This window comes from uncultured Roseovarius sp., assembly GCF_947489715.1.
Lineage (GTDB): Bacteria > Pseudomonadota > Alphaproteobacteria > Rhodobacterales > Rhodobacteraceae > Roseovarius.
Window position 1 is genome coordinate 57,672 of sequence record NZ_CANLER010000001.1, and the last position, 57,500, is coordinate 115,171.

The window sequence follows — 57,500 nt, forward strand, 5'->3', positions numbered from 1 at the left end:
GGGTAATGTCGTTGGTCGTGTTCACCGCCCTGGTTGGACTTTTGGCCGCGCCCGTCGGTGTGCATCCGATTGTCGGGCTGGCGGCCATCCTCTTTATCGCCGTGGGCGGCGGCGCATCGGGCGCCCTCAACATGTGGTGGGATGCCGATATCGACCGCGTGATGAAGCGCACCCGGGGCAGACCGATCCCCGCCGGCAAGGTAACCGAGGGCGAGGCCTTTGCCTTTGGTATGACCCTGTCGGTCATGTCGGTGGTGATGCTGGCACTGGCGTCGAATTTCGTCGCGGCGGGCCTCTTGGCCTTTACGATCTTTTTCTACGTGGTGATCTATTCGATGTGGCTGAAGCGCTGGACGCCTCAGAATATCGTCATCGGCGGCGCGGCGGGTGCGTTCCCTCCGATGATCGGCTGGGCGGTTGCCACCGGCGGCATCAGCGTCGAAAGCGTGCTGATGTTCACCCTGATCTTCATGTGGACACCGCCGCATTTCTGGGCGCTGTGCCTGTTCATGAAATCCGACTATGAAGAAGCTGGCGTGCCGATGCTGACGGTAACGCATGGCCGTAAATCCACCCGCAAACATATCCTTGTCTACACCATCCTTCTGGCGCCCTTGGCCATTGGTGCGGCTTTCACCAGCATAGGTGGCCCGGTTTATCTGGCGGTAGCCCTGGTGCTGAACGCACTCTTCCTGAAGGGGGCGATTGACATCTGGCGCCGCGACGAAGTGCAGGCCGAGGCCGATCAGTACCGAACCGAGAAGAAGGTGTTCAGGCTGTCGCTTTACTACCTCTTTGGTCATTTCACCGCGATTTTGTTGCAGGCAACGCTGTCCGGCTATGGTCTGGGAGGCTGGGGATGAGCCTGTCGAAACAGCATGAAATGCACAAACGCCGGTTCAGCCGCAATCTGGGCCTTGGCATCGTGCTTGCTGCTTTTGTGGCGCTTGTCTTTGGCTTGACCATTGCAAAGGTCTCGAACGAAGATTTCTCGGTGCCCACGGACGAGGTCGGTAGCTGATGGCGATGGATGCAAAAACCAGAACCGTGACGCGCCTGGTTGGCGTCGTCGTGCTGATGGGCGGGCTGGCCTGGGCGTCGGTGCCATTCTACGACTGGTTCTGCCGCGTCACCGGTTTCGGTGGCACGCCCGGTGTCGCGACGGCCGGGTCAGACCAGATCCTGGACAAGACAATCAAGATCCGCTTCGACGGCAGCAAGGAACGCGGCATGCCGTGGGAATTCAAACCACTGGCACGCGAGGTCGAAATCAGGATCGGCGAGACCGGACTGGCATTTTACGAGGCTTACAACCCGACCGACAGGCCGATCGCGGGGCAAGCCAGCTATAATGTTACACCTTACGAAGCGGGTGGTTTTTTCACCAAGATCGACTGTTTCTGCTTTACCGAACAGGTGCTCCAACCCGGTGAGCGGGTCGAGATGCCCGTTAGCTTCTATGTCGATCCTGAAATCGTCACCGACCGCGATGCAAAATATACCCATACGATCACGCTGTCGTATACTTTCTACGAAATTGATCTGCCGCAAGAGCAAGCTTCCCTTGCGCAGGACGCCGAAAACGATAAAAACACGAACTGAGCCTTCCAGCGAGGGAACCCAAGATGGCACATGAAAAAAACCACGATTATCACATTCTGAACCCCTCACTGTGGCCGTTCCTCGGCGCATTCTTCGGGTTCGTCATGCTGTTTGGCGCGGTGCTGTGGATCTCCCCACGGATCGACAACAACCAGCCCTGGGTCTTCCTGATGGGCTTTGTCGGCGTTTGCTATGTGATGTACGGCTGGTGGGCCGACGTGGTGACCGAAAGCAAGATCGGCGATCACACGCCCGTTGTGCGGATCGGCCTGCGCTATGGGTTCATCATGTTCATCATGTCCGAGATCATGTTCTTCTCGGCCTGGTTCTGGACGTTCTTCAAACACGCCATGTACCCGATGGGCCCAGAAAGCCCGATCAAGGATGGTGTCTGGCCGCCGGTGGGTATCGAGACATTCGATCCCTGGCACCTGCCGCTGATCAACACGCTGATTCTGCTCTGCTCGGGCTGTGCCGCCACCTGGGCGCACCACGCTCTGGTGCATGAAGACAACCGCGACGACATGAAATGGGGACTGATCATTGCGATTGGCCTTGGCGTACTCTTCACGGTCTTCCAGGCCTATGAATACAGCCACGCAGCATTTGGCTTCTCGGGGAACATCTACGGCGCGTCCTTCTTCATGGCCACAGGCTTCCACGGGGCGCATGTCATCATCGGCACGATCTTCCTGTTCGTCTGCCTGATGCGCGTCTACCGCGGCCACTTCACCCCCGAAAAACACATCGGGTTCGAAGCAGCGGCCTGGTACTGGCACTTCGTCGATGTGGTCTGGCTGTTCCTGTTCGCCGCGATCTACATCTGGGGCGCCTGAATCCTGGGGTAAATCCCCACCCAACGGATCAATTCAAAGCGCGCGGGGGTCTGCGCGCTTTTTCTTTTTCAACGGAGGCGTACCCTTGCGCCGCATTCTGATACCGCTGATCTTTGGCCTGGCCGGGGCCGCCATACTGATCTCGCTCGGCGTCTGGCAGGTGCAGCGCCTGGCTTGGAAAGAGGGCGTGCTGGCCGATATCGAAGCGCGGATTGGGGCCGCACCGGTGGCTTTGCCCGCAGCACCCGATCCCGACACCGACCAATATCTGCCCGTCACGATTACCGGAATGCTGGGCCAGCCGCCGCTGCGGGTATTGGTCAGCCGCAAACAGATTGGCGCGGGCTATCGGCTTGTCACGACGCTTAGCACGGCAGAGCGTACGATCCTCGTCGATCTGGGTTTTATCAAGGTGGACAAACCCATCCCGGCCTTCACCGATGCGCCGCTCAACATCACCGGCAATCTGAACTGGCCCGATGACCGCCTAAGCTCGACCCCGGACAACGATGTTTCGGGAAACATCTGGTTCGCGCGGGACATTGACCAGATGGCCGACCAACTGGGGGCTGAACCTATCCTGCTGGTCGTTCGCGAAACGTCGCAATCAGACCCCGTCGCGACGCCGTTGCCCGTGGACACGGGCGCTATTCCAAACGATCACTTGAACTATGCTATCACCTGGTTTTCTCTGGCTGCCATATGGCTGGTGATGACAGGCTATTTCCTGTGGCGAACCGCTGGCAGACCGAAAGGCCCAGTAAGCTGAAAGGCAACTTGACGTGAAATACATCTCAACACGGGGGCAGGCCCCGGTTCTGAGTTTTGAAGAGGCGATGCTGACCGGGCTGGCGCGTGACGGCGGGCTTTATCTGCCAGAAAGCATCCCAGAGCTGAGCCATGATGAGATCGCGGCGCTCGAAGGTGTGAGCTATGAAGAGGCCGCGTTCCGGATCATGAAACCTTACATCGGCGACACGTTCACCGATGACGAATTCCGCGCCATCATCGCCCGCGCCTATGACGGCTTTGACCACGCTGCCCGCGCGCCGCTCAAGCAACTGGACAGCGGTCATTTCCTGCTGGAACTGTTCCACGGGCCGACGCTCGCGTTCAAGGATTTCGCGATGCAGCTCATCGGTCAGCTGTTTGAAGCGTCGCTGAAACGCTCGGGAAGTCGCGTCTGCATCGTGGGCGCCACCAGCGGTGATACCGGATCCGCGGCCATCGAAGCGTTCCGGGGACTTGAGGCCGTAGACGTGTTCATCCTCTATCCGCATGGCCGCGTCAGCGAAGTGCAAAGACGTCAGATGTCCACACCATCGGAAAGCAACGTGCACGCACTGGCCGTGGACGGGCATTTCGACGACTGCCAGGCGCGGGTCAAGGACATGTTCAACGACTTCGCCTTCCGCGATGCGGTCGGTCTGGCCGGCGTGAACTCGATCAACTGGGCGCGGGTGCTGGCGCAGGTGGTTTATTACTTCACCTCTGCGGTCAGCCTCGGTGCGCCGCAGCGCAAGGTCAGCTTCACCGTGCCCACAGGCAATTTCGGTGACATCTTTGCAGGCTATATCGCCAAGCGCATGGGCCTGCCCGTCGACCGGCTGGTGGTGGCGACCAACCAGAACGACATCCTGCACCGCTGCCTCAGCACATCGGAATATAAGCCCGATGGCGTGATCCCTTCGATCAGCCCGTCGATGGACATTCAGGTCAGCTCCAACTTCGAACGCGCGCTTTTCGAGGCCTATGGCCGCGACGGTGCCGCCGTCAGCCAGTTGATGGAAGAGCTTGGGGCAGGGGCCTTCAATGTCTCGCAAGGGGCGCTGGAGGCGCTGCGCGAGACCTTCGACAGCGGCCGCTGCGACGAGGATGAGACCCGCGCCACCATTCGCGATGTGCATGCCCGTACCGGCGAATTGCTTTGCCCCCACGGCGCCGTCGGCGTCAAGGTGGCCGAAGAGCAGCGCGTTCCCCGCACGCCGATTATCACGCTCGCCACCGCGCATCCGGCCAAGTTTCCTGATGCGGTGGAAGGGGCCAGCGGCATCCATCCCCCCTTGCCGCCAGCCATGTCGGACCTGTATGAGCGTTCGGAACGGATTACCCGGGTCGCAAACGACCTCGGGGCCATAGAGACACTCATCAGAGAACGGACCGGGAATTGACCGTCAACCTTACGACACTTTCAAACGGATTTCGCATCGTCACCGAACATATGCCGGCGCTGCAATCGGCCTCGATCGGGATCTGGGTTCTTGCCGGTGCGCGCCACGAAGAGGCCAGCCAGAACGGCATCGCGCATTTCCTGGAACACATGGCGTTCAAAGGGACCGCGCGGCGCAGCGCGCTACAGATCGCCGAGGCAATCGAAGACGTGGGCGGCTATATCAACGCCTATACCTCGCGCGAGGTCACGGCCTATTACGCCCGCATTCTACAGGACGATGTGCCGCTGGCGCTGGACGTGATCGCCGATATCCTGCGCAACCCGGTCTTTGACGCGAACGAAATCGAGATCGAGCGCGGTGTCATCCTGCAAGAGATTGGTCAGGCGCTCGATACACCTGACGACATCATCTTCGACTGGTTGCAGGAAAAGGCCTATCCCGATCACCCGTTGGGCCGCACCATCCTGGGCCCCGAAGAACGGGTCAAAGCGTTTTCCCGCGCCGACCTGCAAGGCTTTGTCGGGCAGCATTACCGCCCCGGTCAGATGATCCTGTCTGCCGCCGGCGCTGTCGATCATGCGGCACTGGTCACGGCGGCAGAATCCCTCTTTGGCGATATGGCCGCGGCACCGGTCATCCATGCGCCCACGGCACAGTTTGCGGGGGGCGAAAGCCGCCACATAAAACCCCTTGAACAGGCCCATTTCGCGCTGGCCTTTGAAAGCCCGAACTATACCGATCCGGCGATCTATACCGCCCAGATTTATGCCAGCGCTCTTGGCGGCAGCATGTCATCGCGCCTGTTCCAGGAGGTGCGCGAAAAGCGCGGGCTGTGCTATACGATCTATGCCCAGGCGGGGGCATATGCCGACACCGGCATGACCACGATCTATGCGGGCACGTCGGCGGAACAGATGACCGACCTGGCGCAGATCACCGTGGACGAGATGAAACGCGCGGCCGATGACATGACAGCGGTCGAGGTTGAACGCGCGCGCGTGCAGATGAAAGCGGGCCTGCTGATGGGCCTCGAAAGCCCATCGAACCGGGCCGAGCGTCTGTCGCGGATGTTGCAGATCTGGGGCCGGGTGCCGGGGCTGGACGAGGTTGTCGCCAATATCGACGCGGTCACGCTCAGCGATGTGAAATCCCTGGCCGAACAGCTTGCCAGCCGCGCACCGGCGGCCATGGCGCTTTACGGCCCGGTCGAATCCGCGCCAACCCTTGATGCGTTGCAGGAAAGGCGCGCCGCCTGATGTTCATCCCACGCCGGAAGCTTCGGATCGAGACCGAGCGCATGACCTTGCGCCAGCCGATCCTGAGCGATTTCCGCGCGTGGAGCAGCCTGCGGGATCAATCTGCCGAATTCCTCACACCTTGGGAACCGGTCTGGGCCTCGGACCATCTGGCCCGCAAGGGGTTCACCAACCGGGTCTACTGGGCGCAACGCGCCATCGGCAACGGGTCCGCGGTGCCGCTTTTCCTGATCCGGCGCGAGGATCAGAACCTTCTGGGCGCCATCACGCTGGATAATATCCGGCGCGGGCCGGCGCAGGCGGGCACCTTGGGCTATTGGATCGGCGCGCCCTACGCACGGCAGGGATATATGCGCGAGGCGATCCAGAGCGTCGTGCATTACGCTTATGAACGTCTGGATCTCAGCCGGATCGAGGCCGCCTGCCTGCCGGAAAACAAGGCCTCCCGCGCGCTTCTGGAAAAATGCGGCTTCAAATATGAAGGCGTGGCGCAAAGCTACCTGCAAATCAACGGCCGCTGGCGCACCCATGTCCTCTACGCCGCCCTCAGACAAGACCGCCGCGGCAAGACCGCCGCAGGCTAAGCGGGGCCGGTTCATGGTCGGGCACGGCGCTATCAGCGGTGATGGAATAGCCGCTCTCAGCCCATAATGCATCATGCCGCAGCGTGATCGCGTGTCGGCTATCGGAACCAGCGTAACCTAGGCTCTATCTTAGAACTGGCATACATTTCAGTTTTGAAAGTATCTTACAACCGCAAGAGTTGAATTTCGAGACGTTGGTCCCGCCGTGTCCTGATCTTCACTAAAAGACCAGCGAGGAACAGGTCGGTCCTATGGTGAAAAGCTTATTCTCTCTCGGCGCATTGCTGCTGGGTTCAGCATTTTTGTTGTTCGCGGGCGGCGTCAATGCGTTGATCCTTCCGATACGTGGCGAGGCAGAAGGCTTCACTGCGGCATCACTCGGCCTGCTCGGAACAGGGTGGGCAATAGGGTATGTCGCGGGATGCCTGCGTACGCCAGCTCTCGTGGCACGCGTCGGCCATATCAGGGCATTCGGGGCTATGTGCGCCATTGCAGCGATCGCCGTGCTGATTTCTCTCGTCCTCATCACACCGTGGGTCTGGATTCCTGTAAGAGCATTGTCTGGTTTCTGTTTTGCGGGTGCGGCCATGATTGTCGAAAGTTGGCTCAACGAGCGGACAGAGGCCTCCTCACGCGGACGGGTGTTCGGCATCTATACGATGGTGAATCTCGCCTCGACGACGGCAGGCCAGATGGTGCTGATGCTCGGGGACGCCAACGGCTATTTCTTCTTCGTTTTGGCCGCGATGGTTTACTGTCTGGCGCTCCTGCCGACGGCCATGAGCGCGACAACGACCCCCCGGCCCCTCACGAAGGTCTCACTCAATCTTCGGGGGCTTTGGAGAAATTCGCCAATCGCATTCTTTGCGGTTCTGATGGTGGGCGTCTCAAATGCCTCTTTCGGAACTTTGGCCGCCGTCTATGCGGCCAGGGTGGGCCTGACGCTGGGCGATATTGCATTATTCGCTAGCATTCCGATCTTGGCAGGTGCCGCGATGCAAATCCCCGTCGGGATCGCATCGGACCGTCTCGACCGAAGAAAAGTGCTGATTGGTATCGCGGGCTTTGCCCTTCTGGCCGATGCGTTATTTCTGCTCACAGGTGTGACCAATCCAGTCGTTGTTCTCAGCCTTTCCGCACTTTTCGGCGCCACGGTCTTTGCGATGTATCCAGTGATCGTGGCCCATGCAAACGACCACGCCGAACCCGGAACCTATATTCAGGTAAGCGGTGGCCTGTTGCTGGTGTATGGGTTGGGGTCGATCATCGGCCCAACGGCGGCCGGTGTGTCGATGACCTTATTTGGGGCCAGCAGCCTGTTCGCCGTAACCGGCACCGCGCACGTCCTTCTGCTTGGCTTCGCGGTGGTCAGGCTAAGAACCGCGCCCGCCGTGACCACTGAAAACAAGGTGGCGTTCCAATCCAAACCGATGGCACGCGTTTCAACACCGGAAACGGTCGCGTTTGGGGCCGACCAGGCCGAACTGGACGCGGATCAATCGGAAGGAGATGAGGCGCCAGGGGATTTGGCAGAGAAAGATCCAAGAGAGTGAGCGCCGCTCTGTTAGTGACCATTGGCCTCGTGGGCTTGATGGTCGGCGGCGAACTCCTTGTGCGCGGCGCGGTTTCGGCTGCAAAAGCCTTTGGCATCTCGCCGATGGTGATTGGTCTCACGCTGGTCGGATTTGGCACCTCCACGCCCGAACTCGTCACGAGTTTGCAGGCTGCGCTATCCGGTTCCTCCGGCATCGCTATTGGCAATGTGGTTGGAAGCAACATCGGCAACGTGCTGCTGATCCTCGGCATCGCTGCCGTCATCGCACCGGTGGCTGTTGATCCGAAAGCGTTCAGACGTGACGGATCGGTCATGATGCTGGCGACCCTTCTGTGCCTTGGCGCTGTTTTTTGGGGCGATATCAGCCGATGGATGGGGACAGCTTTTGTTGTGTTGCTTGCTGCCTATCTTGGCTTCACGCTTTGGTCTGAGAAGCGATCAAACGGTACGCCGGCCGCTGCGGTCTACGAAGGTGAGGCCGAGGCTGTTCCAGAAGCAGAGTATGCGTTTGGCAAGTCGATCTGCATCGCTGTAGCGGGCTTGGTCGTCACGATCCTTGGCGCGCGGTTTCTCGTCTCCGGTTCCGTGGCCATCGCGCAAACTGCCGGTCTTTCTGAGACCATCATCGGACTGACAATAGTGGCCATCGGAACTTCGATGCCTGAACTGGTCACAGCCGTCATTGCTGTCCGCAAGGGTCAAGGTGATGTCGCTTTGGGAAATGTCCTTGGCAGCAACATCTTCAACATCCTCGGTATTCTCGGTGTCACCGCGATTGTAAAACCGATGGAAGTTCCCACACAGCTCATCAAGCTGGATATCTGGGTGATGTGCGCAACGGGGCTTTTACTGTTGCTTTTTGCGCGGACTGGCTGGACCGTGAGCCGCCGCGAGGGCGGCGTCTTCCTGCTCGCGTATCTGACATACATTGGCGTCTTGCTTCTGGCCTAAACTTCACCTTTCCCCGAAACGGCCCTCGATGCAAAATGCAGCGAAAGTCAGGTTTGTCCGGCTATCCAGCTATTCATCAACCAGTGACCCTAGGTCTGCTCTGCGGGACCAAGCCGACCTCTAGTCCATCAAAGGTAATGTCCGCTTCCGTGTATCAAGTGCAGTGGTGAACTGGAAATCAAAGGCACACCAAGCATCACGGCATCACCAAAACTTCCACCACGCTTTCTTCGATATTTGAAATTTCATAATCGGGATTTCCATTGGATCGCACACCCAATCGTCTGGATGCCCCTCAAATTGAAATCCAAGCGTTGTCAGGAGCGCTGCCTCAGAAAGCTCAAGCGGGTGGAACGGCAGTGGGTAAGCTTCATCTTCTTCAAACTCATCTTCAAGCGAGAAAGCGCCGTCCCAGTAGGGCAATTCAAAAGGTAGCTTTTCGCCGATGTCCTCGTGAACGCCACCATCCGGAGAGACGCTTGTGGAACGCGTCAATTGTCCGTCTTTCCAAAGTGCAAAAGCGAACCAGTCGACAACTGAGTGGGTCGCATGGATATAGATTGTCGAACCAAAATCGGGGGTGAGCCAACGCTGATCGACCTGGGATGGTAAATCCCCACTGAAATCCTCATGGGCGATGATCTTCAAATCCCCATAAACACCTATAAATGCTTCACTTTTTTCGGGATTGAGAAGATCTAGGCTACCGTCTTCCTTCTCTTGGATTGTGTGCTCAGCAAACATCTTCTCAGCCAAAGCAACACTGGCCGAGCGGTCAAGCTCCGGTTTCTTGGACAAAATAACTTTCGGATCACCGTCAAAATACGCAGCAAACCAAGCTTTGGCTCCCATCTACGAAGCTCCCATCTTCTAGTGGTTACATATTCGGTTAGCCGACATTGGCGCATCGTGCAGCATCATGCAATATGGGCTCGAAGCGGCCATCCGATGATTTCAGTCGGACAAATCAGGTCTAATGGCGGCTATGCGGGACTTAGCGGTCATTGGACAACAAAGGTCTCCCAACCATCGTATTCACCACCGAGTTCAGATGCTAAATTCTTAAGCTCGAATGTAACTTTATCCAATTCGGCTGGAATATCTTCACGAACAAGATTCACAGTAAATGTTTTTCGAAACAGTCCTTTTGAATTCGTGCTTGAATTAAACCCCATAGTTCGTGCCTTTTCTTCAAATAGCGTAGCTGATTGTTTCGACTTAAACTCAATGAAGTGGTCAGTTTTTCTAGGTTTAGAGGAATCGTCCCCAGCTTCGAGGAGTGCTACTCTGACAATATCATTGCGCATTACGTTTTGTTCGAAACTGGACGGAAACAAAAACTCGATATAGGTTTTCCAATCTTCATCAAATTCATGGCCTATCTCGAAATTGTATTCGGGTAAGCTAGACATCACAGCTTTAAATGGCGCTTCCAATGCTCCTTCGGCATTCGTGTAGAAGTAATAATTGTTGGTACCATCACCCATTTTCCGACCAGCAAAAATGGCATTTTGTCCAGCAAGAGCTTCAACTTCTTCGTCGATTGTCGATAGTTTTTCGAATTCATCCTCCCCAGCGAATCCAATCTCATCCGGCTCCATCAGTTGCACTGACAAGTAGGCCATGAATGGAAAATTTGAATTTGGCGCATCAGTAATGAGGGACTTATCGATGAAGAACGATGCGGGTTTTTCATCTACAGCGGTAATATAAGCTGCGTATTCACGTTCAATGTCAGAACTAGACACAATGACCCTCCAACAAATTCAAAACAACGCACAAACACAACCGCGAAGCCGAGTGCAGTTTGCGAACATAATGGGAAGCTAACTGAGACGATTTTCGGAAACCAGCGGGAAAATCACCAACAGTGACCTAAATTCTTTACAGTGAAGTTATGCCCGCTATGGGCCCAAAGCGGTGATCCGATGAATTCAGTCGGCCAATAACGGTTCCGCTGTCCCGCATTGCAGATATTTGTGACCGCACGCGCTGTTAAACCCGCTCGATACCGATTTCTGCACCGACGTAATACCGACAAAATACCGACGTTATACCGACATGGCTTTTTCAGCGTTTTCAGCGCGTTAACCTGATTCTTCCCCGAAAGGCGCGCCGGAGAAGGATTCCAGCACTGGGGTCTCCCGGTAATCTGATATCCAATTGGTCAATGTGGAAGGCGCGCAATGAGCGCTCGCTGTGCTATTCTCACCCGAAAAAAGGACGCGCTTTCATGATCCGGATTGCCCTTGTTCTGATGTTTCTTGCAAGTGCCACCATGGCCCAGGAACGCCCGCCCAGCCATTGTCTGGCGGTGGCTGACAATGTGCCGGGCATGGCCTATTTGCACCAAGCGACCTTTCGCGACCCGGTCGGCGAGAGCACGGTGAGGGTGCGATACATCTCCCACGCCAGCTTTCTGCTGCAGACCCATGGTGGCCTGTCTGCGGTCACGGATTTCACCGGTTTTCTGGGCAATGTCGAATTCCTGCCCGATATTGTGACCATGAACCACGCGCATGGCACTCATTTCACGGCCCATCCTGATCCGGCAATCCCGCATGTCTTACCGGGCTGGGGGGCTTTCGGCCAAGGCATCACCCATCACCTTGATCTGGGTGAGATGTTGGTCCGCAATATTTCGACCGACATTCGTTCAGAGGCCGGCGTCGAACCCAAGGGCAATTCCATCTTTGTGTTCGAGGTAGCTGGCCTTTGTATCGGCCACCTTGGCCATTTGCATCATGAACCGTCGCCTGAACAATACGCCGCGATCGGTCGGCTTGATGTGGTCATGGCCGCGGTGGATGGCGGCGTGACCCTTGATTTACAGACCATGCTCAAGGTGATGCGTCGGTTCAAGGCCCGGATCGTCATACCCATGCACTGGTTTGCCGATGGCTCTCTGGGGCGCTTTCTGACGGGGATGGAGGACGAATTTGACATCGTGGAGACTGGTGGCAGTGATTTGACAGTATCCCTTGAGCATCTTCCAACGCGCCCCACGGTGATGGTTTTGTGGCCATCCTATCTACGCGAGGATGAGTGACAGACAGGTCTGGACCCGTCTTGGGAAGCTGCTACCAATACCGTATGACACTCAACCCCGCCGATCCAAAATTTGTCGCGCAACTGCATCAGGTGCTACCGGCTACGGCCTTTCGCGAGGCCGCGCCACATTACCTGGAAGAACCCAGAGGCCGTTGGAAAGGTCAGGCGGGTGTCGTCGTCGCCCCTTCGACGGTCGAGGAGGTCGCAGCGGTGATCAGCGCCGCATCTGAGGCTCGCGTGGGTGTCGTGCCCTATGGTGGTGGTACCGGACTGGTAGGTGGACAAGTCTTGTCAGAGGGGCCGGCGCCGGTGCTTCTGAGCCTTGAAAAGATGCGCGCCATTCGCGGGATTTATCCGGAAGAAAACGTAATGGTGGTCGAAGCAGGGGCGATCCTGTCGGACATCCATGATGCTGCTGAAAAGGCCGGTCGGCTGTTTCCGCTGACCATCGCCGCCAAGGGATCGGCCCGGATCGGCGGCAATCTTGCCACCAACGCAGGCGGTGTAAATGTGTTGCGCTATGGCAATGCACGCGATCTGTGTCTTGGGCTGGAAGCGGTGATGCCCTATGGCGAGATTTGGCATGGTCTCAAACGTCTGCGCAAAGACAATACCGGATATGACTTGAAAAACCTGCTGATAGGTTCCGAGGGCACGCTGGGGGTAATCACTGCCGCATCGCTGAAACTCTATCCAAGACCCACAGGCGAGGGCACTGCGCTGATGGTTGTCGACAGCCCAGAATCGGCACTGCGCTTGCTGGCGATGGCGCGGGATCATCTGGGTGAAGCTGTGAGTGCCTTCGAACTGATGCATCGTATGGGCCTTTCCTTTCTGGCTGAAACCCTTCCTGAATTGCGGCAACCTTTCGAAGACCCGCCTGAATGGTTCGTATTGATTGATGTCGGCCTGGCGCGCGGGCTGGATCCGGCAACAGCACTGGAGACTTTGTTCGCCGATGGGTTTGGTGCCGGGATGGTCAGCGATGGAATGATTGCGCAATCCGAGGCGCAAAGGCACGCCTTCTGGGAGGTACGCGAGCGAATTCCAGAGGGGAACCGGCGTGTCGGTTCAATCAGCTCGCACGACATCTCGATTCCGATGGGGGCAGTCCCGGAATTTATCCGCCGCGGTGATGAGGCCATTGCCAGTCTGGGTGATTTCCGGATCAATTGCTTCGGTCATCTGGGGGATGGCAACCTGCATTACAACGTGTTTCCGCAAAAGGGGCGAAGCCGCGACGATCATCTTGAAAGTCGAGACGCCATCAAGCGGGTGGTGCATGATCTGGTGCACGAGTTGGGCGGCTCGGTAAGTGCCGAGCATGGCATTGGCCGGTTGAAAGTCGATGATTTGGAGCGCTATGCCGATCCGGTCAAAATGTCCGCCATGCGGGCCATCAAAGATGCCTTGGACCCCAAAAGGATCATGAACCCCGGGGCCGTACTGCGGATGCCACCTGACTGACGTTTTCCTGTTGTTTCCCAACCGGCTGCGCGGTTAACTGCGCCGCGAACACCCCGGCTTGACCGGGGTCTGAGGGGGAAGTCGGCCCGGAATGTCGGAGCTTTTGGACGGGATTAAACAAGCCTTTTGGCTGATTGTGACGCTGGATGCGGATCTGGTGGAGATTACACTGCGCTCGCTTCAGGTGACGCTGAGCGCATTGCTGATCGCCTGTCTGATCGCCTTGCCATTGGCCGCAATACTATCCGTCCGTCGATTTCCATTCCGACGGATCACCATTGCAGTTCTGAACGCGTTGATGGGGTTGCCGCCGGTCGTGGTGGGCCTGATCGTCTATGTGTTTCTTTCGCGCTCAGGCCCATTTGGCGTGCTTGGGCTGCTGTTTACACCCACTGCGATGATCATCGCACAGGTGATCATCATTGTGCCGCTGATTGCTTCAATCGCGCATCAGTCGTTGCGAGACCTCTGGGCCGAATATCACGACCTGTTGATTTCGATGAACACCACGCAGGGTCAGCGGATCAAGACATTGCTTTGGGACAGCCGGCGGGCGCTGCTGACAGCGGCCCTGGCGGGCTTTGGCCGGGGCATCGGCGAGGTTGGCGCGATCATGGTTGTGGGGGGAAATATCGACCATGCCACGCGGGTGTTGACCACCGCGATCGCGTTAGAGACCGGGAAAGGAAATTTTGCCTTGGCGCTTGGCCTTGGTTTTGTGCTGATTGCACTGGCGATTGCCGTGAACCTGACCATCCACTGGCTGAGCCATACCGAAAGGGAGGGGCGCTGGTGAGCGAGTTATTCCCTCTGGACGTAACTGCCGCGCAGGTGCGCAGACGCGGTAAGGTATTGGTAGGGCCGGTTGATCTGACCCTGAAGGCAGGTGGCGTGACGATCGTGATCGGACCAAATGGTTCGGGAAAAACAAGCCTTTTGAAGATGTTGCACGGCATTGTTCGACTGAACAAGGGCAGTGTCAAATGGGCCTGCGGGACGGAAGAAGCTCAGAAACGGCAAGCATTTGTGTTTCAGACGCCTGTAATGCTGCGCCGCACCGTGCTGGAAAACCTGATCTATCCGCTGCGTTTGCTGCATGTACCAAAAACCCAGGCACGGGTTCAGGCGGCGGAATGGGCAAACCGGATCGGCCTGGGCGACGCGATTACACGTCAGGCCACGGTCTTATCCGGAGGGGAACGTCAGAAACTGGCGTTGGCGCGTGCTCTTATTCGCAAGCCCGATCTGCTCTTTCTGGATGAACCCTGTGCCTCGCTTGACGGGCGCGCAATGCGCGAGATCGAGGCGATCCTGCATGGCGCCGCTGCCAACGGTACGCGCATCATCATGTCGACCCATGACATGGGTCAGGCCAAACGACTGGCCAGCGAAGTTATTTTCATTCTGCACGGTAAAGTGCACGAATTCGGGTCCGCGGGCGGGTTTTTTGATCTGCCGGAAACGCCGCAGGCCCGGGCATTCCTCAACGGAGACATCGTGGATTAAAGGAGACCAAAGCGATGACCAAATTCATGGCTGCACTGATTGCAGCTTTGGCTGTCAACTCCACCGCTTGGGCGGATGAGATGAAGATGGCCGTTACGACGTCGTTTCATAATTCCGGCCTGGCCGAGGTGCTGCTGCCCGAAATCAAGAAGGATACCGGGATCGAAGTACAGTTGCTGGTCGTTGGCACCGGGCAGGCCCTGCGCTTGGGCGAGGCGGGCGATGTTGACGCCATTCTGGTCCATGCCAAGACCGCCGAAGAGAAGTTCGTCGCGGCAGGCAATGCCACGCACCGGACCGAGATCATGTATAACGATTTCGTCATCGTCGGCCCCACCGCGGATGCGGCAGGGGTAACGGGTGCTGCGGATGCGGCGGACGCCTTGCAGAAAATCTCAGGCGCACAGGTGTCCTTTGTCAGCCGGGGTGATGATAGCGGCACCCATAAAAAAGAGCTTAGTCTCTGGGACGCGGCGGGCGTGGCCCCGGAAGGTAACTGGTATAACGCTGTGGGCGCCGGAATGGGCGCTGCGCTGAATACCGCGTCGGGTATGAATGCCTATATTCTGTCGGATCGCGCAAGTTGGCTTAATTTTGGCAACAAGGGCGATCTGGCGCTGCTGTTTGCCGGTGACCCGGTGCTTTTCAACCAATATGCCTATTTGCCCGTCAATCCGCAAAAGCATGCTCATGTGAAGTCTGCATTGGCGGATCAACTAGAGGCGTGGTTGATCTCGGACCGCGCGAAAGAACTGATTGATGGCTACCGGCTGTCAGGTGAGCAGTTGTTTACCTTCAACGCGAAATAGTGAGATTACGTGGGCTGACGGCATCGTATTTCCGCCAGCTCACGCCTTGATCCGCTTCATTTCTGGGTCGTAAAGCGACTTGAGGTGAACCTGCGCCGAGACACGCTCGGTTGCCACTTCAAGTTCATAGCTGCCCGACATCACGAACGCCGCATCTACACCTTCGGGGTGACGGACATAACCCAGCCCGATTGATTTGCCGATGGTGTGACCAAAGCCGCCCGAGGTCAGCCAGCCCACACGTTCGCCATCGCGGTAGATGGTTTCGCGGCCCAGCAGGACGATCTCGGGATCGACCGTGAAGCTGGCCAGCAGCTTTTTCATGCCACCTGATTTCTGCGCCTCGGCGGCTGCGCGGCCTTTGAAGTCAATTTTGCGATCAAGTTTGACGGCCCAGCCCAGCCCGGCCTCAAGCGGTGTGTGATCAGGCCCGATATCCGAGCCCCAGGCACGATATCCCTTTTCCAGCCGCAGGGATTCGATGGTGCGGTAGCCGGCATTAACCAATCCGTAGGCATGCCCGGCCTGCATCAGCGCCCCGTAGACGGTTTGAGCGTATTCGACTGGCAGATGCAATTCCCAACCCAGCTCGCCCACGTAAGTCACCCGCAGGGCCTGCACCGGGCACCCGGCGATTCCGATAGTTTGAAGCGTTCCGAATTTGAAAGCCTCGTTCGACACATCGGCGCGGGTGAGTTTTCGCAGGATATTGCGCGCCTCGGGGCCCATCAGCGACAGCACCGCGTTAGAGGAAGTGATGTCGAAAAGCTGGCAATTCATCCCTTCGGGGATGTTGCGGCTGATCCAGTTGAAATCATGGGTGGCAAAACCGGTGCCGGTAACGATGTAGAACTCATCCTCTGCCACGCGGGCCACGGTCAGATCGCATTCGATCCCCCCCTTGTCGTTCAGCATCTGGGTATAGGTCAGTGCGCCCACGGGCTTTTCCACGTTGTTCGCGCAGATCCAGTTCAACGCGGCCAGCGCGTCGGGACCCTTGAGGGCAAACTTGGCAAAAGATGTCTGGTCGATCAGGATGGCGGCCTGGCGGGCGGCATTGTGTTCGCGGGCATTCGCCGCGAACCAGTTCTGGCGGCCAAAGCTGTAGACGTCTTTTGGGGTCTCGTTGGCGGCGCTGGCAAACCAGTTGGGACGTTCCCACCCCAGTTTTTCGCCAAAACACGCGCCCTGTTCCTTCAAAGTGTCATAGAGCGGCGATTTACGGCAGGGGCGACCGCTGTCATGCTCCTCATACGGCCAGGCCATGGTGTAGTGCTTGCCATAGGCCTCGACCGTGCGGGTGCGCACCCAGTCGGTATCGAAATGCGGTCGACCAAAGCGGCGGATATCGGCGGACCAGAGATCAAAGGGCGGCTCGCCCTTATGGGCCCATTCGGCCAGCGCCATGCCCGCCCCGCCACCGGCAGCGATGCCAAAGGCATTGAAACCCGCACCGACGAAGAAATTACGCAGTTCCGGGGCCTCGCCAATGATGAAATTGCCATCGGGGGTAAAGCTTTCGGGGCCATTGGTGAGGGTTTTGATGCCTGCGGTCTGTAGTCCAGGCACGCGGCCAAGCGCCTGTTCCATGATCTGTTCGAAGTGGTCGAAATTACTGTCGAGCAATGTGTAGTGGAAACCCTCAGGGATGCCGTCCGTTGCCCAGGGGATCGGGTTCGGCTCGTAGCCGCCCATGACCAACCCGCCGACCTCTTCCTTGTAATAACATAGGCGGTCCGGATCGCGCAGGGTGGGCAGGTTGCCGGGCACCCCCATGGCCTCGGTGACCATATATTGATGTTCCATAGACACCAGCGGCACGTTGACGCCGAACTTACGGGCAAATTCGCGGGTCCATTGACCTGCACAGCAGATGACTTTTTCGCACTCGATCCGGCCCCGATCGGTGACGACCGCGCGGATGCGGCCCGCCTCGATCTCCAGATCTGTCACCTTTGTGTCCTCAAAGATCGAGGCCCCCGCCATCCGTGCGCCCTTGGCTAAGGCCTGGGTGATGTCCGAGGGGTTGGCCTGCCCATCAGTGGGCATGAAGGCAGCACCCACCAGATCCGAGATGTCCATCAGCGGCCAAAGCTCAAGCGCCTCTTCCGGGGTCAGAAGTTCCATCTCCAGCCCGAAGCTGTGGGCGGTGGTGGCCTGGCGTTTGACCTCGGTCCAGCGTTCCTCGTTGCATGCCAGCCGCAGCCCGCCATTCATCTTCCAACCGGTGCCCAGGCCGGTTTCCTCTTCGAGTTTGTTATAAAGGTCAACGGAATAGCCCAGAAGCTGGGTAATATTGGCATTTGAGCGGAGCTGCCCGACCAGCCCGGCGGCGTGGAAGGTGGTGCCCGAGGTCAGCTTCTTGCGTTCCAGCAGGACGGTGTCGGTCCAGCCCAGTTTGGCCAGATGATAGGCGGTCGAGCATCCGATGATGCCGCCACCGATGATAACGGCCTTGGCTGTGGTGGGGAGGGTCGCCATGGATATGCCTCAGCTATGTTTGAATGTGTCGTGGGCCGCGCGGAAACGCGCGAGGTTCTCGGCCGTGTAGGCCGCGTAGTCGAAGTCAATTTCCGATGTGATTTCCGAGACCATGCTCCACATGGTTTCACGCAGCAAAGAGGCGCATTTCATCGCCGAATAGCGGTGCCGCAGGTCGTCGGTGAGAGGGGTCTGGAAATACTCCTCCAGCATCCAATCCTCCTGCGCCTCGCTCAACCCGTTATTCGAAGCCAGCCCGCCCAGATCGAAAAGTGGGCTGTTGAACCCGGCATAATCAAAATCGATCAGCCAGAGCCGGCTGCCGTCATCGAGGAAATTGCCGCAGAGCAGATCGTTATGGCCAAATACGATGTCATAGGGCCCGGCGGCCTGTTCCAGGACGCCGGCGATATCGATCAGTTCGGGGATCAGGGCGGCATGACTGCTGCCCCGCTCCAGCAATGTCGCGCCATAGTCGCGGATCACGTGAAAAACCCAGAACACAAGGCTAGGACCGCGCAGATGCTTAGGCACCTCGTGGTGGCATTTCTTCACCAGTTCAAGTACCCGAGGCAACATATCGGGTGCGCGTACATCCTCTTCGGTCAGGGTGTGGCTGTCGATATAGTCGAGTACTGTGATCCCACCCTCGGCGTGGATCACAGCGGGGGATAAGCTCGCGGCATGGGCCGCTCGTGCAGCGGCAAGCTCGTTGAAGCGCATGACCTGATGCAGCGGAATGTCATCGCCAACGCGCACTACGTATTTGCGGGTCTGATCTTCGACCAGGTAATTTACATTGGTGATGCCGCCGGTCAGGGGTGTTGCGGTGATGTCGCCTTGCCAGATCGCAAGGTCACGGAAGTCGGGATGGCTCATGTCTCAGCTCTCCAATCCAAAACGTATACGGGCGCCGCGGGCGCTGGCATTGACCAGCCGGTCGGCGATGATGGCGATGAAGGCGATGGCGAGGCCTGCCACCAGCCCCCGGCCCGTATCTGCCTTGGTCAGCGCGATATAGACCTCCTGACCCAGATCGCGGGTGCCAACGAGGGCGGTGATGACCAGCATCGACAGGGCCAGCATGATGGTCTGGTTGATACCCAGAAGGATCTCGGGCAGGGCCAGCGGCAGGCGCACTAGGCGCAAAAGCTGTCGGGGCGTGCAGCCCGATACGATGCCCGCCTCGATCAGATCGCCGCTGACATTGCGTATCCCGTGCGCGGCGTAACGCACTGCCGGGGCCAGGGCATAAAGCACGATGGCGATCATGGCGGTGAAATCACCCACCCGGAACAGCATCACGACCGGGATCAGATAAACGAAACTGGGCAGGGTTTGCAGCGTGTCGATCAGCAGGTTGATGGCCACGCCCGCCCGGCGGTTGAGTGCGGCGAGCACGCCCAGCGGCACGCCGATGATTGTGGCCAGAATGACCGATGCACCGCAGAGATAGACCGTTACCATCGCCTTGGACCAAAGACCCGTAATGGCGATCAGACCGGATAACCCGCCGCAGAGCAGTGCCAGACGCCAGCCCCCGGCACGCCAGCCCAGCAAGACCAGCATGGCAATGGTCCAGAGCCAGGGGATGCCCAGCAGGGTGCGTTTGATCGGCAGCATGAAATAGGTGAGGAAGAAGACCTTGATCGCCTCGAACATATCAAAGAAATTAACGTTGAGGTATTTCACCACATCATTCCAGAAGACCCCTGTCGTCAGGGTTTGTGCCTCGGGGTAGTCCAGAATGAAGGGCGAAAATCGCCCGAAAATCCAGGTTGCCGCCAGCAAGATCAAAACGATAACTGTCCGCTTGTGGCGTGCCGCCCAGCTTTGATCGGTCTGAGGCGGATGGATCTGCCCCATGCGCTCGGCAAAGGCCTGGCTGAGGCGATCGACGGCGATGGCCAGCACGACGATGGCGATCCCGGCCTCGAACCCGGCGCCGATATCCAGCCGCCGCAACGCCGCCAGCACGTCAAAGCCCAGCCCGCCAGCGCCGATCATCGAGGCGATGATCACCATGTTCAGCGTCAGCATGATCACCTGATTGACCCCCACCATCAGGCTGTGCGAGGCCGAGGGCACCAGGATGCGCCACATCAGTTGCCGCTTGGTCGTGCCTGCCATGCGCCCGAAATCCACGAGTTCCGGGTCGACTGATTTCAGCGCCAGAATGGTGACGCGTACCATCGGCGGCGTGGCGTAGATGATCGTGGCGACCAGTGCCGACACCGGGCCAAAGCCGAACATGAAGAGGATCGGCACCAGGTAGGCGAAGATCGGAATGGTCTGCATCAGGTCCAGCACCGGCGACAGGATGCGTTCACCCAGCGGATGGCGATAGGCCCAGATGCCAACCAACAACCCGCCGCCGGCCCCGATCGGCACGGCGATCAGGACCGAGGCCAGCGTGACCATCGCACTGTCCCATTGGCCAAAAATCGCAAGATAGGCGAAACAGGCACCAACCAGCGCCGCCAGCAGCCAGTCGCGGCAATAGTGGCCAAGCGCCATGACGGCGGCGGTCACCACGATCCAGCTGACCGGCGGTAGAAGGGTGCGTGCATCATCGCCGCGGCCAAGCGTGAAACCGTCGCCCAGAAGCGACAGGACAAACCGATAGGGTTGTTCGATCAGCCACGCGATGCCGCGGGTGATGTCGGTAAAGGACAGCGGCCCGATGGCGGCCTCTTCGACCAGCCATTTCATCGCGCCGGAAATGTAGGTCTTGAACGGAATGATCCAGGCCGACGGGAATTTCACCAGCCAGCGCATGTCCAATTCCTTTGCAATGTCACGGCCATAGGTGCCCAGCAGAATTGTCGCGACAATCAATGCGCAGGTGACGATCGTTCCGGGGCCGGGGCGTGCGATCATTCCGACACTCCTGCGCCAAAAAGAACATGCGCTATCGCCTTGCGGTCGATGGTGCCGACAATCCTGCCGGTGCGATCCTCAACCGGCACGGGCCCGTCGGACAGGATGATGCGCTGCGCCACGTCGGATATCCGCGCATTGGTGAGGATGGGTTCACCTTTGGCGCTTTGCCCCGCGGTCATCAGTCCGCCCGCCGTAAGAACCTTGGAGCGCGGAATGTGCCGGGTGAATTCCTCGACATAGTCCGAGGCCGGATTGACGACCAATTCCTCGGGGGTGGCCACCTGAATGATCTTGCCGTCCTTCATGATGGCAATCCGGTCAGCCAGGCGCACGGCCTCTTCGAAATCGTGGGTTATAAAGACGATGGTCTTGTGCAGCCGTGCCTGCAGGCTGAGGAATTCATCCTGCATTTCGCGGCGAATGAGCGGATCAAGCGCTGAAAAGGGTTCGTCCAGAAACCACAGGTCCGGCTCGGTTACCAATGACCGGGCGATGCCGACACGTTGCTGCTGTCCGCCGGACAACTCGCGCGGATAGTTGTCTTCTCGACCCTTCAGGCCGACCAGTTCGACCACATCACGGGCTTTGACTTCGGCCTGTGGCTTGGGCACGCCCTGGACGGTGAGGGGGAACATGACATTCTGCAGCACGCTCAGATGCGGCAAAAGGGCGAAATGCTGAAACACCATGCCCAGCTTGTGGCGCCTGATGTCGATCATCTCGGTATCGCTGGCGCGCAAAAGGTCGGTGCCGTCAAACAGAACCTCACCGCCCGTCGGTTCGATCAGGCGTGAAAGGCAGCGTACCAGGGTGGATTTTCCCGAGCCGGACAGCCCCATGATCACGAAGATTTCGCCCTCGGCGATATCCAGGCTGGCCTTGCGCACGGCGCCGATGATGCCGGACCTGCGAATATCCTCGTCAGAGGGGTCTGGGTTGCGCCGCAGAAACTGCTCTGCATCCGCGCCATAGAGTTTCCAGATATTCCGGCACGAAAGCTTGGGTGTTGAAGTCATCAGCGTCCCCGATTCTGACCGTGTGACCGGCAGAATGATAGCAAATCCAATGGGAAAATGACCGGGGCTGCGAAACAGGCAAGCCCCGGCCCAGGGAGATTACTTGCTAATCCAGCCGGACCAGCGATCCTTGTTCTCGGTCATCCAGTCGGCAACGACCGTGTCTACATCGACCCCTTCAAGATCAGCCTTGCCAACCATGGCGCTCATTTCTTCGTTGCTCAGTTTGTAGGCTTCGACGATGCTGTACGCGCCGGGCCAGTTTTCCTGCAGGCCGGACCAGGCAGCTTTCCAGATCGGGCCACGGGGCTTGCCGCAATCATAAGCCATGTCGGGATTCACGCCGACAGACGGGTCTGAATAGCATTCCGGGGAAAAGGGCGGGAATTCAACGAATTCGCCGTCATACTTCGCAGGCGCCCAATGGGGTACATAGACCCAAAGGATCACCGGATCCTGCCGTTGATAGGCTGATTCAAGCTCGGCGAAAAGGGCGGCGTCGGTGCCTGCATGCACCACCTCGAAGTCAAGCTCCAGCGCTTCGACACGTTCATCGTCAAAGCCACCCCAGGTGACCGGGCCACCAACATATCGGCCATTCGGCGCGGTCTCGGCGGTCGAGAATTCCTCGGCACAATCCTTCAGCGCTTCCCAGTTGGGCAAGCCCGGGCAACGCTCTTTCATGTACATCGGATACCACCATTCTTCGATCGCCATCAGGCCGGTCTCGCCGACATTGACGACCTTGCCGGTGGCGGTGGCCTCGTCCAGCGCCTCGCGGCCGGTCGTTTCCCAGATTTCCATCGCCAGATGCAGGTCACCCGTCTTGAGGCCAGCAAATTGCGCAATGTAGTCGGCCTGCACGTATTCGACGTTATATCCCGCCTCTTCCAGAATGCTGCCCATGATCTTGGTGTTGATCAGTTGGCCTGACCAGTCGTGCAAGGTCAGTTTGATCGGATCCGACGAATCTGCCGCCCACCCTGCCGAGGCAGTGACTGCAGCAAGCGCAAAGGCACTTAATCTCTTTAAATTCAGCATATTATGGCTCCCTGTTTCTGTACTTTGTGCATTATTTTGTCAGCGTACATTGAAAATCCTGCGGTAAAACTTGGCTTTAGTCAACGAAAACCACATTTACCCACATTTCAGATGCATAATTCGCATATATTTACCGGTAGGGGTTCTTTTTTTCTTGGATGGTGTTGCTTTTTGTGGTTTTCAAAGCTGGGAAATGTCGGAGAGGTCATGAATACACAGCGCAAAACAACCAATCAGCGCGAAGAAGAGATTTTGCACGAGCTGCAAAAGGCTGGCGGCTCCTGTCGAGTCAGCTATCTGGCTGAACAGCTGAATGTGACCAACGAAACGATCCGCCGCAATATCCGCACGCTGGAACGCAGCAACATCGTGCGCAAGGTGCATGGCGGGGTGCATCTGGTCGAAGATATCAGCGAAGCATCGTTCGAAAGCCGCATTTCGACCCATGCCGACGCTAAGGCGCGGTTGGGTGCGGCGGTGGCAGAAACGATCAGTGACGGCGATTCCGTATTCCTCGATATCGGCTCGACCACGGCCTATGTTGCGATGGCGCTTAAACAACGCAGCAACCTGTTCGTGGTGACGAATTCCGCCTTTGTCGCCAGTACGCTGGCCACGCGCAACGGCAACCGGGTGTTTCTAGCAGGCGGAGAGTTGCGCGCCCATGACGGCGGTGCGTTCGGGGCCGAGGCGCTGGATCTGGTGGGGCGCTTGAATGTGCAGTTTGCAATTTTCTCAGTGGGTGCTGTCAATGCCGAAACCGGCTTCATGCTGCATGATCTGGAAGAGGCCAACATCGCGCGGGTCGCGGCGCAGAATGCGCAGGTCAACATTGTGGTGGCGGACAATGACAAATTCAACAAGCGTGCGCCGGTTGCTCTGGGGCGGTTGCCTCGGTTTGATGTATTCTACACGGATATGCAGCCCCCATCGGAGATCAGCGACATGTTGGAGCGAAATGATGTCGATCTGGTGGTTGTCGACTAGCTGATGCCATGTACAAACGGCCTGGTCATGGACAGCAAAAAGGCAGCGCGACGTTCACGCTGCCCCTTTAGGTTAGTTCACGTGAATCAATCCCAGCCGACCTTGTTGAAGGTCGCTTGTGCTGCGCCAGCATTGCGGCTGAAGGCCGAGGTATTCGTGCTGGTATCCGCTTTGAATTCACCCAGGCGCTTGGTGCTGTCGTCATCCGGTGCGCTTGCTACCGCTGCGTATTCATTGTTCTGATTGGCAAAATGCTCCTGTGCAAAGTCGCTTGTCAGGAATTCCAGCAGCTTTGTCGCCTCTTCGGGGTTTGGGGCCGAGGATGTCAACGAAGCGGTCGACAGGTTCACATGCGCGCCGCGCCCGTCTTGGTTTGGCCAGACCCAGCCGATATTGTCGATGCCGCCGGTTAGGCCTTCGACGTCTTTGTCAAAGCCACGCAGGAAATAATAGTGGTTGGCAACTGCCACTTCACATTCGCCCGACACAATCCCGCGAAGTTGATCCGTATCGCCGCCTTGCGGTGCGCGGGCCATATTGTCGACCAGGCCGGCAGCCCAATCTTCGGCTGCTTTCTCACCGTGCACTTCGATCAATGAGGCCAGCAATGACTGGTTGTAGATGTTCGAGGAAGAGCGGATGCAGACTTTACCTTTCCAGGCGGGATCGGCCAATTCCTCGTAGGTTTGCGGCGGTGTGGCCACCTTGGCCTTGTCATAGAAGATGATGCGGGCGCGCTGTGAAAGGCCGAACCAGAGGTTGTCGGGGTGTTGCAGATGCTCTGGCACGCGGGCCTCGATCTCGTCCGAGGTGAAAGCTTGCAACAATCCCGCCTCTTCGGCGCGGGCCATGCGACCGACATCAACGGCGATGAAAACGTCTGCGGGGCTGTTGTCCCCCTCGGCTTCCATCCGGGCGATCAGTTCATCCGCCTTGGCTTCGATGCGGTTGACTTTGATGCCTGTCTCTTCGGTGAACTTGTCATAGAGCGCATCATCCGAGTCGTAGTGACGGGCAGAATAGACGTTTACCTCTTGCGCCATCATGGGTGTGGCAAGGGCAAGGGTGGCAGCAGCGAGTGTCAGGGTCCTCATTGGGGATGTCCTTTTTTCTGACTGAATTACTCGGATATCTGTGAGTAATCCGACAAAAATAGTCAAGTCAAAAATATTAACAAATCTTTAAGGTATGCGGCTGGCTTAGGCCGGTTTACGACTGAGCACTCGGAAAAGGTTGGTCAAGGCAAAGATCAGTGCGGCAACACAAACAATTGTCGGACCAGTCGGCGTATCAAGTGAGAATGAAGCTTGCAGGCCTCCAAGGGCAGACAGGCAGGCGATTAAAACGGCAATACACGCCATCCGTTCAGGTGTCGCAGACAAGGGACGGGCGGCGGCGGCGGGAATGATCAGCATTGCGGCAATCAGCAAGACACCGACAACCTTGATGGCGACGGCAACAACCAGCGCCAAGGCCAGGGTCAACACCAGTTGTTCGCGCTTGGGGTCGATGCCGCTGGCATAGGCCAGATCACTGCCCAATGTTGCCGTCAGGAGAGCCTGCCAGCGCCAGACCAGCAGAAACAGGACAAGCACTGCGCCCCCCCAGATGATCAGCAGATCTGGTTTGCTGACAGCAAGTATGTCGCCAAAGAGATAGGCCATCAGGTCGATTCGCACGCCCTGCAGGAACGAGACCGCGACCAATCCGAAAGCCAATGCAGAATGGGCCATGACACCCAACAGCGTATCCATGGCATACCCCCGACCGGATAGCGCCGAAACGGTAAGGGCCATTACCAGCGCAACGACCAGCGCCCCGGCGAAAACCGACATTGAAAATCCGAGTGCCAGAGCCACGCCAAGAATGGCCGCATGGGCGGTGGCGTCACCGAAATAGGCCATGCGCCGCCAGACGACGAAACAACCAAGTGGCGCTGCGGCAATCGCCACGCCGAGACCTGCAAGCGCTGCACGGAAAAGGAAATCATCCAGTATCATTCCGCGGCCTCGTGATCATGATCGCAGGTGTGATCGTGGTGGTGGTCATGGTCGTGACGATGACGATAAAGCGCCAGCGCGCCACCGGTGCCGGTGCCGAAAATCGCGCGGTATTCCGGGGCTGAGACCACGACCTCGGGCTTGCCTTCGCAACAGATGTGACCGTTGAGACAGATCACTCTGTCCGAGGCGCTCATGACCACATGCAATTCGTGGCTGACCATCAGAACGGCACATCCCAGATCGTGACGCACCTCTTCAATACGGCGATAAAACGCGGCGGAACCGGGCTGATCAAGTCCCTGGGTCGCCTCATCCAGAATCAGCAGATCGGGTTTTTCCATTAACGCGCGCGCCAGTTGCACGCGCTGGAACTGGCCGCCGGAAAGATCGGCCATCTGCCGGTCATGCAGATCGGGCAAACCGGCCTGTTCAAGCGCTTTGTCCAGATCAGCGGTGGCATGGCGGCGGGGCAGGGATAGAAACCGCCGCGCGGTCATCGGCAAGGTCGGGTCGATATGTAGGGTTTGCGGCACATAGCCGATGCGCAGGCCCGGTGCCCGGGTGACCGTGCCCTGTGCAGGTTGGATCGCGCCGATCAGCGCCCGAAGCAACGACGACTTGCCCGAGCCATTGGGGCCGACGATGGTGACAATCTCACCCCGGTCGATGGTCAGATTTACATCGCGCAGCACCGTGTTGGCACCGTGGCGGATGTCGACATCGCGCGTTTCAATCAGCGTCATGGTGCTGAGTCCCCGCAGTTCGGGCAGAGGCCAAGCACCTCGACCACCGCCTGTTCGATGGTAAACCCGGTTTCGGATGCGGCACGGCCCAGCAAGCCATGCGATGGCTCGGCATGGGTTTCTGCCACCGCATCGCATTCACGGCAAATCAGAAAGACAGGCGTGTGATCATGTCCGGGATGGGTGCAGGCGACAAAACCATTCATATGTTCGATCTTGTGGGCAAACCCATGACTGATCAGAAAATCGAGCGCACGGTAGGCGACAGGTGGTTGCGAACCCAACCCGTCCTTGCGCAGTTGATCCAAGATCTCGTAGGCGCCCATCGCGCGGTGCTGTTGCAGCAGGATTTCAAGCGCGCGGCGGCGGACCGGTGTGAATTGCAACCTGTTTGCGGCGCAATATCCGGCAACGGCATCCAGACCATCCTTGATGCAATTGTTGTGATCATGGGATTCAAAACCGATGGGTTCCATGTCGTGCCCTCAAACGCGATGCGGGGTTGATATGTTATAAAGTAACAACTATCAAGCCCACCGAATTGTTCTTTATGGAGATCACCCAATTGCGTCTGATCAGCATCTTGTCCGTTTTTCTAAGCGTTTCGGCGGCACAGGCCGACGTGCCGCGCGTTTCTGTCGATATTGCGCCCGTACATTCACTGGTGGCGCAGGTGATGGACGGGGTGGGCGTGCCTGACCTGATCCTGCGACCCGGTGCTTCGCCGCATCACTACGCATTGCGCCCGTCCGAGGCTGCGGCCCTGGACAATGCCGATATGGTGATCTGGATGGGGGAAGAACTCACACCCTGGCTGGCAACGGCGGTTGATACCTTGTCTGGCGAAGCACGGTTGCTGGCATTGCTGGACGCAGAAGAGACGCATCTGTTGCCACTGCGGGAGGGGATTGGATTTGAAGATGAGGCGCATGACCATGAAGAGGCGCACGAACATCATGGCGAGAGTGACCCGCATGCGTGGCTGAGCCCGGAAAACGCGCAACGTTGGCTCTTTCTGATTGCTGACGAACTTTCGGCGCTTGATCCAGAACATGCGGCGCTTTTCAAAGCCAATGCGGCGCGCGGTGCTGAAGCGCTTGGGGACATGCGGCAAGCCATCAGAACGGAGTTGGCACCGGTCAAAGAAGCACGTTCCCTGCTTTTCCATGATGCTTACCAGTATTTCGAAGCAGCGTTTGATGTTCCCGCTGTCGCTGCGATTTCACTTAGCGATGCGTCCCGTCCTGGTCCTGCAAGGATAGCGGCACTGCGCGAGCTGGCAGAAGAGCAGCAGATCAATTGCATTCTGACGGAGCCGCAATTCGATCCCAAGCTGGCCCAGGCGATTCTACCTGATGGGCATATGGTCGGGGTTCTCGATCCGATGGGGACCGAATTCGAGCCGGGTGTCGGGCTTTACGTGTCGATGATGCAGGCACTGGCGGCAGGTTTTGCCAGTTGCGCCAGGTAATCGCGGTCCCCAATCGTTCAAAACGCTGCGTAAAACTTGCACGGCGGGCTAAACGCACCCATGCTGACGCATAACTGAAAATACACGCCCGGATTAACGGCGGTTTGGGAGGACCGAAAATGACCTTTGCCACGCAGGCAGATGTGCGCGCTATCGAAGATGAGATGCCATGGGACGCGCGCGAGCGCCCTGAAACGATCTATCAGATGTTGCGCCATACCGCGAAAACCTTTCCCGACCGACCCGCCATTTCTTATCAGTTGTTTTCCGGGCCTGACGACAAATCCCAGACCCTGAGCTGGCAGCAATTCCACGATCAGGTGTGCCAGGCGGCGAACCTCTATCGCAGTTTACGGATCGGCGAAAAGGATGTGGTGGCGCTTGTGCTGCCCAATTGTCTTGAAACAGCGGTGGCCACAATCGGGGGTATGGTTGCGGGGGTCGTGAATCCGATAAACCCGCTGCTGGAGCCTGAACAGATTGGTGCCATCCTGCGGGAAACAAACGCAAAAGTGGTTGTAACGCTCAAGGCCTTTCCCAAGACCGACATTGCCCAGAAAACGGCCGAGGCCGTGCGTCATGCGCCCAATGTTCATACGGTGCTTGAGATTGATCTGAACACCTATCTCAGCCCGCCCAAAAGCTGGATCGTGCCGCTGGTGCGCCCGAAAAATCCCAATAATCACCATGCCGATGTGCTGAATTTCAACAAGGAAATGGCCAAGCACAAGACCGCGCTGGAATTCGAAGATACCAGCGCAGATCGGGTGGCGGCCTATTTTCACACGGGCGGTACGACCGGCATGCCCAAAGTGGCGCAGCATCGCTATTCCGGCATGGTCTATAACGGCTGGCTGGGCCACAAGCTGCTCTTTGATGAGCATGACGTGATCATGTGCCCGCTACCTCTTTTCCATGTTTTTGCCTGTCACGTGATCCTGATGGCGATGATCAAATCGGGCGCGCATGTGGTCTTTCCCACACCCGCCGGGTTCCGTGGTGATGGCGTGTTCGACAATTTCTGGAAGCTGTGCGAGCGCTGGAAAATCAGCTTTGTCATCACTGTGCCGACCGCCACGGCCGCATTGATGCAGCGCAAGGTCGATGCCGACATCTCGACCGTCAAGAACGCATTCTCAGGCTCGGCCCCGATGCCGATGGAGTTGTTCAAACGCTTCGAAAGCGCCACCGGCATGACCGTGATCGAAGGCTATGGCCTGACCGAGGCGACCTGCCTTGTGTCGTGCAACCCACCGACCGGCGAAAAGAAAGTCGGGTCGGTCGGGGTGCCTTTGCCCTATACGGATGTAAAAATTTTCAACAACACGCCTGATGGTCCGGTGGAATGCGCTTCGGACGAGGTGGGTGAGATTTGTATTGATAACCCAGGGGTTTACGCGGGTAACACCTATACCGAGGCGGCCAAGAACCGGGATCTCTATCACAAGGAAACTTACCTGCGCACCGGTGATCTGGGCCGGATCGACCCGGATGGGTATCTGTGGATCACTGGCCGTGCCAAGGATCTGATCATTCGTGGCGGTCACAATATCGACCCGGCCGATATCGAAGAAGCGCTGATGGCGCATAAGGCGGTGGCGATGGCGGGCGCAATCGGTCAGCCGGACTCCCACGCCGGTGAAATCCCCTGCGCCTATGTTGAACTGGTCGACGGGGCCAGTGTGACCGGAGAAGAACTGCGCGAGCATTGCAAGGTCCATGTTCACGAACGCGCTGCCATCCCTAAATACATAGAAGTATTGGATGAATTGCCGAAAACCGCTGTCGGCAAGGTCTTTAAACCGGATCTGCGCAAAAGGGCGATCACACGGATTTACAATGCCGATCTGGAAAAGGCCGGTGTGCCGGTGCGGGTCGTGCAGGTGGTCGACGACAAGAAACGCGGGCTGGTGGCGCAGCTGGAAAAGGTCGACGGTGTCGATGAGGCGAAACTGAGCGAAGTTCTGGGCAATTACACGCGCCCGTGGGAGTGGATGGAATAGGCGGAGGGACCTAGAATGGAAGACAGGGATTTCAGGCTGGCCTCGCACCCGGCTACGATGGTGCCATCGCACCTGACGCCTGCCGAGACGTTTACCACCGATGACCGGACCGAGACCATTCATTCCGCCTTTGAAACAGAAGACGAAAGCATCTTGTCGGGTGTGTGGGAATGCGCGCCCTGCCGCGAGGAGATCGACGCCTATCCGGTGCATGAGATGATGACGGTCGTGTCAGGGTCGCTGACGCTGACCCATGCCGATGGACGGGCCGAGACCTTCACGGCGGGCGATACATTTTTCATCGCCAAGGGCAGTAAACTGACCTGGGAAATCACCGAGACCCTGCGCAAATTCTACATGATCGCCGAATAGGGAGCCCAGCGATCTGCCCGCGTCAGGCAGCGTGATTTTTCCGCGTTAAAATTTCGCCGTGTTGGAAAACCAGAGAGAATCGGGTTAACACGCTGAAAACGCAGGAAATCCCATGTCGGTATAACGTCGGTATTTTGTCGGTATTGCGTCGGTGCGATTTTCGGTATCCGGCGGGCTTAACAGATCGTACGGTCACGAATTGCCAAAAAGTGGACGAAGCGGGCCTCTCAAATCTCTTCTTCACCCACCGGGCCCGCCCTTGTCCCTTTGCCTCACCTGATGCAAACTTGTGCGCGGAGGAGGAGTTTCTGTTTCACCGCAGGGTCTGCTGTCAAAAGGACCAGCGCGGTGCCATGTTTTGGGAGGAGTGAATCATGACATCCAAGACCGCAGGTTCCACACCACCGGGCAATCTGACCCCGCAGCAGAAGGGCCGCCCCACAGTCAACAAGGTGACGGCGGATGATATCACCGAGTCGCTGAAGGCCGGGTTTTCCGACTTTCTGGCGCGGCCCGTCATGAGCGGCTTTTTCGGCCTGTTCTATGCGGTGTTCGGAATCCTGATTGTTTGGTGCCTGTTCTGGCTCGGCAAGGTCTGGATGGTCATTCCCGCAGCCATAGGCTTTCCGCTGGTCGCACCCTTTGCTGCCGCCGGGCTTTATGAGATGTCCCGCCGGTTGCAGAAGGGAGAGAGCTTTGGCTGGTCCGAAATCCTCACTGTCATGGCCAATCAACGCAAGCGCGAAATGGGCTGGATGGCCTTTGTCACACTGTTCATTCTATGGGTGTGGTTTTACCAGTTTCGGACCTTGCTGGTGATCATCCTGCAAGATTCATCCTTTTCGGATCTGGATGGGTTTATCAACACCGTATTCTTCACACCCGAAGGCTGGACCTTCCTTGCCATTGGCACCTGCGTCGGCGCATTTCTGTCGGCTGCCCTTTTTTCGGTGACCGTCGTCGCCATGCCCTTGCTGCTCGACCGGGAAATCGATTTCATTTCTGCAATGTTGACGTCCATTCGCGTCGTTCAGGAAAACCCCGTGGTCATGCTCGTCTGGGCGGTGATTATCATTGTCACCATGCTGTTGTCGCTGGTTCCAGCATTTCTGGGCCTGATTTTCACACTGCCGATCCTTGGCCACACCACATGGCACCTTTATCGGCGGGCCGTGTCCCCGGCGGAGGGGTGATCCTCGATAGGTTTGGGCGGAGGATTCTCCCAACCGCAAAACGCGCTTTGCTTACTTGCCGAAGATTTGCGAAATCTGCTGTAGGCACAAAGTCATCATTCGACCTATAGGACTTTGCTGGGAAAACGGCCTTACGCCGCTCTATCGCGCGATGACTTGCCCGACACCTTGAAAGAGGGCGGGTGCCTGATGGGCTGGGCCTTGGCACGGCCCCGGATCGTGGTTGGTGTCCGGGGCCGCGATATTCTAGGGGTGCTCAGGCGTGCTGCCCGGTTACGAGACGTCCTTGTAGCTGATCTCTTTCTCGTCCTGACCGACTTTGCCGCGCCGTACCAACAGGCGATTGAGCGCATTCACATAGGCCTTGGCCGAAGCGACGACCGTATCGGTATCGGCGGATTGGCCGGTGGCGATGTTGCCGTCTTCTTCCAGCCGGACCGAGACGGTCGCCTGCGCATCGGTACCTTCGGTCACCGCGTGCACCTGATAAAGTGACAGCCGTGCGGTGTTGGGATGCAATTCGCGCACCGCCTTGAAGGTCGCATCCACCGGGCCATCACCGGATTGGGTGGCGGTTTTTTCGATCCCGTCGATGGTCATGAGCAGTTCGGCATCCGCCGGGCCACCGGTGCCGCAGGCGACGCGCAGGGATTTGATCACAAGCCGGTCATTGGCGGCATCTTCCCCGGCGCTGACCAGCGCGATCAGGTCGTCGTCATAGACTTCCTTCTTGCGGTCGGCCAGTTCCTTGAACCGGACAAAGACGTCATTGAGCTGATTATCGGCCAATTCATAGCCCAAATCCTTGAGCTTGGAGCGCAACGCGGCGCGGCCCGAATGCTTGCCCATGACGATATTGGTCTCGCTCAGGCCGACATCCTCGGGGCGCATGATTTCGAACGTTTCGGCGTTTTTCAGCATGCCGTCCTGGTGGATGCCGCTTTCATGGGCAAAGGCGTTCTTGCCAACAATGGCCTTGTTGGGCTGCACCTGAAAGCCGCTGACAGTCGACACCCGGCGCGAGAGCGCCATGATCTTTGTCGTGTCGATACCGGTTTGGAAGGGCATGATGTCGCCGCGGACTTTCATCGCCATCACCACTTCTTCCAGTGCAGTGTTGCCGGCGCGTTCGCCAAGACCGTTGATGGTGCATTCGATCTGACGCGCGCCGCCTGCGACGGCGGCCAGTGCGTTGGCGGTGGCCATCCCGAGGTCGTTATGACAGTGGGTGGCAAAGACCACGTCACCGGCGCCCGGCACCTCGGCAATCAGTCGTTCGATCAGGTCGGCGGATTCAACCGGCGCGGTATAGCCCACGGTATCGGGGATGTTGATCGTGGTGGCGCCCGCCTTGATCGCGATTTCAACGACGCGGCAAAGGTAATCCCATTCCGTCCGCGTGGCATCCATCGGCGACCATTGCACATTGTCACAAAGGTTGCGCGCATGGGTCACGGTTTCATGGATGCGATCAGCCATTTCGTCCTGCGTGAGGTTGGGAATGGCGCGGTGCAGCGGCGAGGTGCCGATGAAAGTATGGATGCGCGGGCGGGTGGCGTGTTGCACGGCCTCCCAACAGCGGTCGATATCCTTGAAATTGGCGCGTGCCAGTCCGCAGATCACTGCATCTTTGGCATTCTTTGCGATCTCGGTCACGGCGTTGAAATCACCCTCTGAGGCGATGGGAAAACCGGCCTCGATGATATCCACGCCCATATCGTCAAGCATCCCGGCGATTTCCAGCTTTTCGTCATGGGTCATGGTCGCGCCGGGGGATTGTTCGCCGTCGCGCAAGGTGGTGTCAAAGATGACCACGCGGTCTTTGGAGTTCTCGGTCATGTTTCTTGTCCCGGTTAAATATGTTGTTTGGCGGCGGCGGGCATGCCGCTATCGCCCGTGTTCGGTTCGCCTGCGGGCTCGATCAGAAGCACCTTGGCCTCGGTCTCGGCGCGGGGACGGTGTACGATACCCTTGGGCACGACGCAAAGTTCGCCTGGCCCCATCGTGACGCTTGCGCCGCCCTCCTGGTCAAGGGTGACAGCGCCGTCAAGGATCAGGAAGAAATCATCCGTATCGTCGTGTTTGTGAAAGGGAAATTCGCCCTGGAATTTGACCACCATCACGTCATTGCCGTTATAGGAGGCGACAACCTTGGGATCCCAGTGCGTATCGAAGAGGGCCAGCTTTTCGGCCAGATTTACCTTGTTCATATCCATTGTCCTAAGCTTGGGTGATACGGCGCGCCACACAATCCATCCCCTGAGCGCAGGCGCCGTTCAGGCGCGCTCAGAGGCGGCTTAGGAGTAGCAGGGCAGCACCAAGCGCGCCGGAAATGCGGCGTGCGGTGATGGTGATATGCCCTTTGGTCATCATGGCGGACATGATAAGCCCGGTTGCCGGGAAATAAAAGAGCGTTTTGATGTTGATCATGACAGCAACCCTTCTAGGTCGGAATTCATGGAAAAGGCATTAATCATCGGCGCCTCGGGCGGGATCGGATCGGCCATCGCTGCGGCGCTGAAGGCGCGCGGTGTGGCGGTAACAGAGCTGTCGCGGCGTGGTGACGGATTGGATGTGACCGACGAGACGTCGGTCGCGGCCGCATTGGGCGGGCTTGCGGGGCCGTATGATCTGATCTTTGTGGCGTCCGGCGCGCTTGAGATCGACGGTGCTGCGCCAGAGAAGACATTGCAATCGGTGACAGCGCAGGCCATGGCCGATCAGTTCGCGGTCAATTGCATCGGGCCATCATTGGTACTGAAACACGGCATGCACCTTCTGCCGCGCAAGGGCAGGGCGGTCTTTGCCGCGCTCTCCGCGAGAGTGGGATCAATCGGGGATAACCGGTTAGGGGGCTGGTATTCCTACCGCACCGCCAAGGCCGCGCTGAACCAGATGATCCATACGGCGGCGATCGAGCTTGGGCGCAGCCACAAGGACGCGATCTGTGTCTGCCTGCACCCCGGCACGGTCGCCACCGATTTCACCGCCAAATATGCCGGTCGCCACAAGACTGTCCCGCCCGCGGAGGCCGCCCAGAACCTGTTGGCGGTGATTGACGGGCTGGGCACCGGGGATACCGGTCAATTCTTTGATTGGGCGGGCAAACCGGTCACATGGTGAAGCGGCTTGTTCTGGTTCTTGGGGATCAACTGAGTACCGGGCTGTCGGCGCTGCGCGCCGCTGAGCCCGACACGGATCTGGTGGTGATGGCCGAGGTGGCGGATGAGACGTCCTATGTGCCGCATCATCCCAAGAAGATCGCGCTGGTCCTATCGGCGATGCGCCATTTTGCCGAAGAGTTGCGGCAGGATGGCTGGCAGGTGGCCTATACCAGACTGGACGATCCTGATGCCTCGAAATCCATCGTGGGGGAGTTGATGCGCCGGGGGCAGGAACACGGCACGACCTGGGTCATTGCCACGCGCCCCGGTGAATGGCGGCTGAATGAGGCGTTGGAAAACGCGCCGCTGACGGTGACGGTGCTGCCGGATGATCGGTTTATCGCCACGCTGAACGAGTTTTCAGCCTGGGCCGAGGGGCGCAAAGAGCTACGGATGGAGTATTTCTATCGCGATATGCGGCGCAAGACCGGGTTGATGATGGAGGGTGACAAGCCAGCGGGGGAAAAGTGGAACTACGACCACGAGAACCGAAAACCCGCAAAGGCCGACATGCTGCGATCTGCACCGATGCAGTTCACGCCGGACGAGATCACCGAAGAGGTGCTGGCCCTGGTCGACGCCCGGTTCGGAGAGAGCTTTGGCGCGCTGCGCCCGTTCTGGTTTGCGGTGACACGTACGCAGGCGCTGCGGGCGCTGGATCACTTTGCCAAGAACCTGCTGGACGGGTTTGGTGATACCCAGGATGCGATGTTGCAAGACGATCGTTTCCTGCATCATTCAGTGTTGTCGCCTTACCTCAACCTCGGATTGCTGGGGCCGCTGGAAATATGTCAGCGGGTGGAGGAAGAATGGCGGGCGGGCAGGGTGCCGATCAATGCGGCGGAGGGGTATATCCGGCAGATCATCGGCTGGCGTGAATATGTGCGGGGGCTCTATTTTCACGAAGGGCCGGATTATACGGACCGCAATGTTCTGGGCCATACCCGCGATTTGCCGTGGATGTATTGGGGGGGTGAGACAGGTATGAACTGTATCTCTCATGCGGTTGCCCAGACCCGGGACGAGGCCTATGCTCACCACATCCAGCGGCTGATGGTGACGGGGAATTTCGCCCTGTTGGCGGGGATTGATCCGGGCCAGGTGCATGAATGGTATCTGGCGGTCTATGCGGATGCGTTCGAGTGGGTCGAGGCCCCCAATACGGTCGGGATGAGCCAGTTCGCCGACGGCGGCATCATCGCCTCGAAACCTTACGTAAGCTCGGGCAATTACATCAACAAGATGTCGGATTACTGCGGTGGATGCGCCTATTCGGTCAAGGAAAAAACCGGCAAGACCGCGTGCCCGTTCAACCTGTTATATTGGCATTTTCTGGATCGTCATCGTGACCGGTTCGGAAAGAACCCCCGGATGGGCAACATGTACCGCACCTGGGATCGCATGGATGAAGATCGCCGCAACACCGTGCTAAAGGACGCCGAGGCGTTTCTGGCCCGGCTGGATGCGGATGAGCCTGTCTGAGCCACGCAGGATTTGTTATTCGGTCGCGTCGGTTTCTTCGGTCAGCGCGCCATCCTGCCATTCGCCGCTGGTTTCTTCGCCGGTGGCATAGCGGATGGTGCCCTGTCCCTGACGTTTGCCGCGACGGAACATGCCCTCGTAGACGTCGCCGTTGAGATAGGTGGCGACACCTTGTCCGCTGATTTCACCGTTTTGCCATTCGCCGGTGTATTTGAACCCGTCGGGCATGGTGATTGACCCCTGACCGTGGCGCTGGCCGTTATTGAACTGGCCTTTGTAAACGGTACCATCGGGGTAGGTGGCCGTGCCATTTCCCTGGCGCTGCCCCTCGACCCAGTCGCCTTCATAGCGGTAGCCGTCGGCATAGGTCATCACGCCGGTGCCGTGATTCTTGGCGTTCTTGAAATCGCCTTCATATACAAGCCCGTTGGGATAGCTGGCGCGTCCCTTGCCATCAATCACCCCATCAACCCATGACCCTTCATAGGTGGAACCGTCCGGATAGGTGATCTTGCCCTCGCCATTGGCCAGATCATCGCGGAATTCGCCCACATAGACCGAACCATCGGGGTAGGTGACAGTGCCCTGACCGGCGATCTTGCCCGCCACCCAGGTGCCTTCGTATTTATAGCCATCCGTACCGGTGAACGTGCCCTGACCATCGCGCAGATCGTCAAGGAACTGGCCCTCATAGACATCGCCATTGGCATAGGTCACGCGGCCTTGCCCCTCGCGCCGGCCGGCCACAAGCGTGCCCTCGTAGACATCGCCATTGGGTTGGGTCAGCTTGCCGGTGCCATTGATCTGACCGTCTTTCCACAGGCCGGTATAGATCAGCCCGTCAGGCATGGTCAGCGTGCCTTGGCCTTCGCGCGCGCCGCGGGCCACATCGCCATCATAGATCGCGCCATCGGGATAGGTGATCTTGCCGGTGCCTTCCTTGACGCCATTGACCCAATCGCCGTCATAGACATAGCCATTGGGGCTGGTCATCACGCCGCGACCCGAGTGCATGGCGTTGCGGAACCCTCCCTCATAGCGCACGCCGTTGGCATAAAGCGCGACGCCCTGGCCGGTGATCTTGCCATCCTCCCAGCTGCCCTCATAGGTGCCGCCATCGCTGAATACGATGATCCCGACACCCTGCGGTTTGCCCTTGGAGAATTCACCCTCGTAGACCGACCCGTTGGGGAAGCGGGCCACGCCCTTGCCCTTGATCTCACCCTCGACCCAGTCACCGGTATATTCATAGCCATTGGGCAGGGTGTAGGTGCCGGTGCCGTGCTGAAGGCCGTTCTTGAACGTGCCCTCATAAATCCCGCCATCATCGTATTGCTTGGTGCGAACCTCGGCATCCTGCGCGCCGAGCGCGGTGGCACCCATCAGTGCGGCCCCTAAAATAACCGTTCTTGTCAGTGAAAATGTCATCTCTGCCCCGAATTCCCCACCTCGCATGTCACGCGCGATTGCAGGAAATCTAGTGGACAGACTGGGGGCTGACAACGGCTTTCGCTCAAATCGGCTTTCCCTTGCCCGCCGAAGGCCAAGTCGGCAACTTCCGGGCCGCAAAACCAGACCTTACTCTAACTGCTTGAAATTGTTTTTGGCACGAGGCTGTGAAAATCCACAGTATTATGTTATTCTGGTTGTACTTTATTTTAAAAAAACAATTTTGGAGATATATTATGAGAGCTTTTGCTATTGGTGTATTCCTTTCCGTTTTTGCAGGCGTGCCTGCAGTGATCAGCCAGGAAAAATGTCCCAACACGCATTACCTTTGCGGTGGTGTGGTGTGCTGTCCCAAAAATTAGGATCAGAACCATGTCTAAGAAAATTATGGCCCTTCTGGGGCTCGTAGGTGCATTGGCCCTTGGTCAACTCATCCTGCTGGATATCATCTATCCTGACGTTATCGCGGCCAATCGGTTTCCCCGACAAACGACAGCGTCCCCGGTGACTGCTGGCGACTTCGTTGTGATCGAGGCAGATGGTCCGCGGCGATTGTGTTCGGGGCAGGTTGTCGATGAGGAATTGGAAACGGATGACCGGACCGGAATTTACTTTAACCGTGTCGCCAAGAGCGTGTATTCGGTCGCGTCGCTTTTTGTTGATGAAGAGAAGGCGAGAGTGTTGACAACGAACAAGAGCATCGCGTTCTCGGGGCAGTCATCGGCGTTAAAGACGGGCCAGCCCGGATATAACAGTTTGCAGGATTGTAAATGTAAAATTGCAGAGGCGTGGATGAACCAGCGCCAGGTCTGCATGGTGGAATCGTCGCTGGTGGAAACGGCCATCGTCGATGTGGTTGACGGCTCTCCGACCGTACTCAGGCGCGTCAATCGCAGCATAGCCGTTTCGTTGAAGGCCGATCCGGTGATTTTGCCGGACTTTGTCTTTAAGCAATGCGGCTTTGAACGAAAAAACCCCTCTGCGGTACTGGGCCAGCAGATCAGTTGCGCGTCAAAGGGTAAAGAAGAGCAACAGATGCCGCTCGATGTGAAGTTACGCCGTTTGCTGGGCGTCATACAGAAAGAGCACCTGATCCTCGCGAGTAAATGAGCGGCTGCGTCAGATTCAGGATCGCAAAACAGGTTACCACTCACCGAGAGCTTCACGCTTTCACCTGTTCTGAAATCTGCTAAACCCGGGTTTAGTAGGTTTCGGAGCTGGTGCATCATTGGATGTGCGGGAAGTGAGCATGAGAGAGCGTTTTCGGTTAACACTGGCACAGATGAACCCGACCGTGGGCGATCTGGACGGCAACGCCGTTCTGGCGCGCAAGGCGTGGGAGGCCGGGCGCGAAGCCGGGGCGAACATGGTCGCGCTGCCTGAGATGTTCATCACCGGCTACAACACCCAGGATCTGGTGATGAAACCGGCCTTTCATCAGGCGGCAATTGCAAAGCTGGAAGAGCTGGCGCGTGACTGTGCCGATGGGCCTGCATTGTCCATCGGCGGGCCGGCCCTGGAAGGAGCGGGGCTTTATAACGCCTATTACGTGCTAAAAAATGGCCGCACCAGTGCACGGGTGCTGAAGCATCATCTGCCCAATGAAACCGTCTTTGACGAGGTCCGAATTTACGATGCGGCCGAGGTGGGCGGGCCGTATGTGGTGGATGATGTGCGCGTCGGCAGCCCGATCTGCGAGGATAGCTGGCACGAGGATGTGCCCGAGACGCTGGCCGAAACAGGGGCAGAATTTCTGCTGGTGCCGAATGGTTCGCCCTACTACCGAAACAAGATGGAGGTGCGGCAGAACCTGATGGTGTCGCGCGTGATCGAAACGGGGCTGCCGCTGATTTATTTGAACCTCGTGGGTGGGCAGGACGATCAGGTTTTTGACGGCGGCACCTTTGTGCTGAACCCGGGCGGTGAATTGGCCTTGCAGATGCCGGTGTTCGAGGAGGCGATTGCCCAGCTGGACCTGGTGCGAGGTGACGAGGGCTGGCGCGCCGAAAAGGGTGATCTTGCCCCGATTCCAGATGCTTATGAGCAGGATTACAATGCAATGGTGTTGTCCCTGCGGGATTACATGCGCAAGACCGGGTTCAAGAAAGTGCTGCTGGGGCTGTCAGGCGGGATCGATTCAGCCATCGTGGCGACGATTGCGGCGGACGCCTTGGGCGCTCAGAATGTGCGCTGCGTCATGCTGCCTTCGGAATATACCAGTCAGGCGTCGCTGGAGGATGCCAAGCACGTCGCTGAAAATCTGGGCTGCCGCTATGATTTTGTTCCCATTTCCGAGGCGAGGGGCGCGGTTACGAACACGCTTGCACCGCTGTTCGAGGGGACCGAGCCGGGGCTGACTGAGGAGAATATCCAGTCGCGCCTGCGGGGGTTATTGTTGATGGCGCTGTCGAACAAATTCGGTGAGATGTTGTTGACCACCGGCAATAAATCCGAGGTCGCGGTGGGCTATGCCACGATTTATGGCGACATGGCGGGCGGCTATAATCCGATCAAGGACATGTATAAAACCCGTGTGTTTGACATCTGTCGCTGGCGCAATGCCAACCACCGGGACTGGATGATGGGGCCCGCGGGCGAGGTCATTCCGCCCAATGTGATCCAGAAGCCGCCTTCGGCCGAACTGCGCGAGGATCAGAAAGACAGCGATTCACTGCCCGACTATCCGGTGCTGGACGGTATTCTGAACATTCTGGTGGATCAGGACGGCTCAATCGCCGATTGCATCGCGGCGGGCTATGACAGGGCAGACGCGAAGAAGGTCGAACACCTGCTTTATATCAGCGAATACAAGCGCTTCCAATCGGCCCCGGGCACGCGCCTGAGCAAGAAGGCCTTCTGGCTGGATCGTCGCTATCCCATCGTGAACCGGTTTCGGGATGAGAGTTGAGGCAGCTAAATTTCAGCCATGCCGTGACGTAGCGACGTTGACGCAATTGCGGCCATCATCTTTGGAGCGGTAGAGCGCGTCATCCGCAGCGCTCAGCAAATCCTGAGGCAAGGCGCCATGATCGGGATAGGCCGCGACACCTACCGAGATGGTCACACGGGGCAAAATATCCGATCCGTAGCGTACCTGTACATCTTCAACGGCGGTGCGCAGCGTTTCGCCCGCTTTCCGCGCCTCTTCCAAAGTGGCACCGGGCAGCAGAACGGTAAATTCTTCGCCGCCGAAACGACAGGGGATCTGCCCTTCGCTGAATTGATCATACATCCGTTCGGCAATGGCGCGCAGCACCATGTCGCCCGCATCATGGCCGTGATTGTCGTTGAAGGCTTTGAACTTGTCCGCATCAAATGACAGGATGCTGAACTTGCCATTCTTGCGTCGTGCCATAGTCAGTTCGGTCCGCAACGCTTCGAGGAAATAGCGACGATTATAAAGCCCGGTCAGAGGATCGCGGGTGGATTGATCGTGCAATTCGTCACGGAGTTTTACATTGGCGATGGCGAGGCTGATATGTTCACCGCATTGCACCGCGAAATGTTGCGCCGCATCGAGCGCCTTGCGATCATCATTGGCGTCAAAGCGTATATGCAAAAGCCCGACAGTGTCGCCATGCGCCACGATGGGAATGCAAAGATAATCCTGCATTTCTTCTGGCTGAGGTTGATCTTTGACATGTCGACAGGGAAATGAGATTTCCTGATTGTCATACCGATAGTGCCGACCACGCCGCAGCGCCCAGCAGCTGTCGGGTGCGATATGGTCGTGCAAGGCTGATGATCCCCAATCGCAGGCACCGTCCAGCACGTCGCGGGAATTGGAATAAAGATACAATTCGCCTACTGATCCAGGCAACAGTTTGGAGATAAAAATAACAACAATTTCAAATAGTTCTTCAAGGCTTTTACAGCATTGCAGCCATTCGTCCAGCTCGGCCAGCAACTTTGCCTCTTGCTGATGGGCGCGGGTGTCCTGTAAGGCGTCCAACGCCTGAACCTCGGCGGTTTCGGCACGTTTCTTGGCCTCGGCCAGATCGGCAGCAGCGCGGCGCGCCTGGCTTACATCGGTGAAGGTGACCACATGACCGCCATCGGGTAGCGGTCGTGCATTTGTGGCGATCACCCGGCCAGAGGGCAGGGTGCGGTCAAATTCAAACGGGGCGCCGGAGGCAAAATACGCTTCGACCTGTTCCACCCGCTCTTGAGAAAGCTCGCCCCGGGCGATGGCGGATTTCAGGAAGTCGCGCCGCCGCCGACCCGGGTAAAGCTCATCCCGAGCAAGCTCCATCACCGCAAAGACGCGGTCATTATACATGGTGCAGCGCGCATCGTCGGACCACACCAGAACGCCTTGTTCCATTGAGTTCAGAATGTTCATCGCCAGCTCGGAATCGAGCAATTGCGATTGCGCCTCTGCGCTGACATTCTGCAAAGTGATACCGTTGGCCAAAACCGGACCCCAAATCATTACCCGGCTCCGGTTTACCCTTATTTCATTGCAAATTAGTGAACGATATCACAGTGAAAGCTGATAGCTTTCGGGCGTGTAGACATAGCCTTTGCCGTGCTTTTCGACGTAACCGACCGCAGGCCAGGGCATGTGATAGCCGACAAAGGGGATGCGATCCGCGGCCATCATGTCCAACAGGCGGACGCGTGTCGTGGCGGCGGCCTGTTTATCCATGTCAAACTTGACCTCCCATTCGGGATGGGCCAGCGACCAGACATAGTGATTGGCAAAATCCGCCGCGATCAGAAGCTGCTGACCATTGCTCTCGATCATATAGGTCATGTGACCCGGCGTATGGCCGAACGCCTCAACCGCGGTGATGCCAGGGGCGGCGCTGTTGCCGGGATCAATCATCTCAGCTTTGTCCGCCAAGGGCTTCATATTACTGTTGAATTTCTCATTCTCCATCGCAACCCACGCATCGTATTCCACAGCACCGGTGATATAACGTGCCTTTGGGAATGTGGCGGTTCCATCGCGCATCAACCCGCCGATATGGTCGCCGTGCATATGGGTGATGACCACGATATCAATCTGATCAGGAGAATACCCCGCAGCGGCCAGCGCGCTGGTGATATCGGTGCTGCTGAGGCCAGTGTCGAAAAGCACGAGTTCAGAACCGGTGTTGACCACCGTGGGTGTAAAGAAGAACCGGGCCTGGTCGGTCGGCAGATTGGCCGCCTCGGAGACTTGTGCGAATTCCTCAGCGCCGACATTGAGGCCGAAAATAGAATGCGGGTCAGGGCGGGGGAAACTGTTTGAAAGCAAAGTTGTAACCTCAAAATTTCCCAGCATGAAACGGTTATATTTTGTTGTCGAAGGTCCCAGCATCGGTGCCGCTGCGTTGGCGGATTGAGCCAGTGGAATCAGGGGCAGGGCCGCGCTGGATGCGATCAGGCTGCGGCGGGTCAGGTTTGATGTGGTCATGGAAGCCTCCGGGTTGGGTCAGGATCAAGATAGTACAGGTTGATGACAGCGGTTAGAGGATCACGCTAATGTGAGGATATGCACCAATGGGAGAGGGGCCATGAGCGGCAATAAAACCCAAGTGACCGATCAAAAGCCAGCGGATTTCATCGCGTCGGTTGAGCCAGAGCGGCGGCGATTAGATGGAGAGGTTTTATTGAAATTTTTCAATGATTTAACGGGCTATCTTCCAGTGATGTGGGGGCCTTCGATCGTGGGATATGGCCGGTATCACTATACGTATGCCACGGGACGAGAGGGAGAATTCCTGGCGACCGGGTTCAGCCCGCGCAAGGCCAGTCTGAGCCTCTATATCATGCCGGGATACCAGGATTACGGAGAGATTCTGAGCCGGTTGGGCAAACACAAATTGGGTAAGTCTTGTCTCTACGTCAATAAGCTTGCGGATGTGGATATGGATGTGCTGGCCGAGCTGGTGCAGACCGGGCTTCGGGATCTGGACAAGATCTGGACCGTGCATCCGACATAACCTGTCAGAAGCCTGAGCCAGGTCACGTCAGTTTTTGGCCTTGATCTTCTGCAAGAGCGGCAAGACCTGCGCCATATCAGGCCCGTGCGCCTGACCGGTCAGCGCTTTGCGCAGCGGCATGAACAGGCCACGCCCCTTGCGCCCAGTGGCTTCTTTTACGGCCGCTGTCCAATTGCCCCAGCTATCGCCGTCATAAGGGCCTTCCGGCAGCAAAGCCAAAGCCTCGGCCACGAACGCGCGATCCTCATCGTCGATCACCGGCTCGGCGCCGTCGCGGAACATCTCCCACCACCCGTCAAGATCGTGCAGCGTGGTGATGTTTTCCCGGGTTACCGCCCAGAAATGCAGGGCCAGGTCCTCGGGCACGCCTAGTGCTGCGATGCGTGCCTGCACCGCCTCGAAAGGCAGGCCCTGAAGGTATTTCGCGGTCAGCGGGAACAGGTCCTGCACGTCGAACTTGGTGGGGGCGGCGCCGAAATGGTCCAGATCGAAGCCTTCGATCAGCTCCGCCATTTCGGTGCGCAGCTCGACCGGGTCGCTGGAGCCCAGTCGCGCCATCAGGCTGAGCAGCGCCATCGGCTGCACGCCCTGTTCGCGCAGGTCGCGCAGCGCCAGTGTGCCCAGCCGTTTCGACAGGCTTTCGCCCTGTGGACCGGTCAGCAAGGAATGATGCGCAAAGCTTGGAACGGTGCCGCCCAGGGCCTCGATGATCTGGATCTGCGTCGCGGTGTTGGTCACATGATCCGAGCCGCGCACCACATGGGTCACGCCCATTTCGGTGTCATCGACGACCGAGGCGATGGTATAAAGCACCTGCCCATCAGCCTTGATCAGCACCGGGTCGCTGACACTGGCCGCATCAATCGAGATATCGCCCAGAATGCCGTCTTTCCACTCGATCCGTTCCTGATCAAGCTTGAACCGCCAGACACCGCTGCCGCGTTCGGCGCGCAGGGCGTCCTTCTCGGCTTCGCTCAGCGACAGGGCGGCGCGGTCGTAGACCGGCGGCATGCCCATGTTGAGTTGCTTCTTGCGCTTCAGGTCTAGTTCCGTGGGTGTCTCGAACGCCTCGTAGAACCGTCCCATCTCGCGCAGCTTGTCAGCGGCCTCGGCATAGCGATCCAACCGCTGCGACTGCCGCTCGATCCGGTCCCAATGCAGGCCCAGCCATTCCAGGTCCTGTTTAATCCCGTCGACATATTCCTCTTTCGAGCGTTCCGGGTCGGTATCGTCGATCCGCAGGATGAACGTGCCGCCGGATTTGGCAGCGATCAGATAGTTCATCAGCGCGGTGCGCAGGTTGCCCACATGGATGTAACCGGTGGGGGACGGGGCAAAACGGGTGGTGGTCATCGGCTCTCTCCTGGCTCAACCGGCAGATGTCACAGCCACGCCCGATTGTCCAGAATGCCACGCCTCTGTCAGGAAAGATGGATTGCGTGCTATTCTTTGTCTTTTGGACAAAAGCACTTAGGAAAAGTCGTGTAGGCGGAACAGCTGGCCGAATTTCAGGGCCTTAGCGAAATTGTCGTTGCGGTCTACAGTTCAGCGTTGGGGAAGCCTCCCACTGACCGCAAGACCCTTGGTAGCATGAATGATCAGAACGATCGCCCGCGCGAATCTGCCCTCTACCTTGATTGCGCCGCGGGCCACCGGTCTTTGCACTGATCATGAGGCGCTAAGAAATCTGCGTATGAGGCAGGGTGACGTTATAGAACGAGCAGATTTCCGAGCGCGGTCTTTCAGTCTCGCTGCTGAAATGGTGCGTGGTTTTTCATGTCCCTGGCCGCCTGTGCCAAACCGACATGCGGCCCGTCGGTCAAAGCATCAAGCGCGCTTTGCAAGAAGGTGATAACTTCGACCTTGTCGGCGCCATCGCGGGCGATGCTGGCAAAGGCGCTTTCGATCAGGCTATCGGCGGACAGTTCCTGCATGAATATATTCGGGTAGGGCGGTGGATCGTCGTTTACTGGTGTATGTGCCCAATCCCAGAGCAGGCGTTGCTGGCGGGCGATAACCTCGACCGCGGTACCGGGATCGTTGATGCCGGGTGAAAGTGCACGAGAGGCGATTTCGGACAGGACCAGAAGCCCGTATGCGCCGTCCTGTTCGAACGTGCGCAGGTCGCCAATCACGAGGTGTTGCATCAGGTCGGTTGCGGCGTCTTCGGAAAGACCTGTGGCGTGACCGATTGTCTGGCCTTTCAGCACGAAGTTGCCGGGCACCGTCGTGAGGTAAAGTGCTGCTGCCTCTGCCTTCATGTCCGTGTCAATCGACGGCAGGTCGATGAATTGCACATATCCCGTCATCGGTGCGGCCACTGTAATGGCTTGGGTTGGCAAAACGGTCGCGTCTGTCAGGGGGGACCCGCCGAGCGCGGGTGTGCGGCGGGTTTGCATCAGCGATGGGCGGGCTTCGGCCTCGGTCGCGCGTAAGGTCGCGTCCATGCTGCCCAGATCGCTCAGATGACCGATCCATCGCAACATCGCCAGAATGACCAGGACCACGACAATAACCGTAATGCCCAGTATGGTGACTGAGGTGCCCGGGGCAATCAGGTTGCTTTTGAACAGAATGATCGCACTGAGCGAGTAGACGAAGGCGCCAATAAAGGTGGCCAGCACCGTTTGCGTCGTGGTGTCCGTCATCAGAATGCGGTGCGCACGGGGCGTGGCTTGCGCCGCCGCTGCCCGATGGGCCGATACCATGACGTTGAGCGAAAATGTACTGACCGCAAGCATGCCCGAAGCAAGGATCGTGAGAATCGGCATGACCGAAGAGGGGTCGAACCGCTTGCTGATCCCTTCGGGGATGATTGGAGCAACCAGCGCGGCCACGGCTGGCGCGATCACAGCCAGCAGCGCCATCAGTGAGACACGTACCCAGAGGCGGCGACTGAACCGCAACAATTTCAGGATGGTTTTCGAGACCGAAAGGCTTTGGAACATGGTACCCGCTTTCACGTTTTCAACATGAGGGAATAGAGGCGAGGCGTCCAGCGTTCCGCGTGGTCAGGCATCGACAATCCGAACCCTGAGGTTTGCCAGGTGGACATCGACGAGGGCCGTCTCCTCCGGGGTAAGACGACAATGGCGCGGGTAGCGCGGCGCGGCGCGATCATCGACAATAGGCGCGTCCCAGCCGCTGGTGCTGGCAAAGAACCGTGCGGCACCTTCGGCACCGAATTCGCGCAGATAACCTTGCACCACCACGTCGATATAGCTGAGCAACAGGGTATGATCCTGCGCGTGACTATCATCGGCGTTGTCAGGAATGGCGTAGACGGCGATCTGGGGTTGGTGGGGCAAGGTGTGGGTGATCTGATGCGCCGCCGGAACGCGCGCATAGGCGCGCTCACGATAATCCAGTGCGCCCCAATCCTGATCAGGCACAGGCGCAATCAGGCCGTCGATGGTGGTGCTGGCGTCGCGAATGACGGTCAGATAGGCGACCTGCCGCTGAGTGGTATAACGCCAGATACGCCGCCAACCTCGCAGCGAGGCGGTCCGCGCCCCTTCAAATGCATGGGTATCGCGGTTCACCAGGCTGCCATAACCAAAGAAATATGCATGCGGGGTGTATGTTATCTGTCGACCCTTTGATCTCGATCAAGTGCTTTTGCCCTTTTTGCAGGCAGGATAGCGCGAGATCAAGCAAAGGGTGCCCCTGTCGATGCGTATCACCAAAAGAACCAACATCGCGATACGCGTGCTGATGTTCTGCGGGACTAATCAGGAGCGCCTTGTCACAAAGTCCGAGATTGCCGAGCGCTGCAATACATCGGAAAGTCACCTAGCACAGGTGATCAACCAACTGGCACAGCTTGGGTATCTGGATACGCAACGCGGACGGAATGGCGGTATCAGGCTGGGACGAAAAATGTCCCAGATCGTGATCGGAGATGTGTTTCGCACGATTGAATCCTCGACCCCGCTGGCGGAATGTTTTGCCGATGTCGATAACACGTGCCCGCTGACCGATGCCTGCCGTTTGCGGCCAGCTATCGCCGATGCAGCCGAGGCATTTTATGCGCGGTTGGATCAACTGACACTAGACGAGCTGGTCTGTGATAATGCCCCGTTGATGGCGTTGCTGTCCCCGATCAAATGCCCACACCCTCAGGACGCTTGATCGTACCTGTCTGACCGGTCAGTGTGATCCGTGTCAGGGGGTCTGGACACCCTGTGCGGATATCATTTTAGAGGGTGGTTTGATGCAAGAAGCAGAATTTTCAGGCCGTGCAGTTGTTACGGGGGCGGGGCAGGGCATCGGCCGGGCGATTGCGCTGCGGCTGCTTGCAGCAGGGTGCACCGTTCAGGCCATCGGGCGTAGCGGTGATAAGTTGGCGACATTGGCCGAAGAGGCGGGGGTGACTGCCGATAAGGTGATCATTTCGGCGCTGGATATTCAGGACAGCGCTGCCGTGGGCGCGGCATTGACCGAAGCCGCCGGTCCGTTGCGTTATCTGGTCAATTCGGCAGGTGTGTTGAAGCCATCACGCCTCTTGGAGGTGTCCGAGGCAGAGCTGCGCGAGATCATTGACATCAATCTGACTGCAACGCTGGTGCTGACGCAAAAGGCTGCACGGTTCATGGCGACCGAACGACAGGGCGCGATCGTGACCATCGGGTCGAATTCAGGTACCACGCCCCGCACGGCACTTGGTGCTTACCCGGCGTCCAAGGCCGGGCTGGCCCATGCGATGAAATGCCTGGGGCTGGAACTGGCTGACTATGGAGTGCGCTGCAACATTGTGTCGCCCGGGTCTACGGATACCGAGATGCAGCGCAGCTTTCAATCGGATGCAAGCAGCCTTGACCGAGTGTTGAAAGGCGATCCCGAGATGTGGCGGCTGGGCATCCCGCTGAGGCGTATGGCAGACCCGGATGACGTGACGGATCTGGTCCTTTTCCTGCTGTCTGAAAAGGCACGGCACATCACCATGGAAAATATCGTAATTGATGGCGGAGCCACACTGGGCGCGCGGTAGCTGCCACTGAACAGCGCTGGAGCTGATCCTTGTCGCGCGGCAAAGATGCACGGTAGCCCCCATGGTCACATTTTGTCTGCGATGAGACGTGCAAATCGTGCCTTCATCCTCTTCAGCGTTCCGGCTTTTTTTGGTTATCAGTCATCCTTTTCAACGTAGAGAGATTCGATCAAGATTATAGGTTGAGCTTATCTAATTGTAGATAATATCGATTTTTCTTTTTTCGAATTTGTGTCACGCTACGGGATGCGTCCGTTAAAATGAGAGAGGCCTAAAGGGCCTGCTCCCGCGATGTGGCGTACAGAGGAGGAAACATGAAAATTACAAGTAAACTTGTCGTATCTGCGGCGCTGTCGTTTTTTGCAACCGCGGCTGTCTCGGAAACAGAACTGACGGTCTATACCGCCGTCGAAGCCGAAGACCTCGCGCGTTATGCCGAGACCTTCAATGCACATAATCCTGATATCAAGATCAACTGGGTGCGCGATTCCACCGGGATCATCACCGCCAAACTGTTGGCCGAGCGGGACAATCCGCAGGCGGATGTGGTTTGGGGGCTGGCGGCGACATCGCTGCTCTTGCTGAAATCCGAGGGCATGCTTGAGCCTTACGCCCCGGCGGGCGTCGAAAAGCTGGACCCGAAATTCGTCGACAAGGGCGACACGCCAAGCTGGGTTGGCATGGATGCTTGGGTGGCGTCTGTTTGCTACAACACCGTCGAGGCCGAAAAGGAGGGTCTGACACCGCCAACATCGTGGAAAGATCTGACCGATCCGCAATATGCGGGCCATCTGATCATGCCAAACCCGAATTCGTCGGGCACCGGTTTCCTCGACGTTTCAAGCTGGTTGCAGATGTTCGGTGAAGAGGGCGGTTGGGCATATATGGATGCGCTGCACGAAAACATTGCGCGTTATACCCATTCCGGCTCCAAACCCTGCAAGCTGGCCGCCGCCGGTGAAATCCCGATCGGGATTTCCTTTGCCTTCCGCGGTGCCAAATCCAAGGCCGCCGGAGCACCGCTGGAAATCATCGTGCCAAGTGAGGGTGTTGGTTGGGACATGGAAGCCACCGCAATCGTTGCTGGTACGGACGATCTGGAAGCTGCGCAGAAGCTGGTCGATTTCACGGTCACCCGCGAAGCGATGGAGATGTATAATTCAGGCTATGCCGTCGTGGCAATGCCCGGTGTCGCCAAGCCGGTTGAGCATTTCCCCGAAGGGTTGCTGGACGCGATGATCGACAACGACTTTGAGTTCGCGGCGAATAACCGCGCGGCGATCCTCAAGGAATGGCAGAGCCGTTATGACGGCAAGTCGGAACCGAAGAATTGATCTGACATAAACAATGCAGGGGGCTGGTTGCAGCCCCCTGCGGCAGCCGCGCATCCTGCGGTAGCCTGTGCTACATTTCCGAAACCATTACGACAAGGACGATCCCCGTGACCGAGGTGACCGCCACGCCCCCGCTGTATCTGAGCATCGACAATCTTTGGAAAGCCTTTGGTACTTTCCTGGCGCTCAAGGACATATCACTTGACATCAACGAGCGTGAATTCGTCTGCTTTCTTGGCCCCTCGGGCTGCGGCAAGACGACATTGCTGCGCGCCATTGCCGGGCTGGACCTTCAGACCAAGGGCACGGTCATGCAGGCGGGGCAGGACGTGTCGAACCTGCCGCCGTCCGAACGGGATTTCGGCATTGTCTTTCAGTCCTACGCGCTTTTCCCGAACCTGACGATCGAGAAGAACATCGCCTTTGGTCTGGAAAATACTGGCCGCAGCAAATCCGAAATCGCGGTGCGTGTCGCCGAGTTGCTGGACCTGGTCGGCCTGCCCGAACAGGGCAAGAAATATCCCGCGCAACTGTCGGGCGGGCAGCAACAGCGGATCGCCCTGGCCCGGGCGATTGCGACCAATCCCGGGCTTTTGTTGCTGGACGAACCCCTGTCGGCACTGGACGCCAAGGTGCGGGTGCATTTGAGGCATGAAATCAAAGAGTTGCAGCGCAAACTTGGTGTGACCACCGTGATGGTGACCCACGATCAGGAAGAGGCGCTGGCGATGGCGGATCGGATCGTGGTAATGAACCACGGAGTGATCGAACAGGTCGGATCGCCGACCGAGGTGTATCGCCAGCCCGCCAGCCTTTTCGTCGCCGATTTCATCGGCGAGATGAACCAGATCCCGGCGCAGGCGGGGGCCAGTGGCAGGGTCGTAATTGGCGGCGCCACGCTGCATTGCCAGGATCACAAGTTCGGCGCGGGCGACGCCATTGTCGCAGCGATCCGGCCCGAAGATGTGATCCCGCACGGGGACGGCGCGCGGTCGCCCGGAGCGGAGGATGAGGTCACCACGCCCGAAAACGCCTTTGAGGTGCGCGTGGCCGAGATGGAATTTCTCGGCTCGTTCTGGCGCTGCCGGTTGCGGCATGAGATTTTCGGGAACGGTGAACTGATCGCCGATTTTTCGATCAATGCGGTGCGGCGGCTTGAGCTGGCGGTGGACAAGGCCATGACCATCGAGTTGCCCAAAAGCCGGTTGATGGCCTTTGCACCGGCGAGGGATGCGTGATGAGCGACGTAAGCCTGGATAAACTGCCCGAGGGGCCGATCATCAAGGGCAAGTTGAGCCGTGACGATGTGATCATGCGGTTGGGGATGGTTGTCATTGCGCTCTATCTGGTCGTGACGCTGGCTTTTCCGCTTTGGGCGATGCTGTCCAAGAGCTTTTCCACCTTTCAGTTCGATCTGGGGGCCTATGAGCTGCAGGTCAGCGACGAAGAGGGCAATTACAGTGGCGAAATACTGACACCCGCACAGCTGAACGCCGACTTGCAGGTGCTGAGCGACAACGACCTGATTGCCGGGTCCGACAGCCGCATGGGCCTGACGCAGTTCTTTCCCGATTTCAGTTTCCGCAGCTCGGTCATGTACCAGATCAGGAACACATCCGATACCGGACGGTTCCTTGTCGGGTCCGAGCTGAAGACCGGGACCGACTGGCTAGAGCTGGACAGCAACACTTTCCGGCGGGTGCAGATGCGGCCGGAAAAATCGACCGGTCTGGGCAATTTCATCAGCTATTTCTCGACCCCGGCGCTGTTCAATTCGATCAAGAATTCACTGGTGATCGCCGTGATCAGCACCGTTGTCACGGTCACGCTGGCCTTCTGGTTCGCCTATGCGCTGAACCGAAGCTGCATGCGGTTCAAGGGCTTCTTCCGGTTGGTGGCGATGGCGCCGATCCTGGTGCCCTCGTTGCTGCCGGGGATCGCGCTGGTTTACCTATTCGGCAATCAGGGCATGCTCAAGGAATTACTCTTTGGAGCCAGCATCTACGGGCCTATCGGGATTGTCATTGGGTCGGTGTTTTTCACCTTCCCGCACGCGTTCATCATCATCTCGACGGCGCTGGCGATCTCGGACGCGCGCTTGTACGAGGCCGCGGCCAGCCTGCGCTCAACGCCCTGGCGGACCTTTTGGACGGTTACGATACCCGGTGCGCGCTATGGTCTGATCTCGGCCGCATTCGTGGTCTTCAACCTGGTTATCACCGATTTTGGCCTGCCCAAGGTGATCGGCGGGCAGTTCAACGTGCTGGCGGTGGACATCTACAAGCAGGTGATCGGCCAGCAGAATTTCGAGATGGGCGCGGTGGTGTCGGTGGTGCTGGTGATCCCGGCGATATTCGCCTTTGCCATCGACCGGCTGGTGCAGTCGAAACAGGTGGCGCTATTGTCGGCCCGGTCGGTGCCCTATCAGCCGACCCCGAACGCAAAGGCTGACCGTATCTTCCTGGGCTATTGTCTGGCGGTGGCGTTTTTCATCATCGGTATCCTAGGGGTCTGCCAGTTCGCGGCGCTGATCAAGTTCTGGCCCTACGACCTGAGCTTCAGCCTGACCAATTACGATTTCGACCGGATGGATGGCGGCGGCTGGGGGTCCTATTATAACTCGATCAAGCTGGGGCTGTTCACTGCGGTTGCGGGCACCTGTATCGTCTTTTTCGGTGCCTACCTGGTTGAGAAATCCAACGGTTTCCGGCTGGGCCGGGCGCTGTTTCAAATGTTCGCGATGCTGCCGATGGCGATCCCAGGCATGGTGCTGGGGCTGGCCTATATCTTCTTTTTCAACAATCCGTCGAACCCGCTGAACGCGATTTATGGCACGATGGCGATCCTGGTGATCTGTTCAGTGACGCATTTCTACACCGTGTCGCATCTGACGGCGGTCACCGCGCTCAAGCAGATGGACCGGGAGTTCGAGAGCGTCTCGGCCTCGCTCAAGCAGCCGACGCTCAAGCTGTTTAGCCGGGTGACGGTGCCGGTCTGCCTGCCTTCGGTTCTGGACATCTCGATCTACTTGTTCGTGAATGCGATGACGACCGTATCGGCAGTGGTGTTCCTTTATTCACCGAAGACGTCCCTGGCGTCGATTGCGGTGCTGAACATGGATGACGCGGGCGATATCGCCCCGGCAGCGGCGATGGGGATGATGATTTTCTACACCAATGCGGCCGCGCGGATCATTCACCTGTTGGTGTCCAAGGGCGTGCTGAAACGGACGCAGGCGTGGCGCGGACGCTGAGCGTGCCGTTTAGCCGAAGAGGTTTTGAATAACCTTTTCGGCGACGGCGAACCCATGGGTCATGCCCTGCCCATTGGTCATGGTGACCGCTGTCACCTTGTCATCAGGTGTCAGAACGCGCGTTTCACCATCCGGGGAATGCGCGTAATGGCCAAGCCAGCGGTCGGCGATGCGAGGATCAGGCAGAGCGATCATCTGCGACAGTTCTTCCAGGATCAGGCGATCAACCTCGTCTGAGCGGGTGCATTCGCCTGCGGTATCATAGGCGTGCGAGTCGCCGATGGTGATGCTGCCATCGGCCTCTTGGCAGGCGATGACATGTATGCCATGCGCCAAGTGATCCGCGAAATTCTTTTGTTGATAGGCTTTCAGCGCGGGCAGGCTGGGGCAGTCGTTAAAGGTGCCGTAACGGGTGACACTCAGCCCGCCCAGAACGAAGGGGGAAAGTTGCCAATTGTCTGGCTGTGGCACGGTGCGCAGCATCTGTAACCGGCACCGGCCGAGATTTGCCGCGCGAAATGCTTCGGGGAAAATCGTGCAGAAATCATCGCCGCCGCAAAGGATCGTATGACCGGTCCTGAACGTCCCTGCCGGGGTCTTGAGCCTGCCGGTCTGCACCGCCTCGGCCGGTGTCGAGAAGTGAAACGCAACGCCATGTTCCCGCTGCAGCCAGTCGGATAGTCGCGACAGGGCCTGACGTTGATCGACTTTCCAGGCATCGGGGCTGTGCAGCCCGCCAAGGTAATCTTCGGCGGGCAGGTCTGCGACATGATCGGCCAGAACCGCAGCGGTAAGCCTGTCGAACCTGTGTCCGGTCTCGTTCTGGCGAGCGGCGCATTCCTCCAACACAGCCATTTCTTCCGGGGCACGGGCGAGAAACACGCACCCGGCCTGGCGCAACGTGATCCCGGCCTTTGGCGCGAGGTCCTTCCAGCAAGCGAGCGTCCGGCGGGCCGAGTCCAATTGCGCGCCCGGAGCCTGCGCGACGATTGCCAGCATGCCGAAATTCCGTACCGAAGCACCTTGGGCTTGCGGTTCGCGTTCGAAGACGGCGACCTTCAATCCGGCACGTGTGGCGTGATAGGCATGGGTCAGACCTATGATGCCAGCACCGATTATGGCAACGTCATACTGCGTCATTTATCTTCTTCCTCGTCGCCCGGGATTGGCCTTTGACCGCAGAGTGCGCTACATCTGCAGATACGGCAAGCCGATCTTCTGCACCAACCAACAGGCCTTATGCTAAGAGGCTGAAAGCGCTGTACAATCCCGCTTCTCTTGCGGCAAGGTAAGGGCAAAGAAATCTAATTTCAGAGAGGATGCGATGCTTTGTAAAATCGGCGATATTGAAGTTTGGCGCATTCTTGAAATTCACGCGCCTTTCCTGACGCCCGAAGAGCTTTTCCCGACAGCCGGTCCTGACGTCCGCAAGATCGTCGAGGCGCAGGTGCCGGGTGGGATTTGTGCCCAATCCGGCCGGTTGATCCTACCGGTTCAGGGTTTTTTGCTGAAGACGTCCCAGCATGTGATCCTTGTGGATAGCTGCGTCGGCAACGATAAATCCGTTCCGGGAATGCCGGATTGGCATCAGCGGTCGGACGGGCGGTTCATGGCGGCGCTGACGGCGGCAGGGGCCGGGCCCGCGGATGTCGATTATGTGCTGTGCACCCATCTGCATACGGATCATGTCGGCTGGAACACCCGGCTTGAAGATGGCCGGTGGGTGCCGACCTTTCCCAACGCGCGCTATCTGATACCCGCCGATGACGAGGAGGCATATCGCGAGCATACCGGTGATATGTACCGCGAAAGTGTGCTGCCGGTGATCGAGGCAGGGCAGGCGGAACTAGTCCAAGCCGGGCATATGCTGGGAGATCATGTGAGCCTGATCCCGACACCGGGGCACACGCCGGGCCATGTTTCGGTTCTGGTCAAAAGTGCCGGTCAGGAAGCAGTGATTACCGGCGATGCGCTGCATTCGACCGTGCAATGCAAATATCCCGATTGGCATTTCAAATACGATCTGGATGCGCCGCGGGCGGTGGCGTCACGCAGGCGCCTGCTGGAAAGCGCTGCCGAGACCTGCTGCACCGTTCTGGGCAGCCACTTTGCGTTGCCGTCTATCGGTCGGGTGGCAGCAGAAAAAGAGGCTTTTCGATGGGAAGCGCGGTGAACTGAAATTCCGTTGGTACCAAGACGCCGGTGTCCGTCCTCAGACCTCGCCGAAGAGATTGAGGGAATAGGCGACGTGTCGTGTCATCATGAAGTCGGCCTCGACAGGGTCGATACCAGCAGGTTACCGCCGATGATCAGGCCGGCAAAGCCGCCTGCGTTAAAATAATTTCTAACAACTTAGTTGCCTTGGGAATTTCGCCGAGCACTGTTTGACTGTCAGTACAGGTGTTGCGACGACGGTTAGATTGTGGGCCTCCGCAGCCGTTTTACGTGCTTTGCAAAGTTAATTATCAGCGACGCTGAAAACTGCGCCAAATTTTTCTTCTTTCAACCAGCGGATGAACGCCGGTTTGCTCCGTGAACAAATCCCTCTTGCTCCGACTCACTTTGTATACTAAAGCACGCTGAAATCTGATCGGGAGAACCGGCAATGCCGGTGCCGAAGGAGCAACCGCCCCGGAAACTCTCAGGCCTTAAGGACCGATTGGATTGCAAAACTCTGGAGAGTGGTGCAGGCTTGCACCCGCCGAAGGGATAGCGATCTCAGGCGAAAGGACAGAGGGGGCATCGTTGCAGACCATTGATGGTTTGTGAAACCGATGCCGGACAGATCGACAGATTTTTCCCCGGCGACCAAATGGGAGGAAAGCGATGAGCGATCTGAAGACGACTCCGTTGCGTGACCTGCATGTTGAGCTGGGCGGCAAGATGGTGCCCTTTGCCGGTTATGAAATGCCCGTACAGTATCCGCTGGGCGTGATGAAGGAACATCTGCACACCCGCGCCAAGGCCGGTCTGTTTGACGTCAGTCACATGGGCCAGGTCATCGTGTACGCGGGCGGCAGCTATGAGGCCGCCGCGCTGGCGATGGAAAAGCTGGTGCCGGTCAACCTGGCGGGGCTGGGCAAGAATCGGCAGCGCTATGGGTTTTTCACCAATGAGCAGGGCGGCATCATGGACGATCTGATGATCGCCAATCGCGGTGATCACATGTTTGTCGTGGTCAATGCTGCCTGTAAAGAAGGCGATATTGCCCATATGCGCGAAGGGCTTGGCGATTGTTCGGTCGATGAGATTGAAGATCGCGCGCTGCTTGCGTTGCAAGGCCCGGCGGCAGAGGCTGTGCTCTCGGCCATTGTGCCGGAAGCGGCTGAAATGAAGTTCATGGATGTGGGCATGTTCGGCTCGGATTATGACGAGCTCTGGATCTCGCGCTCGGGCTATACCGGCGAGGACGGCTATGAGATTTCCGTAAGCAATGAGAATGCCGTGGCGCTGGCCAAAGCGCTTTTGGCGCATGAGGATGTGGAACCCATCGGTCTGGGTGCGCGCGATAGTCTGCGGCTGGAAGGCGGTCTGTGTCTTTATGGTAATGACATTGACAGCACCACCAGCCCGGTTGAGGCGGCGCTCACTTGGGCAGTCCAGAAAGTTCGCCGCAGGGGCGGAGAGCGCGAGGGCGGGTTCCCCGGCGCAGACCGTATCCTGGACGAATTCGAGAATGGCGCCAGCCGGACCCGCGTTGGATTGCGCCCCGAGGGCCGCGCGCCGATGCGCGAAGGCACACCGCTATATGCCGCCGCCGAGGGCGGCGAACAGGTGGGTCACGTAACCTCGGGCGCGTTCGGGCCAACGATCGAAGGGCCGATGTCGATGGGCTATGTGTCCAGCGATCTGGCCGCCGAGGGCACACAACTATTTGGGGAAGTGCGGAACAAGCGCCAGCCGGTTTCGGTCGC

Annotated in this window: 53 protein-coding genes and 1 riboswitch (2 of these 54 cut by a window edge); of the genes, 32 read left to right on the forward strand and 21 right to left on the reverse strand. The window is 58.2% G+C overall.

Going from position 1 to position 57,500, the window contains the following annotated elements:
• The 10 genes from cyoE to Q1B27_RS00325 all read left to right on the forward strand — a co-directional run.
• Positions 1–863, forward strand: the 3' portion of a protein-coding gene (gene cyoE / locus Q1B27_RS00280; protein ID WP_299841917.1) for a heme o synthase. Its footprint begins 82 nt before the window's first position; the window shows 863 of its 945 coding nt (coding positions 83–945); the start codon falls outside the window, past its left edge; the stop codon is at positions 861–863.
• A complete protein-coding gene (locus Q1B27_RS00285) occupies positions 860–1,021 on the forward strand; it encodes a hypothetical protein (protein ID WP_299841920.1) in 162 nt (53 codons plus the stop codon). Before cyoE ends, Q1B27_RS00285 begins: the two co-directional genes overlap by 4 nt.
• Positions 1,021–1,602 carry a cytochrome c oxidase assembly protein gene (locus Q1B27_RS00290; RefSeq protein ID WP_299841923.1) on the forward strand — a complete coding sequence of 194 codons (582 nt, stop codon included), beginning with the start codon at positions 1,021–1,023 and terminating at the stop codon, positions 1,600–1,602. The genes Q1B27_RS00285 and Q1B27_RS00290 overlap by 1 nt, the downstream gene beginning before the upstream one ends.
• Before the next feature lie 23 nt (positions 1,603–1,625).
• Positions 1,626–2,438 (forward strand): cytochrome c oxidase subunit 3, encoded by an 813-nt coding sequence (locus Q1B27_RS00295; protein ID WP_299841926.1) that lies wholly within the window; start codon positions 1,626–1,628, stop codon positions 2,436–2,438.
• 85 nt (positions 2,439–2,523) lie between these two features.
• Positions 2,524–3,207, forward strand: a complete 684-nt coding sequence (locus tag Q1B27_RS00300; protein WP_299841929.1) for an SURF1 family protein — start codon at positions 2,524–2,526, stop codon at positions 3,205–3,207.
• Between the two features lie 13 nt (positions 3,208–3,220).
• Positions 3,221–4,609: a threonine synthase gene (thrC, locus tag Q1B27_RS00305; protein WP_299841932.1), complete on the forward strand. Its 1,389-nt coding sequence runs from the start codon at positions 3,221–3,223 to the stop codon at positions 4,607–4,609.
• The gene (locus tag Q1B27_RS00310) at positions 4,606–5,868 is read left to right on the forward strand and encodes a pitrilysin family protein (protein ID WP_299841935.1); all 1,263 of its coding nucleotides are present in this window, start codon (positions 4,606–4,608) and stop codon (positions 5,866–5,868) included. The genes thrC and Q1B27_RS00310 overlap by 4 nt, the downstream gene beginning before the upstream one ends.
• Positions 5,868–6,452: a GNAT family protein gene (locus Q1B27_RS00315; protein WP_299841938.1), complete on the forward strand. Its 585-nt coding sequence runs from the start codon at positions 5,868–5,870 to the stop codon at positions 6,450–6,452. Before Q1B27_RS00310 ends, Q1B27_RS00315 begins: the two co-directional genes overlap by 1 nt.
• 251 nt (positions 6,453–6,703) lie before the next feature.
• On the forward strand, positions 6,704–8,005 hold the full coding sequence (locus tag Q1B27_RS00320; RefSeq protein ID WP_299841941.1) for an MFS transporter: 1,302 nt from the start codon (positions 6,704–6,706) through the stop codon (positions 8,003–8,005).
• A complete protein-coding gene (locus Q1B27_RS00325) occupies positions 8,002–8,958 on the forward strand; it encodes a calcium/sodium antiporter (protein WP_299841943.1) in 957 nt (318 codons plus the stop codon). Before Q1B27_RS00320 ends, Q1B27_RS00325 begins: the two co-directional genes overlap by 4 nt.
• Before the next feature lie 204 nt (positions 8,959–9,162).
• Here the strand turns inward: Q1B27_RS00325 and Q1B27_RS00330 are convergent, their stop codons facing one another.
• Both Q1B27_RS00330 and Q1B27_RS00335 read right to left on the reverse strand, forming a co-directional pair.
• Positions 9,163–9,810, reverse strand: coding sequence for a hypothetical protein (locus Q1B27_RS00330; RefSeq protein WP_299841946.1), 648 nt, complete (start codon positions 9,808–9,810; stop codon positions 9,163–9,165).
• Positions 9,811–9,959: 149 nt separating this feature from the next.
• A complete protein-coding gene (locus tag Q1B27_RS00335; RefSeq protein WP_299841949.1) occupies positions 9,960–10,706 on the reverse strand; it encodes a DUF695 domain-containing protein in 747 nt (248 codons plus the stop codon).
• Between the two features lie 485 nt (positions 10,707–11,191).
• Here Q1B27_RS00335 and Q1B27_RS00340 point away from each other — a divergent pair, with 485 nt between their 5' ends.
• From Q1B27_RS00340 to Q1B27_RS00360, 5 genes are all read left to right on the forward strand, one after another.
• Entirely contained in the window at positions 11,192–12,007 is an 816-nt protein-coding gene (locus Q1B27_RS00340) for an MBL fold metallo-hydrolase (protein ID WP_299841952.1), read from the forward strand.
• Between the two features lie 44 nt (positions 12,008–12,051).
• Entirely contained in the window at positions 12,052–13,476 is a 1,425-nt protein-coding gene (locus tag Q1B27_RS00345; RefSeq protein WP_299841955.1) for an FAD-binding oxidoreductase, read from the forward strand.
• 91 nt (positions 13,477–13,567) lie between these two features.
• Complete coding sequence (locus tag Q1B27_RS00350) at positions 13,568–14,272, forward strand: ABC transporter permease (RefSeq protein ID WP_299841958.1); 705 nt, start codon at positions 13,568–13,570, stop codon at positions 14,270–14,272.
• Positions 14,269–14,982, forward strand: coding sequence for an ATP-binding cassette domain-containing protein (locus tag Q1B27_RS00355; protein ID WP_299841961.1), 714 nt, complete (start codon positions 14,269–14,271; stop codon positions 14,980–14,982). The genes Q1B27_RS00350 and Q1B27_RS00355 overlap by 4 nt, the downstream gene beginning before the upstream one ends.
• Positions 14,983–14,996: 14 nt before the next feature.
• Positions 14,997–15,791, forward strand: a complete 795-nt coding sequence (locus Q1B27_RS00360) for a substrate-binding domain-containing protein (RefSeq protein ID WP_299841964.1) — start codon at positions 14,997–14,999, stop codon at positions 15,789–15,791.
• 39 nt (positions 15,792–15,830) lie between these two features.
• Here the strand turns inward: Q1B27_RS00360 and Q1B27_RS00365 are convergent, their stop codons facing one another.
• From Q1B27_RS00365 to Q1B27_RS00385, 5 genes are all read right to left on the reverse strand, one after another.
• Positions 15,831–18,272 (reverse strand): FAD-dependent oxidoreductase, encoded by a 2,442-nt coding sequence (locus Q1B27_RS00365; protein ID WP_299841966.1) that lies wholly within the window; start codon positions 18,270–18,272, stop codon positions 15,831–15,833.
• 9 nt (positions 18,273–18,281) lie between these two features.
• Positions 18,282–19,151 carry a choline/ethanolamine kinase family protein gene (locus Q1B27_RS00370; RefSeq protein ID WP_299841969.1) on the reverse strand — a complete coding sequence of 290 codons (870 nt, stop codon included), beginning with the start codon at positions 19,149–19,151 and terminating at the stop codon, positions 18,282–18,284.
• Between the two features lie 3 nt (positions 19,152–19,154).
• On the reverse strand, positions 19,155–21,152 hold the full coding sequence (locus tag Q1B27_RS00375; protein ID WP_299841972.1) for a proline/glycine betaine ABC transporter permease: 1,998 nt from the start codon (positions 21,150–21,152) through the stop codon (positions 19,155–19,157).
• Positions 21,149–22,171: a glycine betaine/L-proline ABC transporter ATP-binding protein gene (locus tag Q1B27_RS00380; protein ID WP_299841975.1), complete on the reverse strand. Its 1,023-nt coding sequence runs from the start codon at positions 22,169–22,171 to the stop codon at positions 21,149–21,151. Before Q1B27_RS00380 ends, Q1B27_RS00375 begins: the two co-directional genes overlap by 4 nt.
• 99 nt (positions 22,172–22,270) lie before the next feature.
• Positions 22,271–23,212 (reverse strand): ABC transporter substrate-binding protein, encoded by a 942-nt coding sequence (locus Q1B27_RS00385; protein WP_299841978.1) that lies wholly within the window; start codon positions 23,210–23,212, stop codon positions 22,271–22,273.
• Positions 23,213–23,419: 207 nt separating this feature from the next.
• Here Q1B27_RS00385 and Q1B27_RS00390 point away from each other — a divergent pair, with 207 nt between their 5' ends.
• Positions 23,420–24,199, forward strand: coding sequence for a DeoR/GlpR family DNA-binding transcription regulator (locus Q1B27_RS00390; RefSeq protein ID WP_299841981.1), 780 nt, complete (start codon positions 23,420–23,422; stop codon positions 24,197–24,199).
• An 86-nt stretch (positions 24,200–24,285) separates the two neighbouring features.
• On the opposite strand, the gene Q1B27_RS00395 is transcribed toward Q1B27_RS00390, so the two are convergent.
• From Q1B27_RS00395 to Q1B27_RS00410, 4 genes are all read right to left on the reverse strand, one after another.
• On the reverse strand, positions 24,286–25,293 hold the full coding sequence (locus Q1B27_RS00395) for an extracellular solute-binding protein (RefSeq protein ID WP_299841984.1): 1,008 nt from the start codon (positions 25,291–25,293) through the stop codon (positions 24,286–24,288).
• A gap of 105 nt (positions 25,294–25,398) precedes the next feature.
• Positions 25,399–26,199 (reverse strand): metal ABC transporter permease, encoded by an 801-nt coding sequence (locus Q1B27_RS00400; RefSeq protein WP_299841987.1) that lies wholly within the window; start codon positions 26,197–26,199, stop codon positions 25,399–25,401.
• Positions 26,196–26,945, reverse strand: coding sequence for a metal ABC transporter ATP-binding protein (locus tag Q1B27_RS00405; RefSeq protein WP_299841990.1), 750 nt, complete (start codon positions 26,943–26,945; stop codon positions 26,196–26,198). Before Q1B27_RS00405 ends, Q1B27_RS00400 begins: the two co-directional genes overlap by 4 nt.
• Positions 26,942–27,421, reverse strand: coding sequence for a Fur family transcriptional regulator (locus Q1B27_RS00410; RefSeq protein WP_299841992.1), 480 nt, complete (start codon positions 27,419–27,421; stop codon positions 26,942–26,944). The genes Q1B27_RS00405 and Q1B27_RS00410 overlap by 4 nt, the downstream gene beginning before the upstream one ends.
• A gap of 89 nt (positions 27,422–27,510) precedes the next feature.
• On the opposite strand from Q1B27_RS00410, the gene Q1B27_RS00415 reads away from it, so the two are divergent.
• The 4 genes from Q1B27_RS00415 (at position 27,511) to Q1B27_RS00430 (ending at position 31,984) form a co-directional block, all read left to right on the forward strand.
• The gene (locus Q1B27_RS00415; RefSeq protein WP_367181314.1) at positions 27,511–28,416 is read left to right on the forward strand and encodes a zinc ABC transporter substrate-binding protein; all 906 of its coding nucleotides are present in this window, start codon (positions 27,511–27,513) and stop codon (positions 28,414–28,416) included.
• 119 nt (positions 28,417–28,535) lie between these two features.
• Positions 28,536–30,419, forward strand: coding sequence for an acyl-CoA synthetase (locus tag Q1B27_RS00420; RefSeq protein ID WP_299841995.1), 1,884 nt, complete (start codon positions 28,536–28,538; stop codon positions 30,417–30,419).
• A gap of 15 nt (positions 30,420–30,434) precedes the next feature.
• Positions 30,435–30,791, forward strand: a complete 357-nt coding sequence (locus Q1B27_RS00425) for a cupin domain-containing protein (protein WP_299841998.1) — start codon at positions 30,435–30,437, stop codon at positions 30,789–30,791.
• 374 nt (positions 30,792–31,165) lie between these two features.
• On the forward strand, positions 31,166–31,984 hold the full coding sequence (locus Q1B27_RS00430) for a DUF2189 domain-containing protein (protein WP_299842000.1): 819 nt from the start codon (positions 31,166–31,168) through the stop codon (positions 31,982–31,984).
• Between the two features lie 273 nt (positions 31,985–32,257).
• Here the strand turns inward: Q1B27_RS00430 and Q1B27_RS00435 are convergent, their stop codons facing one another.
• The 3 genes from Q1B27_RS00435 to Q1B27_RS00445 form a co-directional block, all read right to left on the reverse strand.
• Positions 32,258–33,823 carry a 2-isopropylmalate synthase gene (locus Q1B27_RS00435; RefSeq protein ID WP_299842003.1) on the reverse strand — a complete coding sequence of 522 codons (1,566 nt, stop codon included), beginning with the start codon at positions 33,821–33,823 and terminating at the stop codon, positions 32,258–32,260.
• Between the two features lie 14 nt (positions 33,824–33,837).
• Positions 33,838–34,194: a cupin domain-containing protein gene (locus Q1B27_RS00440; protein WP_299842006.1), complete on the reverse strand. Its 357-nt coding sequence runs from the start codon at positions 34,192–34,194 to the stop codon at positions 33,838–33,840.
• 76 nt (positions 34,195–34,270) lie between these two features.
• A complete protein-coding gene (locus Q1B27_RS00445; RefSeq protein WP_299842009.1) occupies positions 34,271–34,414 on the reverse strand; it encodes a hypothetical protein in 144 nt (47 codons plus the stop codon).
• A gap of 27 nt (positions 34,415–34,441) precedes the next feature.
• Between Q1B27_RS00445 and Q1B27_RS00450 the strand changes: the two genes are divergently transcribed.
• Complete coding sequence (locus Q1B27_RS00450) at positions 34,442–35,107, forward strand: SDR family NAD(P)-dependent oxidoreductase (protein ID WP_299842011.1); 666 nt, start codon at positions 34,442–34,444, stop codon at positions 35,105–35,107.
• Positions 35,101–36,630 (forward strand): cryptochrome/photolyase family protein, encoded by a 1,530-nt coding sequence (locus Q1B27_RS00455; protein ID WP_299842013.1) that lies wholly within the window; start codon positions 35,101–35,103, stop codon positions 36,628–36,630. The genes Q1B27_RS00450 and Q1B27_RS00455 overlap by 7 nt, the downstream gene beginning before the upstream one ends.
• Before the next feature lie 15 nt (positions 36,631–36,645).
• Here the strand turns inward: Q1B27_RS00455 and Q1B27_RS00460 are convergent, their stop codons facing one another.
• On the reverse strand, positions 36,646–38,058 hold the full coding sequence (locus tag Q1B27_RS00460) for a 2-isopropylmalate synthase (RefSeq protein ID WP_299842016.1): 1,413 nt from the start codon (positions 38,056–38,058) through the stop codon (positions 36,646–36,648).
• A 393-nt stretch (positions 38,059–38,451) separates the two neighbouring features.
• Between Q1B27_RS00460 and Q1B27_RS00465 the strand changes: the two genes are divergently transcribed.
• Complete coding sequence (locus tag Q1B27_RS00465) at positions 38,452–39,189, forward strand: hypothetical protein (RefSeq protein WP_299842019.1); 738 nt, start codon at positions 38,452–38,454, stop codon at positions 39,187–39,189.
• Positions 39,190–39,328: 139 nt separating this feature from the next.
• Positions 39,329–40,987, forward strand: coding sequence for an NAD+ synthase (locus Q1B27_RS00470; RefSeq protein WP_299842022.1), 1,659 nt, complete (start codon positions 39,329–39,331; stop codon positions 40,985–40,987).
• A 12-nt stretch (positions 40,988–40,999) separates the two neighbouring features.
• Here the strand turns inward: Q1B27_RS00470 and Q1B27_RS00475 are convergent, their stop codons facing one another.
• Both Q1B27_RS00475 and Q1B27_RS00480 read right to left on the reverse strand, forming a co-directional pair.
• Complete coding sequence (locus Q1B27_RS00475; RefSeq protein ID WP_299842025.1) at positions 41,000–42,511, reverse strand: diguanylate cyclase; 1,512 nt, start codon at positions 42,509–42,511, stop codon at positions 41,000–41,002.
• Positions 42,512–42,559: 48 nt separating this feature from the next.
• Complete coding sequence (locus Q1B27_RS00480; RefSeq protein WP_299842028.1) at positions 42,560–43,480, reverse strand: MBL fold metallo-hydrolase; 921 nt, start codon at positions 43,478–43,480, stop codon at positions 42,560–42,562.
• 100 nt (positions 43,481–43,580) lie between these two features.
• Here Q1B27_RS00480 and Q1B27_RS00485 point away from each other — a divergent pair, with 100 nt between their 5' ends.
• Positions 43,581–44,009, forward strand: a complete 429-nt coding sequence (locus Q1B27_RS00485) for a DUF1801 domain-containing protein (protein WP_299842031.1) — start codon at positions 43,581–43,583, stop codon at positions 44,007–44,009.
• A gap of 27 nt (positions 44,010–44,036) precedes the next feature.
• On the opposite strand, the gene gltX is transcribed toward Q1B27_RS00485, so the two are convergent.
• The 3 genes from gltX to Q1B27_RS00500 form a co-directional block, all read right to left on the reverse strand.
• Positions 44,037–45,362, reverse strand: a complete 1,326-nt coding sequence (gltX, locus tag Q1B27_RS00490) for a glutamate--tRNA ligase (RefSeq protein WP_299842034.1) — start codon at positions 45,360–45,362, stop codon at positions 44,037–44,039.
• Positions 45,363–45,751: 389 nt separating this feature from the next.
• Positions 45,752–46,957, reverse strand: coding sequence for a DUF2254 domain-containing protein (locus Q1B27_RS00495; protein WP_299842037.1), 1,206 nt, complete (start codon positions 46,955–46,957; stop codon positions 45,752–45,754).
• Between the two features lie 63 nt (positions 46,958–47,020).
• Positions 47,021–47,551 carry a gamma-glutamylcyclotransferase gene (locus Q1B27_RS00500; protein ID WP_299842040.1) on the reverse strand — a complete coding sequence of 177 codons (531 nt, stop codon included), beginning with the start codon at positions 47,549–47,551 and terminating at the stop codon, positions 47,021–47,023.
• Positions 47,552–47,681: 130 nt separating this feature from the next.
• Here Q1B27_RS00500 and Q1B27_RS00505 point away from each other — a divergent pair, with 130 nt between their 5' ends.
• From Q1B27_RS00505 to Q1B27_RS00525, 5 genes are all read left to right on the forward strand, one after another.
• Positions 47,682–48,140: an Rrf2 family transcriptional regulator gene (locus Q1B27_RS00505; protein ID WP_299842043.1), complete on the forward strand. Its 459-nt coding sequence runs from the start codon at positions 47,682–47,684 to the stop codon at positions 48,138–48,140.
• Positions 48,141–48,222: 82 nt separating this feature from the next.
• On the forward strand, positions 48,223–48,999 hold the full coding sequence (locus Q1B27_RS00510) for an SDR family NAD(P)-dependent oxidoreductase (RefSeq protein ID WP_299842046.1): 777 nt from the start codon (positions 48,223–48,225) through the stop codon (positions 48,997–48,999).
• Positions 49,000–49,313: 314 nt separating this feature from the next.
• Complete coding sequence (locus Q1B27_RS00515; protein ID WP_299842048.1) at positions 49,314–50,333, forward strand: putative 2-aminoethylphosphonate ABC transporter substrate-binding protein; 1,020 nt, start codon at positions 49,314–49,316, stop codon at positions 50,331–50,333.
• A 107-nt stretch (positions 50,334–50,440) separates the two neighbouring features.
• Positions 50,441–51,571, forward strand: coding sequence for a putative 2-aminoethylphosphonate ABC transporter ATP-binding protein (locus Q1B27_RS00520; protein WP_299842050.1), 1,131 nt, complete (start codon positions 50,441–50,443; stop codon positions 51,569–51,571).
• Positions 51,571–53,586 (forward strand): putative 2-aminoethylphosphonate ABC transporter permease subunit, encoded by a 2,016-nt coding sequence (locus Q1B27_RS00525; protein ID WP_299842052.1) that lies wholly within the window; start codon positions 51,571–51,573, stop codon positions 53,584–53,586. Before Q1B27_RS00520 ends, Q1B27_RS00525 begins: the two co-directional genes overlap by 1 nt.
• Positions 53,587–53,595: 9 nt before the next feature.
• On the opposite strand, the gene Q1B27_RS00530 is transcribed toward Q1B27_RS00525, so the two are convergent.
• Entirely contained in the window at positions 53,596–54,726 is a 1,131-nt protein-coding gene (locus Q1B27_RS00530; RefSeq protein ID WP_299842054.1) for a TIGR03364 family FAD-dependent oxidoreductase, read from the reverse strand.
• A 184-nt stretch (positions 54,727–54,910) separates the two neighbouring features.
• Between Q1B27_RS00530 and Q1B27_RS00535 the strand changes: the two genes are divergently transcribed.
• Entirely contained in the window at positions 54,911–55,759 is an 849-nt protein-coding gene (locus Q1B27_RS00535; protein WP_299842056.1) for an MBL fold metallo-hydrolase, read from the forward strand.
• Positions 55,760–56,167: 408 nt separating this feature from the next.
• Positions 56,168–56,254, forward strand: a riboswitch (glycine riboswitch).
• A 158-nt stretch (positions 56,255–56,412) separates the two neighbouring features.
• Positions 56,413–57,500, forward strand: the 5' portion of a protein-coding gene (gcvT, locus tag Q1B27_RS00540; protein WP_299842058.1) for a glycine cleavage system aminomethyltransferase GcvT. 37 nt of this gene lie beyond the right edge of the window; 1,088 of the gene's 1,125 nt are visible here — the first part of the coding sequence; the start codon lies at positions 56,413–56,415; its stop codon lies off the right edge, out of view.

Bases quoted from the DNA above. Each gene is read 5' to 3' on its own strand.
- Q1B27_RS00350 (WP_299841958.1), top strand. From the start codon at position 13,568: ATGTCGGAGCTTTTGGACGGGATTAAACAAGCCTTTTGGCTGATTGTG.
- Q1B27_RS00340 (WP_299841952.1), top strand. From the start codon at position 11,192: ATGATCCGGATTGCCCTTGTTCTGATGTTTCTTGCAAGTGCCACCATG.
- Q1B27_RS00435 (WP_299842003.1), bottom strand. From the start codon at position 33,823: ATGACCGAGAACTCCAAAGACCGCGTGGTCATCTTTGACACCACCTTG.
- Q1B27_RS00420 (WP_299841995.1), top strand. From the start codon at position 28,536: ATGACCTTTGCCACGCAGGCAGATGTGCGCGCTATCGAAGATGAGATG.
- Q1B27_RS00430 (WP_299842000.1), top strand. From the start codon at position 31,166: ATGACATCCAAGACCGCAGGTTCCACACCACCGGGCAATCTGACCCCG.
- Q1B27_RS00450 (WP_299842011.1), top strand. From the start codon at position 34,442: ATGGAAAAGGCATTAATCATCGGCGCCTCGGGCGGGATCGGATCGGCC.
- Q1B27_RS00445 (WP_299842009.1), bottom strand. From the start codon at position 34,414: ATGATCAACATCAAAACGCTCTTTTATTTCCCGGCAACCGGGCTTATC.
- Q1B27_RS00505 (WP_299842043.1), top strand. From the start codon at position 47,682: ATGCGTATCACCAAAAGAACCAACATCGCGATACGCGTGCTGATGTTC.
- Q1B27_RS00535 (WP_299842056.1), top strand. From the start codon at position 54,911: ATGCTTTGTAAAATCGGCGATATTGAAGTTTGGCGCATTCTTGAAATT.
- Q1B27_RS00390 (WP_299841981.1), top strand. From the start codon at position 23,420: ATGAATACACAGCGCAAAACAACCAATCAGCGCGAAGAAGAGATTTTG.
- Q1B27_RS00440 (WP_299842006.1), bottom strand. From the start codon at position 34,194: ATGAACAAGGTAAATCTGGCCGAAAAGCTGGCCCTCTTCGATACGCAC.
- Q1B27_RS00295 (WP_299841926.1), top strand. From the start codon at position 1,626: ATGGCACATGAAAAAAACCACGATTATCACATTCTGAACCCCTCACTG.
- Q1B27_RS00460 (WP_299842016.1), bottom strand. From the start codon at position 38,058: ATGACATTTTCACTGACAAGAACGGTTATTTTAGGGGCCGCACTGATG.
- Q1B27_RS00345 (WP_299841955.1), top strand. From the start codon at position 12,052: ATGACACTCAACCCCGCCGATCCAAAATTTGTCGCGCAACTGCATCAG.
- Q1B27_RS00400 (WP_299841987.1), bottom strand. From the start codon at position 26,199: ATGATACTGGATGATTTCCTTTTCCGTGCAGCGCTTGCAGGTCTCGGC.
- Q1B27_RS00360 (WP_299841964.1), top strand. From the start codon at position 14,997: ATGACCAAATTCATGGCTGCACTGATTGCAGCTTTGGCTGTCAACTCC.
- Q1B27_RS00495 (WP_299842037.1), bottom strand. From the start codon at position 46,957: ATGTTCCAAAGCCTTTCGGTCTCGAAAACCATCCTGAAATTGTTGCGG.
- Q1B27_RS00470 (WP_299842022.1), top strand. From the start codon at position 39,329: ATGAGAGAGCGTTTTCGGTTAACACTGGCACAGATGAACCCGACCGTG.
- Q1B27_RS00425 (WP_299841998.1), top strand. From the start codon at position 30,435: ATGGAAGACAGGGATTTCAGGCTGGCCTCGCACCCGGCTACGATGGTG.
- Q1B27_RS00485 (WP_299842031.1), top strand. From the start codon at position 43,581: ATGAGCGGCAATAAAACCCAAGTGACCGATCAAAAGCCAGCGGATTTC.
- Q1B27_RS00320 (WP_299841941.1), top strand. From the start codon at position 6,704: ATGGTGAAAAGCTTATTCTCTCTCGGCGCATTGCTGCTGGGTTCAGCA.
- Q1B27_RS00395 (WP_299841984.1), bottom strand. From the start codon at position 25,293: ATGAGGACCCTGACACTCGCTGCTGCCACCCTTGCCCTTGCCACACCC.
- Q1B27_RS00510 (WP_299842046.1), top strand. From the start codon at position 48,223: ATGCAAGAAGCAGAATTTTCAGGCCGTGCAGTTGTTACGGGGGCGGGG.
- Q1B27_RS00290 (WP_299841923.1), top strand. From the start codon at position 1,021: ATGGCGATGGATGCAAAAACCAGAACCGTGACGCGCCTGGTTGGCGTC.
- Q1B27_RS00285 (WP_299841920.1), top strand. From the start codon at position 860: ATGAGCCTGTCGAAACAGCATGAAATGCACAAACGCCGGTTCAGCCGC.
- Q1B27_RS00410 (WP_299841992.1), bottom strand. From the start codon at position 27,421: ATGGAACCCATCGGTTTTGAATCCCATGATCACAACAATTGCATCAAG.
- Q1B27_RS00515 (WP_299842048.1), top strand. From the start codon at position 49,314: ATGAAAATTACAAGTAAACTTGTCGTATCTGCGGCGCTGTCGTTTTTT.
- Q1B27_RS00330 (WP_299841946.1), bottom strand. From the start codon at position 9,810: ATGGGAGCCAAAGCTTGGTTTGCTGCGTATTTTGACGGTGATCCGAAA.
- Q1B27_RS00525 (WP_299842052.1), top strand. From the start codon at position 51,571: ATGAGCGACGTAAGCCTGGATAAACTGCCCGAGGGGCCGATCATCAAG.
- gltX (WP_299842034.1), bottom strand. From the start codon at position 45,362: ATGACCACCACCCGTTTTGCCCCGTCCCCCACCGGTTACATCCATGTG.
- Q1B27_RS00385 (WP_299841978.1), bottom strand. From the start codon at position 23,212: ATGCTGAATTTAAAGAGATTAAGTGCCTTTGCGCTTGCTGCAGTCACT.
- Q1B27_RS00375 (WP_299841972.1), bottom strand. From the start codon at position 21,152: ATGATCGCACGCCCCGGCCCCGGAACGATCGTCACCTGCGCATTGATT.
- Q1B27_RS00370 (WP_299841969.1), bottom strand. From the start codon at position 19,151: ATGAGCCATCCCGACTTCCGTGACCTTGCGATCTGGCAAGGCGACATC.
- Q1B27_RS00480 (WP_299842028.1), bottom strand. From the start codon at position 43,480: ATGACCACATCAAACCTGACCCGCCGCAGCCTGATCGCATCCAGCGCG.
- Q1B27_RS00315 (WP_299841938.1), top strand. From the start codon at position 5,868: ATGTTCATCCCACGCCGGAAGCTTCGGATCGAGACCGAGCGCATGACC.
- Q1B27_RS00530 (WP_299842054.1), bottom strand. From the start codon at position 54,726: ATGACGCAGTATGACGTTGCCATAATCGGTGCTGGCATCATAGGTCTG.
- Q1B27_RS00475 (WP_299842025.1), bottom strand. From the start codon at position 42,511: ATGATTTGGGGTCCGGTTTTGGCCAACGGTATCACTTTGCAGAATGTC.
- Q1B27_RS00380 (WP_299841975.1), bottom strand. From the start codon at position 22,171: ATGACTTCAACACCCAAGCTTTCGTGCCGGAATATCTGGAAACTCTAT.
- Q1B27_RS00465 (WP_299842019.1), top strand. From the start codon at position 38,452: ATGTCTAAGAAAATTATGGCCCTTCTGGGGCTCGTAGGTGCATTGGCC.
- Q1B27_RS00405 (WP_299841990.1), bottom strand. From the start codon at position 26,945: ATGACGCTGATTGAAACGCGCGATGTCGACATCCGCCACGGTGCCAAC.
- Q1B27_RS00455 (WP_299842013.1), top strand. From the start codon at position 35,101: ATGGTGAAGCGGCTTGTTCTGGTTCTTGGGGATCAACTGAGTACCGGG.
- Q1B27_RS00365 (WP_299841966.1), bottom strand. From the start codon at position 18,272: ATGGCGACCCTCCCCACCACAGCCAAGGCCGTTATCATCGGTGGCGGC.